Raw genomic sequence first — 57,546 nt, forward strand, 5'->3', positions numbered from 1 at the left:
CCGGATTCATCTGGGGCCGGGCAACATCCTGATGGAGCCGAACGTCGCCTACCTGTGCATCGTCCCCGGCCGCGACCGCTCCGCCTCATCGGTGTTCCTGCCGTTCGAGGAGGACGGCGGAATGTTGTCGGTCATCTTGTCGAAGGCGTTCCTGCTGGCGGACGACACCAGGATCAGTGATCCCAGCATCACCCGCCAGCTCGTCGCTACCTAGGCCCTATGCCTTTGAGGGTGAAGGCGCGGTTCCAGTCGCGCACCCACTTCGGCCCGAAGCCCTCCGTGGTGTTCGGCGAAGTGGTGCGGGCGTCGAACGTTCCCGTGACCGGGTCGAAGCCGAACGCGGCGGCGTTGTCCCCTTGGCGTTGAAGGAGTCGAAGCCCGGGTTGAACGTCTTGACGTTCAACCCGCTGGCGCCGGTGGGGTAGGCGAAGCCGCCGGCGCCGATGCTGACCGAACGCGTCAGCACGTTGTTCACCGGCACGTAGACCGAGTTCGGATTCTGCCAGATCTCGGCGTCGGTGCAGTCCGTGGTGCCGACGGCGGTTCAGGGCACGTCCTGCGCGGCGGACGGGACGCACCACTCGCGGATGTGCCGCCGGCATCTCGGTCGCCCCGCCAGGAACGTCAGAGCCCGAGCACCGCAGCCAGGGCCTCCCTGTTCACCCCCACCACGACCAGTACCACCACGATGATGACGGTCCTCAGAAAGCGTCCCCAAGGCTCGGGGATGGAGGCCGTGCCGCTGAGTCGAACGGTAATCACGTTCTGTCCTTTCGCTGATTATGCTTGTGAATTCAGCGCCGGACCTGCCAAGACGTCCACAGCGAGCTAGACTGACAACGCCAAATTGCAAGTTGGCTGCTGCAGGACCAGCAGGTCCGGCTGCAACGACTTGTACGATCCCCGGTGCATCGCCGTGCCGGGGATCTTGTCGTTACAGCCCATGAGAATACTCCTTTATCGGCGCGCTGGGAGGCCATTCGCTCGCTCTTAGCCCATCCATTCAAGATTTGCAGCGATAGGGCCCTGACCTGCGATTATGCGATAAATATTCTGTAGTATCATTTCGGCGGGACGGTTAGTGGTCCCCGATGGGTGATCTCCTATATAAGAGGTTGGCAATACTCATAGGGCTCTAGGTATTCCGAGGGCTACTAATAATTATCCTGTACTTTTATCGGTGCGGAAGCGTGCGGTCAATTAACGTTTGAGTCCCCGGTCGGGCTTAAGTAAGGCGAGGGCTGGGGGGCCGGGCTCATCAACCGGCATGGCTGCGGGTGGCACATCAAGCCTGGTTTGGTGGCAGATCAGCCGCTGCGACCTCCAGTCGTATCCGCCGACAATCCGGAGCGCTTCGCGGGGCTCCGATGCATCGCCAGATGTAAAGAATGAGGCGTAGAGAGTTGCTCGCGCTGTGTGTTGCTGCGTGTGTTGCTGTAAGTGTGATTGTGAAATACCAGGTCAGAGGTGCTTTGTACGTGCTGGGCTCGCGATAGGATCCCCGATCCACCTCGTGGAGACCCGGATTGGGGGGAGTAGCTTTGCCGATGCGAGGGTGGCGGAATGGCCATCCAGGAATCACCAGGTATCCCGCCAGGCTGAAGTCTCGCGTCACCTTGTGTTGCAACCCCCACAGGCGGGTCACGTGTGCCCCAAGCCAGCCGCTGAGGGCTTTGTTTGCTTTCCGGGGTGAACATGGACCCCGAGCCTGTATCGCGCACCGCCTGCGGTCAGGAGTCATGCTCCGGTTCGAATCGAGGCATTAGGGCGAGCACCCGAGCCGGTGAATTCGGGGGCGTACACGGTCATTAGGTTCGAATCCTGCAGGGCGCGCAAACGAGACCAGGAAATCTGCGGGTTGACCTGGTCTTTTGCATGATCGATGGTCTGTAACCGGCCTGGAACAACGACAAGCCTTGGCCCCTACCAGGACTTGTCTGTATGCCCGAGAATGTCCGCCATGGGCTCCCCACTGATCTTGGCCAGTCTGCCTTTCGCCATCGGCATCGTCATGCTCGGCCTGGGCCTCAGCCTGACCCTGGATGACTTCCGGCGGGTGGGCCAGTATCCGAAGGCGGCCGTGGTCGCGTTGCTGTGCCAGATCGTGCTGCTGCCGGCGATCTGCTTCGGCCTGGTGCTCGCCTTCGGGCTTCCGCCGGAGCCGGCGGTCGGGATGCTGCTGGTCGCGGCGTCGCCCGGTGGGCCCACGGCCAATCTGTTCAGCCACCTGTTCGGCGGGAACGTCGCGCTGGATGTCACGCTCACCGCGATCAACTCGGTGCTGGCCGTGATCGCCCTGCCGATCGTGGTGAACCTCTCGTCCGGCGGGTGCTCGAGCCCGCTGTCCCCGCCCGGGCAGCCGGTACATACCTGCACCGCCGCGGCAACGCGTACGTGTTCAGCGCCGGCTCCGGCACGCTGGATCTCGTCACGTTCCGAGAACTCCTCAACGGCGCCCAGGGGCAAACTCGCGAAGTGGCGCTCGACGACTACGTCAGGGCGCTCGGCCTCTGGCGTGGCCCCGCGGGGGATGGATTGTCCTATGGATCGACCGCGATGCCGATCTTCGCCGCCCTCGACGACGAGTTCTACGCCGCCTGCGTGGCAGCGGCCGAACTGGCCGTGTCGTTACGCCGACCGGAGCGGGTGATCCCGCCGTTGCAGCTGGCCGCGTCGATGGCACCGTTTCACGAACCCGTACATGCCGGCCTCATCACCGTTCTCGGCGCCGCTGGGCGGCAGGCGGAGGCGCTGTCAGCGTTCCACGCGGTCCGTGATCGCCTCGCCGAGGAACTCGGCATCGACCCCGGTTCGGCGTTGCAGGCCGCGCACCTGCGAGTGCTGACGCAGAGCCCGACGTCATCGGTGGTGACGAGCACGGAGGGTGAGGGTGACCGCGCACCGGCGGGGCAGGCGGCCGGCCTGGTCGGCCGGGGCGAGGAACTCGGCGTCCTGCGGCAGGCCATCGAGGCGGCGCTCACCGGCCGCACCGGACTCGCCATCGTCGAGGGCGAACCGGGCTCGGGTAAGACACGCCTGCTGGAAGAGGCCGCCGCCGACGCGGACCGGCGTGGCGCGCTCGTCGTCAGGGCTTCCTGTTTGGAAGGCGACGGAACACCATCGATGTGGCCATGGGAGCAGGCGCTCGCCCGTGTCCTCGACAGCCTGCCCGCGTTGGCGCGCGAGAAGTGGCTGGCCAGTGAACTCGGTCGCCTCCTCGAATCCCGAGACGATGACGCCGCGCCACCGGTTTCCGGCGGCCGCGCCCAGTTCCGCCTGTACGAGCAGGTCGTCACCTTTATCGGCCAGGCCTCGGCAGAACGGCCGATGCTGCTCGTCTTGGACGATCTTCAATGGATCGATGCCACCTCGCTCCAGCTGTTCAGCCATCTGGCGGGCCGGCTACCCACCGGCACCGCGATCATCTGCGCCCTTCGCGACCGCGCACCCACACCCGGCCCCGACCTTTCGCGGGCACTGGCCGCCGCCAGCCGGCTGCCCAGCCACCGCAGGATCCAACTCGGCCCGCTCAGCTTGACCGACGTGGCCGAACTCATCCGCCGCGAGACCGGCCACGAACCCGGCGCGGACATTGCCCGCAACATCCATGTCCGCACCGCCGGCAATCCCTTCTTCGTCCGCGAGCTCTCGCGGCTCCTCAGCGATCGCGGCGCGCTCAGCGACGGCGACGTATCGGCCCGGGCCGGGGTGCCGTCCACTGTACGAGACGTCGTCCGGGATCGGCTGGCGGGCCTCGACGACAGCGCTCGCCACCTGCTGCGCGTCGCCGCGCTGATCGGCCGCGAGGTCGACCTCGGTCTCCTCGCCCGCGCCGCCGGTGTCGACGTCGCTGACTGCCTCGAACGCCTCGAACCGCTGCGCGCGCTCGGTCTGCTCGAAACGGGGCCGGAGAACCCGTTCTCGTGGCGCTTCGCGCACGACCTGGTTCGCGAATCGATCACGGAGACAACGGAGCACCTGCGGGCCGTCCGGCTGCACCTGCGCGTCGCGGACGCGCTCGAAGAGAGCCAAGCGGAGGACGAGTCCATCACCGAACGCCTCGCCTTCCACCTGTCCGCTGCCGGCCCCCTCGCCGACCCGGTTCGTACCGTGGAGGCGCTGAAGCGCGCCGGTCGTCGCGCGGCGACCAAGCTCGCGTTCGCCGCCGCCGATCGGCACCTGGAATCGGCCGCCCAGATCGCGCGGACCGCCAAGCTCCCGGAACTCGAGCTCTCCGCCCTCTCGCTGCTCGCCATCGCCCCGCGCCGGCAAGCCGGGTTCGGCGGCACGACGTTCGATCTGCTGGAGCGTGCGGAACACCTGGCCCGCCAACTCGGCCGGGATGTCGAGGCCGCCGGCCTGCTCTTCGCTCGCCTGTTCGGGGCCTACACCTTCCTGGAGTGGGACCGCGTTCGTCTGGTCCGCCGGCTGTACGAGCAAGGGGAGGCGTCCGCCGATCCGGTCATCCGTGTATACGGCCGGCAAGCCTGGGGCCTGCACCAGTGGGACATCGGCGACATCGGCGCGGCGTACCGATGCTTCAGCGAGAACAATCCCGGCCTACTCGACGGGGTCGTCTCCGCGCACAGCGAGACCCCGATCCGGCGTGACGTCTCGGGGGAGTGGCCCGGCTGGCATGCCGTCGTGACGGCACTGCACGGTGACGTCGGGACGGCGGAGACCATCATCGACAAGTGGAACGGCCCCGACGACTCGTATGCGGTCGCGACCTGGGCCTACTACACCACGATCATCGCTTCGATGGCCGGTGACGCGGGCTGGGTGATGCGCACCATCGAGCGGTGGATGGCCGTGGGCACTGGCCGCGCGGCCATCCAGCAGGAGCACTACATACGGCTGAACTGGTACTGGGCCCGTGCCCTCACCGGCGATGACCCGGCCGTCATCGCGGCGGAGGCCGACCAGCTCCTGGCCGCGACGATGGTCGACCCGCCGCGGTGGGGCGTCGCCTACCATCACGCACTGATCGCCGAGATGTGGCTGGCCGCGGGGATGCCGGACGAGGCGGGCATCGCCCTCGACCGAGCGGACCAGGCCCTCGACGCCTACGGTCAACGCTACGCCGAAGGACTTGTCCTGCTGCTGCGGGCGCGCCACCTCCACGCCCGCGGCGAACCCACGGACGTCGTACGAGCCGCTGCGGAAAAGGCCCGCGACCGGTCCGATGAACGCGGGTCTCACCTGTTCGCCCGCCGGGCCGAGAAGTTCCTTGCGGTATTCGGCGCGATGCCCCATAAGAGCATCGGCCACACAGGCCAGAAGTGGCTTCCCGAGTCGTAGAGAAACCACACCACGACCTGGGCCGGATTGGACAGGGCATAAAGAAGCAGGTGAATCCGTAGCCCCCGCTTCCTGGCCGTCTTTGTTTTCACGCCCGCAGGCTAGACCGACGTACTTGAGGCGTACTTCCCAAAGACTGACCCACTGGGTTCAGCGATCGTCAACTATTCGGGATCTACTCTGACCTGCAATCGAGGTGCCAATCCCACACATGTGAAAGGACTACGCTATGACGACGACCCGCCGAGCGGTGCTGGCCGGATCTGCCGCGGTCGCGACCGGTGCCCTGCTGGGAGCGTCCGAGGCGCAGGCGGAAGCCAAGCCCAAACCCACCGTGGTGCTCGTGCACGGCGCGTTCGCCGATTCCTCCGGCTGGAACGACGTCAGCGCCAGGCTCATCCGCGAGAACCATCCGGTCATCGCCCCGGCGAATCCGCTGCGCGGCGTGGCCGCCGATTCCGCCTACCTGGCCTCCATTCTCGCCACGCTCAGCGGCCCGATCGTCCTGGCCGCGCACTCCTATGGCGGGATCGTCGTCACGAACGCCGCGACTGGTAACCCGAATGTGAAAGCGCTGGTCTACGTGGCCGCGTTCGCCCCTGACCAGGGTGAGTCGCTGCTGGATCTGCAGAACAGGTATCCGGGAAGCAAGCTCAATGAGGCGGCGCTGGACTTCCGTCCTTATGGTGATGGGCTCGTCGAGGGATACATCAAGAGGGAGGTATTCCACGACGTCTTCGCGGGGGACGTGCCGAGGGCGACCACCGACCTGATGCAGGCCGGCCAGCGGCCCGCTGACACGCGCACGCTCGGGGAGCCGTCCGGCGCCCCGGCGTGGAAGACCATTCCCTCCTATTACTTGATCGCCAGGAACGATCAAGTGCTCCCCGTCGCGGCCCAGCGGTTCATGGCGCGGCGGGCCGGGTCACGGGTCCACGAGGTCGGCGCCTCGCATGTCGCGATGATCTCGCAGCCCTCCGCGACTGCCGACCTCATCAGAAGCGCCGCGCGCTGACGTCTCAAGGGGACGGCGATGCTTGAGCCGGCGGCCGGTCCCAGTGATGTGGCTCGCCCTACTGTTCCGGCCCGGTATGACGGAGGCACTACATGAACGACGGTGCGGCGCAGCGGGGGCCGGTCCTGAACGACGAGCAGTTCCGCCGGCTCGCCGCGTACGGGGAGGTGGAACATGCCGAGGCCGGTCGGGATCTGTATGTGTCCGGCGACGACTCCTACGACTTCTTCCTGCTCCTGACGGCGACCGTGGACATCGTCCGGGACGCGACGGCGATCGAGCCGGAACGTCTGATCTTCCACGGTGGCGCCGATCTCGAGGCTGGGATGTCTTCCTACCTGACCGACCGAGTCCGTGCCCATTCCCGGATCCAGATCCACGCTGGTAGCACGGTCCGCGAACTGGCCGGAGATGACACCCTCACGTCGATTGTCGTCGAGAGGCCGGGCGAGCGGCCGGAACGGCTGGCTTGTCGCGCATTGTTCTGCTTCATCGGAGCCGACCCCGTGTCGGGCTGGCTGTCCGGCGTCGCCAAGGCCGACGACGGCTTCGTCCTCACGGACGGTCCGCTTCCCACCGGCTCGTCCGGCTCGCGCCTTCCGTTCCAGACGAGCGCTCCCCGGGTCTTCGCGGTTGGCGACCTCCGCTCGGGCTCGACGAAACGGGTGGCCACGGCCGTCGGCGATGGCGCGAGCGCGGTCTCCTCCGTACACGTGGCGCTCACCGGCGACTGACGTGTCCATCGCCCGTCCTGACCTCCATTGAACCGACGATCAGCCCATGCGCAACCTGCGCCCTTAAGGAGCATCGAATGCCAACTCGGGTGAACCGGCAGACCGTCGATCTGTCCGCCTATCCAGACCTCATCGTCCTTTACCTCGGCATGCGAGTGAATCGCCTGTACGGGATCCGGACCTTCTTCAGCTTCGGCCGGAAGATCAGTGGGTCGGTCGCGGGCAAGCCGGACGGGCTGCTGCTGCACGAGCCCGTGTACTACTCGTTCTTCCCGATGAACATGGGGATGCGCCAGTACTGGCGAGACCTGCCGTCGCTGCTCGCCTTCGCCCGGTCCGAGCCGCATCGGGAGTGGTGGCTGGCCTTCCTGCGGGACTCGGGCGGCACCGGTTTCTGGCACGAGACGTACTCGGTCAGGGGTGGCACGGAGGCCGTCTACGACGACGTTCCCAAGCCGCTCGGGTTTGGCCGGTTCGCCGGAATTCGGCGCGCTCGTGGACCCATGTTCGGTTCCGCGGCCCGCTTGGGACGCTCCTACGACGGCAGCCCGGTCCTGAGCGAGACGGATCTCTACGAGTCCTAGTCGGCTCGAACCACACCAGCGACAGCCCGCCCACCCCTCTCCGCCTGGTCGGCCACCACCCCGTCACGGCAGGTCCAGGATTGACGCCATCGCCGCGGTGTGACGGAACTGCCCGCGCAGCAGGTCTGGCCGTATAGTGACATCACGCGTCGTCCGTATCGATCAAAAGGGAGCTATGGCCAAGGTCGGAATCAGTGACGTCGCCGCTCGTGCCGGGGTCAGCGAAGCGACCGTCAGCCGTGTGCTCAACCGTCGGGGTGTGGTCGCCGCCGGCACGCGCCGTGTCGTGGAGGACGCGATCCGCGAGCTGGGATACGACCGCGGCGGACAGAGTCAGCTCGTCATCGTCCTGACTCCGGGCCTCGCCCAGCCCTTCTTCGGCCGGCTCTGCGAGCTGATCGAGTCGGCGTTGGCCCCCCAGGGGTTCAAGGCCGTCGTGTGCTCCACGACGGTGGGCGGGTTGCAGGAGATCGACTTCATCACCTCCACCATGGATCTGGGCATCGCGGGCGCGGTCTTCGCCTCGGCGAGCAACACCCTGATCGGCGCGGACCCGGCACCATACCGGCTGCTGCAGGAACGCCAGATCCCGTTCGTCTCGATGAACGGCGCGATCGAGGGCCTCCCGGCCCCCAGCTTCTCCACGAATGACAAAGTGGCGGCGGCGCTGGCTGTCGAGCACCTGTGGAACCTCGGCCACCGCGACATCGGCATGATCGTCGGCCCGGTGGGCAACCGGCCCAGCGAGCGGCGCCTCGACGGTTTCGTCGAGGCGATGAGCTCGCGTGGCGTGGATGACCCGCGGCGACTCGTCGCGCGCCAGGTCTACAGCGTCGAGGGCGGAATGTCGGCCGCCGAGACCCTGCTCGACCAGGGTGCGACCGCGATCGTCGCCGCGAGCGACTACATGGCCCTGGGTGCGATTCGTACGGCTGGGCGCCGCGGCCTGTCCGTGCCGGGCGACGTGTCCGTCGTCGGATACGACGACTCCCAGATCATGGGATTCGTCGAACCGCCCCTGACGACGGTCCGGCAGCCGATCGAGCGGATCGCGCAGGCTATCTCCGCCACCATGGTGCATCTGGTCAACAGGCGGCCGGTGCCGGCGGGGGAGCTGATGTTCGACCCCGAGCTGATCATTCGCGGCTCGACGGCCGCCCCGCGCGCGTAGACAGTCGCCGATCGCGGCTCAACGGGCTGATCCGCTGCCGCTCGCTGATCGCCTGATTCACCGGATCCGCCCGATGTCGCCGACGTGACGGCATCGGCGATCGTACCTGCTCACGGGGTGTGTTCTCCGCTGATGGCTGCCCGGACAAGCTGCTGGCTGCCCGGACAATGCGGGCTGCCTGCCGCCACGGCGGGCTGTGTGACTCCTGCCGAGCCCACGATGGACTGTCGCCCGGGACGCGGGCTCCCTGAGCGTGTGGCCATCTTGTAACGCACCGCGTTGCCCTACTGTTGACGTGTTTATGACGTGTATGTAACACTCGCTTTTCATGACGAGGCAGTCACCACCTGCGGCACCTGCCATACGGGCCGGACAAAATCACCCACCATGGCACCTTCAGGTTGATTCGAGTATGCACGATCTTGTCGAATCTTTCATTTGGGCGTCACGTCGTTCGCGCGAGTGGGTGCAGACCGGACGGGACCCGAGATATCTCCCGAGTTACTGGGCCGGTTTGACGGACCGGCCGATGTTCTATTCGCGAGACCTCGCCCACCAAATGCTCGGCGCGCATCTGCTGGGACTGGACGCGGAGAACCTTTCGATGCTCCGGCACTTCGCCGGATCGGCGAACGGCGCCCGTGGCTGGTATTCGTTGTGGGCGTTCGACTTCGACGGCACGCCGGCCGCCATCGACTACCACTCGGATGACGACTTCGTACGGGAGATCCCGGCGCCATTCGAACTCGTCGAGAAGGCGGTCGAGCAATATCGCTGGACGGCGGATGACCGATTCCTGCTCGCTCCGGAGATCGCGGCGTTCGTGCGCAACACGATGACGTCGTTCGTCGACGCCCATGATCCCCTCGGGACGGGTGTCGCGGGCGAAGGCGGCAGCGGGGACATCTTCCGCGGAACGGCGACCTACAACGAGGGGGAGCAGCCACCGCACCTCCTGGTCGCCGCCGACGGGATCGCCAGCCAATGGGCGGCGCACCTGGCGCTCGGCTCCATCACCTTCGACGAAGAGTTCGCCGCGTGGAACCGTGCGCGGGCCGAGCAGTTGGACGAGCACTTCTCGACATTGTGGTGGTTGCCCGGCGACCAGCACTACACCGCGGGCTTCACCGCCGACGGACCGATCGGCGGGTTTCGACTGGAGAGCACATGGTTCCCCGCGCTCAAGGGGATCATGCGCGACGACCGGCGCTCGGCCGCGCATCTCGGCTTCCTCCGAGCCGGTCTCGCGGCGACGCCGCCGTCCAATATCGAGGCTTTCACCTACCTTCCGGAGGCGTTCTTCCGGTACGGCTGGGACGACGAGGCGTTGCGGTGGATGCGATACCTCGCCGGCTCCAGGGCGGACTATCCCGAGGTGCCCTTCACGCACGTCGCCCACGTCGCCGTCGGCCTGACCGGGCTGGAGCCGGGCGCCCAGGAGGGCGTCGTCCACACCCGCTCGCATCTTCCGGCCGGGGAGTGGATCGAGGTCGGCGGAGTTCCCGTCGGTGGTTCCGTCGTCGGGCTGCGACACGAGGGCAGGGAGGCCACCGAGTTTCAGGTGACCGGCGGACCAGGCATGACCTGGACCTCCACCTGGGACGACGGGCACGTCACCACGGTTGACGTGCCGAACGGTTCACGCGTACGCGCAGGCGCCGACGGCAGCGTCGTCGTGCTTCGCGGGCAGCGATAGATCACTGACAAAGGAGAACCCCCTTGCACCGAAAGGCACTCGCTGCCGTCACCGCCGCCTCGTTCCTCGCGCTCGCCGCTTGCAGCAGTGAGCCCAGTGACGGAGGAGGCTCGGCCGGGACCACCACGATCAGCTACGCCTTCTGGGGGACCACCGACGAGGCCGCCACCATGAAGGCGATGATCGCGGCGTTCGAGAAGGCCAACCCGACGATCAAGGTCGAGCCCAACTGGATCCAGAGCGACTACGAGCAGAAGCTCCAGACGTCGATCGCCGGCGGCGACGCCCCGACCGTGTCGGAGATCTCCGACACCTCGCTGCCGAGCTTCGCCAACGCTTTCAAGCAGGTCGAGGTCGACAAGAGCGTCTACTACTCGCCGGCCGTCCAGAGGGCGGGGACGTTCGGCGGGGCCGACTACGCGGTGCCCTTCGTCGCGAAGAGCAAGGTCATGGCCATCGCCAAGGACGCCTTCGACAAGGCCGGCGTCGCCGTCCCGTCCGGCGCGACGCCGATGACCACCGCGGACTTCGTGGCCGCGGCCAAGAAGCTGACGTCCGGATCGGGCTCTAAGAAGGTTTATGGCTCCGCGCCCCTTTGGTACGACGGCTGGCTGATCGCGGAGGGCGGCTCGTACTACAGCGCGGACGGCAAGCAGTGCACGATGGGCAACCCCGACGGGATCCGCGCCGCCCAGACCGTGGTGGACGCCGTGAAGGCCGGCGGCTTCGCGCCCAACCAGGCCGACGCCCAGGGTCAGGACATGTTCCAGTGGCTCGCCGACGGCAAGCTCGCGATGCTGACCGACTTCGGCCCGTGGAACATCGCCAAGATCACCGCGTTGGACACCTCGAAGTTCCTCCTCGTGCCGATGCCCGGCAAGGGCGAGCCCATGGAGGTCGACAGCCTGGGCATCGCGAAGGACGCGAGCGAGGCGGAGACCGCCGCGGCGAAGACCTTCACGAAGTTCATGAGCTCGACCCCCGACGCGCAGAACCTGCTGGCCACGACGGAGTCCGCGCTCGGCATCCCCGTCATCAAGGGATCGCTCGACGCCTTCAAATCCATCGCCCCGAAGGTGAACCTGCAGGCCTTCATCGACGCCGTCACGAACGCGGTGACCACGCCCGCCGTCAAGGACAAGGTGCGGATCGAGAGCGCCTTCTCAGGTGACCTGAACTCGCGCACCGCGATCGGGTCCGGCACCGAGGATCCGGCCGTCGTGCTGCCGCAGCTTCAGGCCGAGTGCCAGAAGCTGCTGGACGCGGCGCAGTGACGGTAACCGAGCGGATGGCGTAGAGGGGGATCGCGGCATGTCAGGCATCATGGACGGGCTTGCGGGATTCCTCGAACGGCTGCACGTCGCCGAGGGCCTCAGGCCCATCCTCTCGCTGGTCATCATCTTGGCCATCGTGTTCGGCCTCATCGGCGCCGGTCTGTGGGGCGCCCTCCGGGCGCGCTGGATCTCGCGGAACACCGCCGCGTTCTGGCTCTTCGTCTCTCCGTGGATCGTCGGCTTCGTGATCTTCACAGGTGGGCCGATGGTGTACTCCCTGATCCTGTCCTTCATGGACTGGGACCTGATCGATCCGGCGAAGTTCACCGGGCTCGCCAACTACAAGGAAGCGCTCTCGGACCCCGCGCTCGGTCAGTCGATCAAGGTCACCCTGACGTACGCCGTCGTGAGCGTTCCCCTGCAGACGGTGCTCTCCCTGGGTGTCGCGCTCCTGATGAACGTCCGGGTCCGCGGGGTCAACGTGTTCCGGACCATCTGGTACCTGCCTTCGCTCGTGACGGGAGTGGCCCAGGCGGTGCTGTTCATCTGGGTCTTCCACCCCAGTTACGGCCTGGTCAACGGGCTGCTCCGGCTGTTCGGCGTCGACGGACCCAAGTGGCTCTTCGACGCCGACTGGGCCCTGCCCGCGGTGATTCTCATGAGCCTCTGGACGGTCGGCGGGAACATGATCATCTATCTCGCCGGTCTGCAGGACGTACCGAAGAGCCTCTATGAGGCGGCCGCGATCGACGGCGCCGGGCGCCGGCACTCGTTGTGGCACATCACGCTTCCCCAGGTGAGCCCCGTCATCTTCTTCAACGTGGTCACGGGTCTCATCGGGGCGATGCAGACCTTTACCCAGGGCTACGTGGTCACGCACAACGGGGGCGGCCCGTCCGACTCGCTCCTCTTCTACGTCCTGTACCTGTACCAGAACGCGTTCTCCTTCTTTCAGATGGGATACGCGTCCGCCCTGGCCTGGATCCTGTTCGCCATGATCATGGTGCTCACGGCGCTGGTGTTCCGGGGGAGCGCCTTCTGGGTCTACTACGAATCGCAACGGCCGAAGGAGCGGAGACGGCGTGTCCATGTCAGCTAGCGCAGAGGGAGCGCGACCCCGGCCGCTCGGGCCAAGGATCTTCGCGCTCACCCTGCTCGTGGTCGGGTCCGTTGTCTTCATCTACCCCTTCCTCTGGATGATCGCGACCGCGCTGCGGACGCAGGCGGGCGTGTCGCAGGGAGGGGTGTCGCTCTGGCCCGTCCAGTGGCAGTGGTCCAACTTCTCCGACGGTCTCGGGTCGTTCCCCTTCTGGACCTACCTGCGCAACTCGGTGCTGAGCACGCTCGTCCCGGTCGTCGCGGTGGTCTTCTCGTCCTCGCTCATCGGGTTCGCGTTCGCGCGGATCCGGGTCCGGGGCTCCGGGGTGCTGTTCGCGATCGTGCTGTCGACGATGTTGCTTCCCGGGGAGGTGACGATCGTCCCGCAGTTCATTCTCTTCAAGAATCTCGACATGATCGACACGCTGTGGCCGATCATCGTCCCGACTTTTTTCGGCTCCTCGTTCTTCATCTTTCTGTACCGGCAGTTCTATTTGCGATTGCCGGACGCGCTGACGGATGCCGCCCTCATCGACGGCGCGGGCTGGTTCCGCATCTGGTTCTCGATATATCTGCCGCTTTCCCGGCCCATCGTCATCGCGACCGCGGTGTTGCAGTTCATGTCCTACTGGAACAACTTCTTCCAGGCCGCGATCTACCTTTCGACGGAACGGTGGAAGACGCTTCCGCTCGCTCTGGCGGGTTTCCAGTCCGTGCACGACACGAACACGCCACTGTTGATGGCCACCGCCCTGGTGGTGACCCTTCCGTGCGTTCTTCTTTTCTTCTTCGCGCAGCGCCACATCATCGGCGGAATATCATTCACGGGGATCAAATGACGGAAATCGAAATGCCGGCGACGGGTGCCTCCTGGCTACCGGGGTGGACCCACTCGGGGCCCGAGGCGCCGGTCCCGCTGGGCGCCGATCGCTCCGGCGCGGGGCTCCTGCTGCGGGCGACGCGGCCGGGTGACGTGCGCGAACTGCGGGGCGGAGTCTTCGAGGTCGTGTTCAGCACGCTGGGCGAGCCGCTCAGTCTTACCGTGACGATCCCCGCGACCGACGCGGGCGCGTGGTGGCGGCCGGGCAGCACGGTGCCGCACGCGACGATCCCGCCATCGTGGGGGGCGGCGGTCGACGAGACAGCCCTGCGGGGCATTCCGCTCGGGGCCCTGCTCGGCTCGCGCGACGTCGCCCGTCTGGTCTACGCGGTCGACAGCGGCCCTGGTGAGACCCAGGTGCTGGCCGGTCTGGTGGAGGAGACCGCCGACTTCGTGATCAAGATCGCCGTCGGCGGCTCCGGTACGACGGGCGACGTGCGGCTGCTCCTGGACGTGTCCGGCGGCACCTTCGCGGAAGCCGTTCCCGAGGCGGGGCGCTGGCTCCAGGGGGAGCAGGGCCATCGCGGGGCGCCGGGGGCCGAGGACCCGGTCCTGTGCACCTGGTATTTCGCGCATCAGCACGTCTCGGCCGCCACCGTACTCGCGCAGGCCGATCGCGCGGCCGCGATGGGGTTCGGCACCGTGATCGTCGATGACGGCTGGCAGACGAGCTCGCACGGCCGGGGATACGGATCGTGCGGCGACTGGGAGGTCACGGAGGACAAGTTCCCCGATGCGGCGGGCCTGGTTGAAGCGCTGCGCGCCCGAGGGCTGCGCACCGTGTGGTGGATCGGCACACCGTTCCTGGGCTATCGGGCGAAGGCCCGCGACCTGGGGCTTTCGACGCTGCGCGACAAACCCGAGCTGGAGGCGGAGGTCCTCGACCCGCGAGACCCCTTCACCCGGGCCTACCTGGTCGGGCGGATGGAGGAGATCATCGCGCGGACGGGGGCCGACGGCCTGAAGCTCGACTTCCTGGAGGAGTTCCATGACCAGGGGGCGCCGGGGTCCGTGGCCGCTGCCGTCGAGACCGTGTCCGAGATCGTCGACAGGCTGCGCGGGCTCGGAGTCGAGCCGTTGATCGAGTTCCGCGAGCCGTACGTTCATGCGGAAGCAGCCCGGCACGCCTCGATGATCCGCGTCGGCGACTGCCCGCTGAACGCGGTCCAGAACCGCGTCGGCATCCTCGACCTCCGCCTGAGCCGGCCGGGCACGCCGATCCACAGCGACCCGATCATGTGGGCCGAGGGCGACAGCCCGGAGCGGGTCGCCCATCATCTGATCAACTCACTGCTGGGCGTGCCGCAGGTCTCCGTGGACCTGACGCGGCTTCCCGCTGGCCAGTCCGAGGCGCTCACGTTCTGGCTCAGTGTCTGGCGCGAGCACCGCGACCTGCTGCTGCACGGTCGGCTGGTGCCCGAGCGCCCCGAACTGATGTACCCGGTGGCCCGCGCGCACGAGGGCGGCCGGCACTTCGTCGCGAGGTACGCGCCGCACGCCATCCTGATTCCGGCCGGCGACTGGACGGAACTGCTGATCGCGAATGCCGACGACAGCTCCCCGATCCTGCTGAACGAGGGGGACGAGGTCAGCGCCGGCCTGGAGATCTGGGACGTCAGGGGACGGCTGGTCGTCGACGGGGACATCGTTCTGTCCCCCGGGCCCCACGCGCTGGCCATCCCCTCCGGCGGGCTCGCCCGGTTGCGCCGCGCCGCCCATTCATCGATGCCCTCGGCATGAGCCCGGCGCCGGTGACGCTGGACGTCACCGACTTCGGGGCGGCGCCCGGCAGCCGCTCCGATGCCGCGCCCGCGGTCGCGGCGGCCCTCCGGGCCGCCGGCGCCGTGGCGGGGCCGGTGGTGCTCCGATTCCCGCCGGGCGAGTATCACTTCTGGCCGGACGGCGCTCAACGTCGTGAGCTTTACGTCTCCAACACGGTGGGGGACGATCCGCGGTACCGCGAGAAGACGATCGCCGTACTCGTCGAGGCGATGGACGATCTCGTCATCTCGGGGGAGGGCGCCTGCGTCCTCCTTCATGGGCTCCAGACGACCTTCGCCGTCATCGACTCGCGGCGGGTGCGCGTCGAGGGACTCGAGTTCGATTTCGCGGTGCCGACGGTCGTCGACGCCACGGTCGTGGACGGGGGTGTCGAGGCGGGGCGGGCGTACCGGGTGATCCGGGTGCCCGAGGTCACGCTGTTCTCCGTCGAAGGACACTCGATCCGTTGGCATGGTGAGGTCCTCGGCTCGGGCGCCGTCGCCTGGGAGGGCCGTGACGCGCTCGAGTACACGCAGATCCATGATCCGTCCGGCCGCAGGACGTGGCGCGGCCCGAACCCGCTCTTCGACGACGTCCGGTCGATCAAGGCGGTGGGGGAGCGCGAGATCCGGATCGACTACGACCGCGGCGAGGAACCGGCCGACGTCGGTGTCGTCTATGAGATGCGCCTGACGACGCGTGATCATCCCGGTGCGCTCGTGCTCGACAGCTCCGGCGTGACGCTGTCCGGGCTGCGGTTCCGGTTCCTGCACGGCTTCGGCGTCGTGGCACAGGCGAGCCGTGACGTCACGATCGAGGGCTGCGAGTTCCGCAGCCCACCGGGCAGCGGGCGGCACACGGCGGGTTTCGCCGACTTCGTCCAGTTCGCCGGATGCTCGGGAGTCGCGGCCGTTCGCGAGTGCCTCTTTGACGGGCCGCACGACGACCCGATCAATGTGCACGGCACCTATCTCCGCATCGCCGATCAGCCTGATCGCCGGACGCTGGTGCTCGAGTACGCGCATCCGGAGACGGCCGGACTCCCGCAGTTCGCGCCCGGCGACCTGATCGAGATCGTCGAGCGCAAGACGCTCCAGGCGATCGCGGCCGCGACGGTGGAGCGCGTACGGCAGCCGAGCGGGCGGGACCGCGCCCACCCGCTCAGGGTCATCGTCATGACCGCCGGCGCCGAGCTTCCCGGCGACCTCACCGGGCGGGCCGCGGTGGAGAACGTGACCCGGACGCCGGCCGTGCACATCGCCCGCAACGTCTTCCGAAACGTGCCCACGCGCGCCGTGCTCGTGACCACGCGGCGTCCGGTGGTCATCGAGGACAACCGGTTCGAACGCCCGGGAATGGCGGCGGTCTACGTCTCAGGCGACGCCGCCGAATGGTGGGAGTCCGGGCCGGTACACGATCTGATCGTCCGCGGAAACGAGTTCGTCGAGCCGGGTGGGCCGGCCGTCTTCGTCGATCCGCGGACCGACTCCGCGCAGCCGGTTCACCGCGGCGTCGTCGTCGAAGGAAATCGTTTCGTGCTCCGTGACGTCCCGGCGCTCTCCGCCAAGAGCACCCAGGGCGTTCGCTTCAGGGACAACAGCATCGTGCGCTCCGGGCCGGAGGCATGGGACGTCGTCCTCCGGTCGTGCACGGACGCGGACATCGATGAGCCGACGTCGAGGGTCACCGAGCTCGGATGAGCGGCACCGCTCGGCGTCGGTGAGCTGCGGCAACCGCAACGCTCGGTACGGACGCCGTCAGAGGTCATGACGTGGCTCCGGTGAGCTGGGCGTGCAGGCGCTTGCACTCGTGGACGAAGCGGATCGTCCGGCGGCTGCGCGCGTACTCGGCGACGACCGGGATCTCCTCGCGCGCGCCGGTCCAGCGGGCCACGTCGGTGGCGAAGGCGACGAGTTCGGCGTGGGTCGCGGTGATGCGCTGCCCCTCGCCCGGCAACATCCCGGGCAGCAGGGCGCGCAGGATGCGCCACACCTCGTGGTGGCCGCCGGCGTCGGCCAGCTCGGTCAGGGCCGCGATGGCGGGGCGGGTCTCCCGCCAGGTGCGGCGCAGCGCCAGCGCGAGCTGGCGGCCGATCGCCTCGGCGGGCAGGTCGCCCCTGGCGGCCATGCTCAGGACCAACGGGATCGCGCGAGGCGCGTCGTCGGTCAGGAGGAAGGCGAGGATCACCGCCGTGGACTCGCCCATCGGGCCCTGGGCGATCTCCAGGCCGGCGATCTCCGTGTGCACCAGCCCTCCGCTCCAGCGACTGTGCAGCAGGAAGGGCAGGAAGTTGACGGCCGCGACCTCGCGGTGCGAGGGCAGCATGGCGGGCCACGCCCTGAGCGAGCCGCTGAACTCGTCGTGCGTCCAATCGAACGGCTGGCGCAGCAGCACCTCGTCGATCAGCCGATGGCCGGTCGGGGCCGTCACCCGCAGCACGGGCTGCAGCCTGACCTGGGTGAAGTGTTCCGGTTCGCCGTCACCGAACTCGACCATGGACGCGTCGACCATGTGGCGCCACACATGGCCGCACTCGGGGTCGGCCATGCCGTCACCGGCGAGCCAGCGGGCGGCCGAGCGCGCCGCCGCCGAGTCGACCTTGGCGGCCCGGTCGGCCGCGGCCGGGTGGCTGCCCCGGGGCAACCGCAGCAGCGCCTGCGCCAGGTCGGCCGGGAGCGGCTCCACGCCGGCGGCGGCGCAGGTCTCCAGCCGGCCGACCAGTACGTCGGGGTCGAGGTGGCCGCTCATCCAGGTCGGCGTGGCCAGCAGCACGGGCGGCAGGGTGCCGTCGCGGAGGGCCTCGGCGAGTTCCGCGTAGCGGTGCAGCAGGAAGTCGTGGGGCGGTGAGACGCGATTGGGGTGAGGCAGCCGGTTGCGCCGCCGCCACTCGTCGTTCTCGGGCAATTCCTCGGGCATGAAGGAACGCAGCCGGGGCGGGACGAAGACGACGGTCACCTGCACGAGCGGCTCGCCCGGGTCCGGCGGGGGCACCCGCTCCCCTGCCCGCATCGCCGCGATCCGGGCGGGGTCCACGCCGAGCTCGGCCATGCGCTCGTAGGCGTGGTCGAGGATGGAGGACGGCATGGCTTCCACAGAGTCGTCGTACAGGACGCCGGGCCTCGTCCGCACCGGACGGAGATGATCCGGCAGCCCGTCGTCGGACCACGGCTGCTCGACGTCGGTGGGGGAGCCGTTCAGGTGGATCCGGCCCCTGGCGAAGGGGATCTGCCGGCCGCCCTCGTGGGCCACCGCCCCGTCCGGGCCGTCGTCGCTGGTCCAGGTGATGAAGAAGGCGCGCAGCGGGGCGTCGTCGTCGAGGTAGCGGCCAGGCTGGTAGGCGCCGCCCATCATGATCCCCCGGCGCCTCGGCTCCGGGTCGGGCTCCTCGCCACGGGTGAGGTCGCGTACTCCCACGGAGTGGCTCGCGTCGTCCCAGAACTTCTTCGGCCCGATCGGCGGCAGTTCCCGCAAGCTTCCGGGAGTGACGAGTTCGGCGGACAGCGCCGACTGCCAGTCGTCGGGGTCGAGGCGCACCTCCTTGGAGCGCCAGTAACCCCGTTCCTGCTCGACGTGGGGCTTGAGCTTGCGGCGCAGTTCGGCCCGGTCGTGGGCGATCCCGGCGACGAAGGCCGCCAGCCAGCGCTCCTGGCCGATCCAACGCTCGTGGTAGTCGTGGTTGGGGAAGATCGACGGCTCGGGGAACCGCCGCGCCTCCGGCGGCTCGGGCAGCGGCGGGAACTCCTTCCGCTCCAGTACTTCCTCGACCTGGATCTCCCCGCCGAACCGCTCGGCCAGCTTCGCGCCCAGGTCGGCGGGGAGGTGGCGGACGCCGTCGAGGATCGTCTCGGCGTGGTCGGCGAACAGGCCGGCGTGTTTCAGGGTCAGCTCGGCCGCGCGGTTGCGTACGTCGAAGGACTTGTGCGCGTACGCCGTGGTCAGCGCGGTCACGAAGTCGGCGGCCGCCTCGGGCGTGGCCCGGATCGCCTGGTCGAGCCAGCGCAGACCGATGGCGGCGAGCTTGGCCTCGTCCCGGAAGGTGAGCGCGTCGACCGCCTCGACCAGGTCGGCGTGGTCGAGCGGCAGCGCCCCGCGTACCTGCCCGGCGGCCAGCTCGGCGACCGTGCCCGGGGCCGACGGCAACAACCGCAGGTAGTCGCGCAGGCGGGGCGCGGACTCCGCGGGCTTGGGGTCGAGGAGCGTGTGCAGCCGGACGAAGAACCGCAGGTCCTGCGCCTCGCCGCCGCGCAGGAAACGGCTCACGCAACCGTCGAGCAGCTGCTCCCTGGGCAGTTCGCGGGCGGCGGCGGCCAGCCAGCGGGTCGGCCGGGGCTCCAGCCGTTCGTCACGGAGGGCGCGGCCCGCGCCGTCGGCGTCGAAGACGCGGGGCAGCAGGACGGGGGTCAGCGGGTCATCGGCCACGCTCGGCGCGGCCAGCCAGGCGGCCACCAGCGGGTCGTGGTCGGGCGGTACGGCGCCGGACTCCCGCAGCAGTGCCACGGCCAGCGGCGCGATGCGGTCGGCGGGACGGCGCACCCGCCGGGCCAGCCGGACCGCGACATCGCGCCGCCACTCCAGGGGCCGGGTGGCCGCCACCCGGCACACCTGGGCGACGTCGGGGTCCTCGGCCCAGCGGCGGTTGACGTCGCGGCTGGTCATCCACGTCACGGCGGCCGCCGGGCCGGTGACGACGCCGACGCCGGTCAGCAGCAGCGCGCCGGCCAGTTCGTCGAGCAGGTCGCCGACCTCCCAGGAGGCCATCTCCTCGAAGTCGTCGGGATGCTGGGCCCGCACCTGCTCGGTGCGGGCGCGGCGCAGCTCCTTGACGAGGCCGGGCAGCCGCCCGCCCAGCTCGGCGCGCTCCTCCTCGGTGAGCGTGACCAGCCGGTCGGTCAGGCGGGTGACCTGGTTGCGCGTGACCAGGTCGCGGATCTCCGTCCAGAGGGTCATCGGGAGACCTCCACGGCGGCGCGAGCGACGATCCGGGCGGCCAGCACGTGTTTGCACGGCCCGCGGGAGCCGCGATGGTCCCACCACCACTCGCAGGTGCAGGAGCCGTCGGCCAGCGAGACCCGGCGCGCGCCGCCCGAGGTGCGGACGGTGGCCAGCTCGCCTTCTAGGTGCACGGCGCCCGCGTCGACGAGCTTGCGCGCCTTGGCCAGCCGCGGGTTGAGCAGGAGCACGTTGTCCTTGTCATAGGGCAGCTCACGGTGGAAGTGGGCGGCCTCCGACAGGTCGTAGCCGACCCGGCCGGCGACGCCGAGCTGCGTCAGCGCGGCCCGCACCCGGTCGGCGGGGATGCCCGCGCGGTCGGCCAGCAGGCCGATCTCGACCTCGGGCTCGAAGTTGAGCAGCATGCCCACCACGTCGGCGTCGTTCTCGGCCTCGTCGGTGGCCAGGTCGTCGAGCACCGCGCCCTCGCCGGAGAAGCCGCGCCAGCGCTCGGGCGAGAGGGTGAGCGTGTAGCGCATGCCCGGAAGCTCCAGCTCCCAGGCACTGGAAGCGGCGTCCGCCGGGCCGTACACCCGGAGGGACTTCGCGAAGCGCAGCAGCGGCAGCAGGGGGGCGAGCCGGTTGGGGCCGGCGAGCTGGACCGCGCCCGGAACCTGACGTTCGGAGGCCTTCAGCTCACGCCCTGTCTGCGCCACCCACAGCGTCTCTCTCTTGGGCAGCCCGCGCAGGAACCGCACCGCCGCCATGCCGGTCAGCTCACCGCGCTGATCCATGCCCGAGGCGATGACCTGCACCTCGGCGAATCCGCGTAACCAGCGCTCGGGCAGCGGCACCTTCTTCTCCACCACCGCGCCGTCCATCGTGGTCACGACCAGCTCGTCGAGCCCGACCCCCAGGTGCAACGGGTCACGCGCGCCGATGCGCGCCAGCGCCTCCCGGAGCGGCGCGTTCACGTCGACGTTGGTGGTGCCCCGGTCGAACACCTCGCCGTCGAGCGCGCCGGCCAGCAGATCAAGCCGGGCGTACACCCCGCCACAGGCCGAGAACGACTCGAACCGCAACCGGTCTCCGTTGCACGTCACCACCGGGTCCCGCACCCAGCCGGGCCGCGCCTGCGGCTGGTGGTAGCGGGCCAGCGCCACATCGGCGACGCCGAGCAGGGCCGCCGCGGCGGGGGCCGCCTGGGTCACCACGCCGCTGAAGAACCGGGGCGCCACGGCCGGGCCGGACAGGGCCCGGCCGCCGGAGGTCGCCAACCCGAGACGACCGCCGACAAGGGAGGAGGGCGCGGCGTAGGTGTACGCCTGCGTCGTTGAGGTCATGGCCGGGACACTAGATCGCCCCACCGACAAACCGGCGCGGCAGCTTGACGCTCACGCGGTACGCGAGACCCAGAAACCTCACATTCCTCTATAAACACGATGATCAGCCTGAAACCCACAAACAACACAACAAAGGACGACCGGCAACAAAACCTCCCAAGACTCACCTACAGCAAAATCTTGGAGGTACGTGTTGGGGTACAGCAGACGCGATTTCCTGTCCGCCGTCGGTGTTTCCGGCGGTGCAGGGGCGCTCTTCGCGACCATGGGCGCGCTCGGCCTCGCGCCCACCGCCGAGGCGGCCGCGAAGGAGACTTTCGACCCGCCGCAGCAGTCCGACTTCTCGCTCACCGGGAGGTCCGCGAAGAAGGTGGTGATCCTCGGCGCGGGGATAGCCGGTCTTGCCACGGCGTACGAGTTGGGCAAGGCGGGCTACGACTGCACGATCTTGGAGGCGCTCGACCGGGTGGGCGGTCGGAACTGGACCATCCGCGGCGGTGACCGCGTGACCGAGCTGGACGGCTCCTCACAGGTCGCGAAGTTCAGTGACGGTGTCTACCTCAACGCGGGGCCGGCCCGGCTGGCGCAGTGGATGGTCACCATGGACTACTGCCGCGAGCTCGGCGTGGACCTGGAGGTCTTCACCAACTCCAACGCCCAGGCGTACATCTACCACCAGAACATGCAGGCCCCCGTCCGTTGGCGTACCGCCAAGGCCGACGTGTACGGGTACGTCTCGGAGTTGCTGTCGCGGGCGACCGACGCGGGGGCGCTGGACGCCGCGCTCACCGCGCAGGACAAAGAGCGGCTGATCGCCTTCCTGTCGAGCTTCGGGGCGGTGGGGAACAAGGCGAGCGGATTCAAGTACTCCGGAGGCGACCGCCGCGGCCACAGCGTGAACCCGGGCGCGGGTGAGCAGCCGGGCACGCTGCTCGAGCCGGTGCCGTCGCTGTCGGAGGTGCTGGCGAGTGGCGTCGGGCAGCGGTTCTCGTTCGAGTTCGGCTACGAGCAGGCGATGCTGATGTTCCAGCCGGTGGGCGGCATGGACGCGATCCCGAGGGCCTTCGCCGGCAAGATCGGGCGGCAGCGGATCCGGCTGCGCGCCAAAGTTACCAAGATCACCGATCTGCCGGACGGCGTGGAGGTGGAGTACCAGGACCGCCACGGCCGTACGCAGAAGATCAAAGCGGACCTTTGCGTCGCGGCGATGCCCCCGCACATCCTCGCCAAGACCGCGCACAACCTCGGCCCGGACGTCCAGGCCGCCCTCGCCACCCCGACCGTCACGAACGCGGGCAAGATCGGCCTGGAGTACCGCCGCCGCTGGTGGGAGACCGACGAGGACATCTACGGCGGCATCACCGCCACCGACCTCGACCTGGCCACGATCTGGTACCCCTCCTACGGGTACGGCACCTCGCGCGGCATGGTCGTCGGCTACTACAACTTCGGCGCCCAGGCCGACGCGTACGCCGCGCTGAAGCACGCGGACCGCGAGCGCCGCGCGATCGAGCAGGGCATGAAGATCCATGGCGCGAAGTATCGCGACGAGCTGGCCTCGTCGGTGTCCATCGCCTGGAAACTCCAGCCGCACATCGAGGGCGCATGGGTGGGCTGGCCGTCCCGGCAGGGCGCGTACCAGCTCCTCAACAGACCGGCCGGGCACGTGCACTTCGCGGGGGACTGGCTGAGCTACATGATCGCCTGGCAGGCGGGAGCCCTGGAGTCCGCCCGCAAGGTCGTCACCGAGCTGCACCAGCGCGTCATGAGCACCTCCTGAGAGGACACCTCCGCATGAAGATCCGCACCATCGCCCTTCCCGCGGCCGTTGTCCTCGTGCTCGGCACCGGTACGGCCGCCGCCAGCCCCACCTGGTCGCCCCGGCCGCAGGAGATCAAGCCCTTCCTCCCGGCCGGCACCACCAACCCCTCGATCGCCGACGGTGTGGCGCTCGGCAAGCAGGTAGCCTCCTACACCGCCAGCGGCCTGGGCCCGGCGGCGGCCAACACCGGGGCTCCCACCGACTCCCCTGAACGCTACATCGACTTCCCCGGCGCTACTCTGCCCTCGGGCGTCACCGTCACCGAGGCCCAGGCACTCAACGTGCTCAAACGCATCAAGGCCAACCTCTCCGCCGCTGGGCTGGGCCTGGCCGACGTCGTCTCCATGCGCGCCTATCTGGAGAAGCCTCCCGGAGCCGAGTCGGCCGACTTCGCCGGTTGGAATCGCGCCTACCGCCAGTTCTTCGCCAACACGGACCTGGCCACCGGCGAGCCCGTACCCGTCCCTCTCGGCACCGCGCCCCCCGCCTCGCCCATGGAGGTCAACCCGGCCCGCCCGGCCCGCGTGACGATCGAGATCGCCAATCTCCCGGTCGCGGGCTGGCTCGTCGAAGTGGAGGTCGTCGCCGCCTACAAGCACTGACCACAAGCATCGACCACAAGCACTGACCGCCGCTCAGTGGTCGTGGCAGCAGGCGACTCGGGCTGCCTCGAGCTCGGCGGGCTCGTTCCACCAGTGGCTCGCCGTGCTTTGGTGGACGGGGACACGGTCCTTGACCTTGCCGGAAGGCGCGGAGGCCGCGGGTGTCGCCTGGGTGGTGGCGGAGGAGGACGGGTAAGGCGCGAGGAGCTGCTCGATGGTGTGGTGTCTCCCGCCGACGACGACGGCGGTGACGTTGGCGGCGTCCTCGATGCGGGACAGCGGGTCGCCGTCGATGATGGCCAGGTCGGCGTACATGCCCTTGGCGATCCTGCCCAGCGGGAGGCCGAGGTAAATCCCGGACGTGCTGGTCGCGGCGGTGAGCGTTTCCCGCGGGGTCAGGCCGTACTTGACCATGGCGCGCAGGTTCATGTGCAGGCTGATCCCGAGGTGATCGATCGGTGCGTCGGTGCCGGCGGTGACCACGCCGCCGCCGCGGATCATCGCCGTGAGCTGCGCGACCTGGTTGGCGAGGTTCGTCCGGATCACCTGGACCGCCGTCGGGTCGGCGGTCTGGGCCGTGGTGACCGTCGCCCGCAGCGCGGCCATCCGCCAGTTCGGGTAGAGCCGGCGGACTCGTTCGTCGGTGACCAGCGAGGTGTCGTCCCTGTAGAGGGTCGAGGAGGTGAACAGGGTGGGGGTTCTGGCCATCTTCGAGGCGTTGAACATGGAGATGACGTCCGAGTAGGCGGAGCCGACGTTCGTGACGGTGCGTGAGTAGCCGAACCGGTTGGTGGCGCCGACGTGCTCGGTCTGGTCGCCGCCCATGGCGATCGCCGGATAGTGGTAGTGCGAGCTGACCGGCTTGCCCTGGCGGTGGGCCCAGTCAATGACCTCCTTGTGCCAGATGACCGGTAGCCGTACGTAGCACTTCATCATGTCGTAGTCGAGGGCGGCGGCTCGCCGCAGTTCGAGCAGCAGTTGGTCGTGAGAGTACGTCGGGCGCATGAAGTTGTAGTAGATGCGCGGCCCGTCGATGGCCTCGCCCGTGCCCAGGTAGCGCGGTGCGAGCCGGGCGCCGGACTGCACTGACTCGCGCTCCTCGACCATGTGGTACGCGGGTGAGCCAGGTGAGCGTGTCGTCGTGATGCCCAGGGCGAGCCACAGCGGACCCTGTCGCGATCCGTAGGCGTAGCCCTGCATCTCACGGTGATGGTGGATGTCGATCAGGCCAGGCATGACGAACCTGTCGCGGGCGTCGATCCGGGCGCCGGGCCTTCCGTCCTGGTGCGGCTCGATCGCGGCGATGCGCTGGCCTCGTACGATGATGTCGACGTCGCGGACGACGCTCTTGGAGACGCCGTCCCACATACGGCCGGCGTGAATGACGACCTGATCGGGGCCGGTGTCGTTGCGCCAGGTCAGCCGCATCGGAATCGACCGGGCGGGCTTGCCGTCGAGGCGCACGCTCTTGAGACGTCCCTCGTTCAGGTAGAGGAGGGTGGCCGAGCCGCCTGCCCAGACAGGGGCGTCGGAGACCTCCCGGGTGACCTGACGGGCGCTGCCGGTGGGCCGTCCGGTCTTGTCGACGGGCAGGACCCACAGGAGCGATTCCATGGCGAAGGCGAGCATGGTGCCGTCAGGGGACCAGACGGGGCCGTCGTCGCCACGGGTCTGCAAGGATCGGTGTGGCGCGGGGTCGATGTACGTGCCGGCACCCGTGGCCCGGTCGACGAGCAGGATCTTGGACAGTCCCTCACGGTAGCGTCGCGAGTACGGCACCACGGCGGCCAGCGCGAGCGTCTTGCCGTCGGGTGACCAGGTCGGGCGGCCTGGTTCGAAGGTGGCGTCGAAGATCTTCTGGATGTCGCCGGTGGAGACGTCCACGACCCACAGGGCGCCGTCCTGGTCCAGGTAGGCGAGCTCCCGCCCGTCGGGTGACCACCGGACCGACAGGGCGGCCGAGTCGGTCAGCCGGGTTATCTGCCGGTCGGCGCCGGTGCTCAGGTCACGGACCCAGATATTGAGGGTGCCGGTGCGGTCGGTGACGAATGCCAGCTGCCGCCCGTCCGGGGAGAAATCCGGGTCGGCCTTCCACCAGCGGTCACGGAAAAGTGGTTCCGGCGTGCCACCGACGCGCATCAGGTAGATGTCGTTGAGCGCGCGGAAGGCGATGGCGGACCCGTCCGGGGACACGGCCGGGCTGCCGATTCCGACGACGGGGAACGACCCTGGCTCGTCGAAGACGCGGACCCGCTTCTTGTACTTCGGCGTCGTCGTCGTCAGCGCGGCGGTGAAGCCGATCGTGCCGGCGGACGCGGAGTTGAGGCGGCGGACCTTGATGGTGCCCGCGGAGGTGTAGTAGTAGCGCCCGTCAGGGGCGAACCGGGCACGGAACGGGAAGACCTCCTCGCCGGTGACGAGGGTGCCCGCGGTGCCGGCCAGATCATTGGCACCCGAGTGGAAGAGGTGGTAGGCGAGGTCGGTGCCGTTCGGCAGCCAGGACGGCTGGTGAATGACCTGACCGGCGGGGACCGTGACCGCGGTGCCGCGCGTGCCGGTGGCGACCTCGATGACGTCGATCCTGGTGTCGGCGACGACGAACGCGATCTTGCGCCCGTCGGGTGACCAGGCCGGCTCGTACTCCTCGGCGGAGGTGTCGGTCAGGACGCGGGTCGCTCCGGTGGCGACGTCGAGCAGGTGGATCCCGTAGCTGCCCCCGGCATCGGAGGAGTAGGCGATGGTGCGCCCGTCCGGGCTGTAGCGGGGCTCGCGATGATCGTACGGGCCGGTGGTCAACTGCTTGATCGCGGACCCGTCGGACCGGATCGTCCACAGGTTGAAGACACCGTCGCGGTACGACTGGAACACGATGGTGGATCCGTCCGGGGACCAGTCGGGCTGGGCGATGTCGTACAGATCGCTGGTGAGCCGGCGGGCGGTGCCTCCGGAGGCGGAGCAGACCCACAGGACGCCGAGCAGGTCGAGGGCGAGCAGGCGGCCGTCGGGCGAGGGCGCGACGGCGAAGTCGGTGCCGGAGGCGACGGCTGTCCTACCGGTGTTTCCCGCCGCACCGGCTCTCGCCGGTGCGGCCGGGGTGAGCACGGCGGCGAGGGCGGCACCGCCGCCCGCCAAGACGGCCCGGCGGGACGGGCGTGACATTGATCCGGAGGTGGAGCTGAACGCGTCGGGAGGAACCGGCGAATGGGACATCGGGGATTTCCACTCCACTATTCACGCATGGTCAGATAGTCATCGAGCTGACCCCTTCGAGGAAGGCGTCAGCGAACGGCTGAACGTGATGACGCGCTGTTCATGATCCGCGGCGAAATGCGTTGTCGGCCGGGATCCGTCCGGTTGATCATCGCCACCACCCGCCTGCCGGCGGCTCATTGCCGAGGCGGGCTGGTGTGCTCATTGAGGGCAGTGGGACCTGCTTGGCCAAAGTACGTGCATAGGAATGTGCATACGTTGGTCAACGGGATCGGTCAAGAGGAGCTGGTGGGACGGGATCGCTCCTCGTGAGCACCGGCATGGCAGGGTTTCGGCAGCAGGCGTTACAGCAGGGATCCGGCGAGCGGGATGTTCTGTGTCCGCAGGGCGCCGGTGACCAGCCGGGCGATCCGCCGGGCGCCGTACGCCTCGAAGTGGGTGTGGTCGTTGCAGAAGAACTGTCCGACCGGCCCGGAGGTGTAGTCGCCGTTGTTGGGGCACAGGCCCAGGGAGTTGTAGTAGTCGACGCTGAGGGTCTGCAGGTCGATGACGGGCGAGCCGGTGGCGGCGCCGGCGGCGGTGGTCTGGGAGACGAAGCCGCGGTTCTTGACCGCGGTGCCGCCCGAGCAGGTGATGGCCGCGACGGCGGTGAGCAGGATCGGGTGAGCGCCGCGGGCCTGTGCCGCCTGGGCCATCATCGTCATCAGTGCCTGGTACCGGGCGGTGCCCACGTGGCGCGGGCAGGTCGTCGAGCTGTCGTTGATGCCGAACTGGATGAACAGGTAGTCGCCGGCCTTCATGTTGGTGAGCATCTGCTGCCACCGGGAGGAGTAGGTGGTGGAGCTGAGGACGCACTCGCCGTTCGAGCCGATGGTGGAGGTCACGTTCCCCTCGTAGAGCCAGGTCTGGATGCTGCGCCCGGCGACGGCGAGGTTGTCGACCACGATGTTGCTGTGGAACAGCGAGTCGAACTCGGTGGCCCAGCCCACGGGGCAGGTGGCGCTGGGGTTGGCCATGGTCGAGTCGCCGGCCATCCAGACGGTGGTCGTCGCCATGGGGGCGGTCGCGGCCGCGTTGGCGACCCGGGCGTCGCACCCGGTCGCGCCGATCACGGTGGCCGAGGCGGGGGCCGGGGCGGCCAGCGACAGGGATGTCACCAGGGCAGTTACGATGGATAAAAGGACCTTACGCATGGTTTCTCCTCTCACCCCAATGGCGGGAGGATCGAAGCTGTTAGCGCTAACAGTCGATCGAGTCATCCCTTTATGGGCCCATTGAGGGATGGCGGTGATGCCACAGAGCAAATATGACGCCGCCGAGGCTTGTCAATTCCGGTGTCAGCTTTCCGGCCTCCGCCGATAACGGCGGGCTTCTTATCGGGCATGGCCTCATTGAGGCGCTGGTGCAGGGCGATTTCCTCCGGGTTCGACGCCTTGCCGTGGACGAACGCGGTCCCCCCAGCGCCTTGGCCGCCGTCTGACTTCCCAGCCGACGTAGCGGAGAGTCAGTCTTCGGCGAGGACGATGACCAGGTCACGCGGGCCGAGCGTGACGGGGTCGGATTTGCCGGGGTTGAGCACCACGCCGTAGTTGGGCGGGGCGGTGGACTCGACCGTCAGCCGGTAGCCGATGGCGGTCTCGCCGCGGGCTCGGGCGGAGGCGATGACGGTGGCGAAGCTGACCGTCATCCCAGGGTGGATGTAGTCGGTCGCGGGCTTGAGGTAGATCTCCGAGCCGTCGGCGTCGAAGAGATAGCGGAACACCGCGCCCAGGTGCGGGTTCTCCGACAGCTGGGTCATCAGCAGGCTGATCAGCTTGGTGCCGACCACGAAGTCGTCGGCCTTGGTCACCTGGGCCAGGCGGCGGTTGCGGTCGTCGTTCATCTCGCTGACGATCGGGAAGCGCTGCCCGGTGCGGGATGCTATGTCGCGCAGGTGCAGCAGCGTCACCAGCGTGCGTGAATCCGCGTGCTGCGACTCCAGCCGGTCGTCGGCCAGCACGATGATGTGGTCGAACATCCCCGGCTCCAGCGACTCCAGCGTGATCCGGTCGGTGGTGTCGCACTCCTTGGCGTTCAGGGCCAGGTTGGGGAGCTCGAACGCGAGCTCGGATTCGTCGACGGCGGCGGCCACGTTCAGGATCGAGCCGGGTGCCACGTACTGGTCGAGCTCGGCGACGATTTTCGGGGCGCGGCTGTTCCAGCCGAGCATCAGTGTGCGTTCCGGAGGCGCGGCCTCGCGGGCGGGATGGGTGATCGCCTGCTCGACGATGGGCGGGAAGCCGCGGACGAGCCGGACGGTGGAGTCGTCCTCGGCGATCACGATCATCTGGTCACCCGCCATGACCTGGGTCTCCATGGGCGGGTTCAGGACCACCGAGCCGTCGCCGCGCCGGATCCCGATCAGCGAGGCGGTCTCGTACGCGAACAGCGCCTCCCCGTACGGGAAGCCGGTCAGCTTCGGCTCCGCCCGCATGTAGATCTCGTCGCCGCCGAAGTCCAGCAGATCGGTGACCACCACCGACAGGCCCGACTGGCGGGAGGTCTGCACGATGAGCCGGGCGGCGATGTCGTCGGCGTCGACCACCTGCGCGTGCCCGTTGGCGGCCAGTTCGACCGCGACGCGGTTGCCGGTGTCGGTCACCGCGGCGATGATCGGCGGCCGGCGGCGGCGCCAGTTGCGGTTGGTCAGACCGAGGAGCGTCTTGACGACGTGCGCGTCCGGATCGTCACCCGCCGGGGAGAGGACGATGACGGACCGGGCGGTGTCCAGGCTGAGCAGGTCGAGATCGGTCGGTTCTGTGGTGCTGCCGCTGCGTACGACGACGCGGGTCTTGCCGGTGCCGCCGACGCGCGCACGCAGTTCCTCCTCCATCTCCAGCTTGTCGCCGTCGCCGAGGATGGCGATGCAGGACTTGGCCTCGCTGGCGTTGGCCTCGACCAGCTCGGGAACGATCGTGAAAACCTGATCCGACCAGCCGATCAGCACCGTGTGGCCGGACTCGACGATGCGGGACCGGCCCTTGCGCAACTCGGTCAGCTTGTTGTCCAAGCCGGTGGTGAGCACGCCGACCAGGCTGGAGACGATGAGCAGGCCGCCGATCGTGACGGCGAACCCGAGGATCGTGAAGATCGTGCTGCCCTCGTTGTCACCCGCCACGGTGCCCGGGTCCATGGCGCGCATGAGGCTGCCCCAGAGGGCGTCGTACCAGCTGTCGTGGACGTCGTTGTCGGCGAAGACTATGGACAGACCGGCGAAGATCACAACCATCACGACGGTGACGAGTGCGAGCCAGCCGATGAGGGCGGGCGTGCCCTTCGACATGCTGTTGTCGAACCGGTAGCGCAGACGTTCTCGTCGTGTGGCCATGACCTAACCCATCGTTGGGGGCATCCTCTCGCCGGCGGCGGTAAGGGATGTACGAACGGTACCAATCGCCACAATTGTCCCCTTGCTTCTATGCCGTCGCTTGCATCTCGCCAACAAAGGAGCGATGTCCCGCCGGAGACAGGAGGGCGCTAGGTCTTCTTCTTGGCGGGCGCGCATGCCGAGTCCAGCGTGTCCAATCGGTCGGACTGCTGGGCGATCCGGCGTGGCGATCGCGTGGTGGTGGGCGTACTGGTGGGAGACGGGGTCGCGGCCTGGGCGCGGACCACCTTGCCGGAGCGTGCGATGGCGGCCCTCACCGCCTTGCGGATGCGCGGGTAGTCGGGATAGGCCGGGTTGTACGCGGGTGGTACGAAGTTCATCTTGGCCACCTTGGCGCCCTTGACCTGCTGAGCGAGCGGCACCAGGTCCTGCAGCAGATCGCGCGGGATGTCGGTGCGGAAGGTCTCCTTGGCGGCCTTCGCCAACGCGTTGAACTTCAACAGCACGTTGCCCGGGTTGAGCTGGTTGAGCATGGCGCTCATCACGCACTGCTGGCGGAGCATGCGGGTGTGGTTGTCGGCGCCGGCGCAGGTGCTGCCCGGATGGTCGCGGGCCCTGCCGTACCACAGGGCCTCGTTGCCGTCGAGGGTACGGGTGCCGGCCTTGACCACGCCGCCGTCGGAGCGGCCCACGCCGTAACAGACGTCCTGCTCGACGTTGATGGTGACGCCGCCGAGAGCGTCGATCAGGCGTGCCACGCCCCACATGTTGACGAGCATGTAGTAGTCGATCTTGAGGCCCAGGATCTGGCCGAGCGTGCCCTTGACGGCCTCCGGGGCGCGTTCGGGGGAGTGGCCGGCGACCTCGGGATGCGTGTCGGCGTACGCCCAGACCGCGTTGAGCAGGTCGGCCGAGCCGCGGCCCTGCGCCGGCGGCAAATAGAAGTTCTTCGGCGGCGGGAACCGCCTGGCCAGCGCGGATCCCGGCGCGAACGGCGCGTTCTCCATTTCGCGCGGCAGCGCCAGAACCACGGAGTTGCCGGTGCGGACGTCGATGCTGACCACGTTGATGCTGTCGGTACGGATGCTCACGCCCTTGCGCGAGGCGGCGCCGTCCCCGCCCAGCAGCGCGATGTTGAGCCGATCGCGTCCCTGCCACGGGTTCCGATGATCGATCGGCTTGGACGGTGAGGACTTGAAGACGCTGCCGATCGCGTCGTCAGAGGTACGGGCGGTCGTGGCGGCCAGCCCGAAAGGCAGCGCCACGGTCACCGCCAGCACGCCCGCGACCGTGGCCGTACCGAGTTGTCCCCACTTGCCGAGCCGGGCAGGTCGCAGCACGATGTACGAGCTGATCACGACCCCGGCCCAGGCCAGCCCGGCTGCCACGCACAGCCCGGTGAGCACGGCCAGCCAGGTCGGATCGAGCAACAGGCCGGCCAGCGCGTTACGGTTGATCAGCGCGATCACGGCACCGATCAGCAGCACGCCGAAAATACCCATCATGATCATGCCGGTACGCTTGCGGCCCGCCCGCAGGTGCACGATGCCCGGCACGACGACCGAGGCGAGTGTCCAGCCGATCACGGATGGAGCAGTCCACCTGCGCATCCAACCTCCCCCATAGGCAAAATTTGCCTCATTGCGCAGGGAATGTAGCAAATCCCCTCGCTTGGGGTGACGTACTCGATCAATGGACCTCTGGCGCGACGGGCTGCCGGGACGCGATTTCGGCGGCTGCGCCGAGGCGCAGCCGCCGAACGGCCACGGGCACAACCCGTGGCCGGGACGCGCTATCTGCCGCGTCTGCCGTACATGCCGACTGTCAGCGAGACGCCCAGCGCGGCCAGGGCGACCTGGATGCCGAGCTCGATCCAGTCGATGCCGCGGGTGTCGGCCACGCCGAGCGCGGCGGCGAGGGCGGTGCCCACGAGCGCCGCGACGACGCCGATCACGATGGTCAGCCAGATGGGGATGCGCTGGCGTCCGGGGACGACGAGCCGTCCCAGCGCGCCGATGACGATGCCGATGATGAGTCCGGAGATGATGCCGGTGACTTCCATACTGAGACTCCCGATGGGTCGGCGATCTGTCCGGGCAACGAACCACCTCCTGGAGAGGGTTCCTCAATCGGTGGGCGCGGTGGGCGGCCTTCTTCGCCCTAGGTGTAATGACCGCAGACGATTCGCTGGACGGCGGAGACGGCGCGGATGAGGTGGGGTTCGGCGCGGTCGGCCCGATGGGCGACCGCCAGGTCGACGGCCGCGGGAGGGGTCAGCGGTCGGAAGGCGACGCCTTCCAATGCGAGGGCCGTCACCGGTTCGGGGACGACGGCCGCGCCGAGCCCGCCCGCGACCAGCGTGATCAGGGTGGAGGTCTCGCCGACCTCGTGACGGATCCGGGGCTCGACGCCGGCATCGCGGAACAGCCCGAGGACGACGTCGTACATCACCGAGCGGCGGTCCGCGGAATGGACGATGAGGCCGGTGTCCGTCAGGTCGGTGATCGCCACCTGCCGCTGGGCGGCCAGAGGACCCTCAGCGGGTACCGCGACGACGAGCCGCTCCCGTCGCAGCGGCAGAACAGTGAGCGAGAGATCGGCGATCGGCGGGCGCAGCAGCGCCACGTCGATCGCGCCGGTCCGCAGCGCGGCCACCTGGTCGGGCACCAGCATCTCGCCGCGGAAGGAGAAGTCGACGCCCGGCAGCTCGTGGGACAGGCCGCGGGAGAGCGCGGGCAGCAGGCTGTAGGTCGCCGAGCCCACGCAGCCGATCGCGAGATGGCCGACCGCGCCGGCCGCGATCCGGCGGGCCTCGTGTGCCGCCTCGTCCACCGCGTCGAGGATCCGGCGGGCCCGGGCCAGGTAGTCGCGGCCCGCGTCGGTGAGGCCGACCCGGCGCGTGGTCCGATGGAGGAGTTCCACGCCCAGATCGTCCTCGAGCCGGCGGATCGCCTGCGACAGAGGTGGCTGGGCCATGTGGAGCCGCTCGGCGGCACGCCCGAAGTGAAGCTCCTCGGCGACGGCCACGAAGTACCGCAGATGACGCAGATCCATAGGTGTCGCGTCTCAATAGGGCTGAATATTGATATTTCACAGTATCAAGCTCGGTCCTTAGCCTTGAGACATGGCCTGCTACCTCTACTCCGCCGTCCGGACCCCCTTCGGCCGGTTCAACGGCGCCCTGTCAGACGTACGGCCGGACGACCTGTCGGCGCGCGTCATCACCGGGCTCCTGGACCGGGTGCCGGAGCTCGACCCGGCCGCGATCGACGAGGTCGTCTGGGGTAACGCCAACGGCGCGGGAGAGGACAACCGCAACGTCGGCCGGATGGCCGCCCTGCTCGCCGGGCTGCCGACCAGCGTGCCGGGCACCACCGTCAACCGGCTGTGCGGCTCCAGCCTCGACGCGGCGATGATCGGCTCCCGCGCGATCGAGACCGGCGACGCCGACATCGTCCTGGCCGGCGGAGTCGAGTCGATGACCCGCGCGCCCTGGGTGCTGCCCAAGCCGTCCAGAGGCTTCCCGCCCGGCGACCTCACCGCGGTCTCGACGACGCTCGGCTGGCGACTGGTGAACCCCCGCATGCCCAAGGAGTGGACCGTCTCGCTCGGTGAGGCCAACGAGCAACTCCGCGAGAAGCACGCCGTCACGCGGGAGCGGCAGGACGCCTTCGCCCTGCGCTCCCACCGGCTGGCCACGGCCGCCTGGGCCGAGGGCTTCTACGACAACCTGGCCGTCCCCGCCGGAGGGCTGGCCCGCGACGAGGGCGTCCGCTCCGACTCCTCGCCCGAACAACTCGCCGCACTCAAACCGAGCTTCCGCCCAGACGGCACCATCACCGCCGGCAACGCCTCGCCGCTCAGCGACGGCGCCTCCGCCCTCCTGCTCGGCTCGCCCGCCGCCGCGGATCGGCTCGGCATCGAACCGCTCGCCCGCATCGCGGGTCGTGGCGCCTCCGCGCTCGATCCGCAGGAGTTCGGGTACGCCCCCGTCGAGGCCGCCGAACGTGCCCTCGCCCGCGCCGGAATCGGCTGGGACCAGGTCGGCGCGGTCGAACTCAACGAGGCCTTCGCCGTACAGTCGCTCGTGTGCGTCGACGCCTGGGGCATCGACCCGGAGATCGTCAACACCCGGGGCGGCGCGATCGCGATCGGTCATCCGCTCGGCGCCAGCGGCGGCCGCGTCCTCGGCACCCTCGCCGGGGTGCTGCGGGAGCGCCGCGAGCGGTGGGGTGTCGCCGCGATCTGCATCGGCGTCGGCCAGGGCCTGGCCGTGGTCCTGGAGAACCTGGCGGTGGCAGCGTGAGCCGGGCGCGGATCCTGGACAGCGCCGACGAGGCGGTCAGCGGCATCGAGGACGGCAGCACTGTCCTCGTCGGTGGTTTCGGCCTGGCCGGGATGCCGTTCGACCTCATCGACGCGCTGATCCGGCAGGGCGCCAAGGAGCTCACCGTCGTGTCCAACAACGCCGGCAACGGCGAGGTGGGGCTGGCCGCGCTGCTCCAGGCCGGCCGCGTACGGAAGGTGATCTGCTCCTTCCCGCGGCAGACCGACTCGCACGTCTTCGACGGGCTCTACCGCGCCGGGAAGATCGAGCTTGAGGTCGTGCCCCAGGGCAACCTCGCCGAGCGGATACGCGCCGCCGGCGCGGGCATCGGCGCGTTCTACTGCCCGACCGGCGCGGGCACCTCGCTGGCCGAAGGCAAGGAGACCCGGACCATCGACGGCCGCGTCCACGTCCTGGAATATCCGATCAAGGGGGATGTCGCGCTGATCAGCGCCCATCGCGCCGACACGATGGGCAACCTCGTCTACCGCAAGACCGCCCGCAACTTCGGCCCCATCATGGCCACCGCCGCCGCGACAACGATCGCGCAGGTACGCGAGGTCGTCCCCGTCGGAGGTCTCGACCCCGAGGCCGTGGTCACCCCCGGCATCTACGTTCACCGAATCGTCCAGGAAGCGTGTTGATCATGCCCCTGTCCACCGACGAACTCGCCGCGATCGTCGCCCGCGACATCCCGCCCGGCTCCTACGTCAACCTCGGCATCGGGCAGCCCACCAAGGTCGCCGACCATCTTCCCCGCGACTCCGGGGTCGTCCTGCACACCGAGAACGGCATGCTCAACATGGGCCCCGCGGCGACCGGCGACCAGATCGACCCGGACCTCATCAACGCCGGCAAGGTCCCGGTGACCGAACTCCCCGGCGCGTCCTACTTCCACCACGCCGACTCCTTCGCCATGATGCGCGGCGGCCACCTCGACGTGTGCGTGCTGGGCGCCTTCCAGGTCTCGGTCACCGGCGACCTGGCCAACTGGCACACGGGCAAGCCCGGCGACATCCCCGCCGTCGGCGGCGCGATGGACCTGGCGATCGGCGCCAAGCAGGTCTTCGTGATGATGACGCTCTTCGACAAGCAGGGCCGGTCGAAGCTGGTGCCCACCTGCACCTATCCGCTGACGGGCATCGGCTGCGTCAGCCGCGTCTACACCGACGTCGCCGTCATCGATGTCGGCCCGGGCGGGGCGACGGTGCGGGAGACCTTCGGGATCACGGCCGACGAGCTCCGCGACAGGCTGGCCGTTTGAGCATTCCCACCACATCCTCATGGCCTACCGCGGGGCTGATCCGGCACTGAGTGGCCTTGCGGATCACCACTCGACCCGGCCGCTCCAGCCGTACCAGCTCCCGGTGAGCGTCGAGGTAGTCGACCGGTGCCGCGCGTGGTGGACGCGTACTCCCGATGGCACCTGCTCGGTGGGGAGCCACGTCACCGCAGCATGTGTCGCTGCCGACACGCGCGTGCGCGCATCGGCAGCGGTTTGTCTCAGACCTGGTTGGCTCCGCCGTCGACGAACAGCTCGATGCCGGTGACGAAGCCGCTCTCCGGTGAGGCGAGGAAGGCCGCGACGGCTGCGACCTCCTCCGGCCGCCCCATCCGGCCGAGCGGGACGGTGCTGGTCAGGTGGTCCCGAAGCTGCCGGTCCTCGTCCTCGTCGGCGGCCAGGCCGGTGATTCCCGGGGTGTCGATGGGGCCGGGAGCGATGGTGTTGACCCTGATGCCCCGGCCGCTGAGCTCGTTGGCCCAGGTGCGGGAGAAGGACCGCACCGCGGCCTTGGAAGCGCCGTAGACGCCGAAGGCCTCGTTGCCCACGGAGCCCGCGGTGGATCCGGTCAGGATCACGGAGGCGCCGTCGTTGAGCAGCGGCAACGCCTTCTGCACGGTGAACAGCACGCCTTTGACGTTGCTGTCGAACGTCGCGTAATAGTGCGCTTCGGTGACTTCCTCCAGTCTGGCGAACTCCCCGCCGCCGGCATTGGCGAACAGCACATCGATACGGCGGCCCTCGTCCGCGACGGCCGCGTACAGACGGTCCAGGTCTGCCAGGTTCGCGCTGTCGGCCTGGACGCCGGTGGCGGCACCGCCGATCTCCGTGACCGCGGCATCCAGGGCGTCCTTGCGCCGGCCGGTGATGAACACCTTGGCGCCGTCGGCGGCGAACCGCCGCGCCGTGGCCAGGCCGATACCGGTGGTGCCGCCGGTGACGACGGCCGTCTTCCCGTCGAGAGATCCCATGATCACTCCCTGTCCTGAGAGTGTCAGGTCGTGCCGAGGGCCTTGCGCAGGACCTGGATGGCCTGCTCGACGGCGCCCGTGGTCGCGGCGGTCTGCCGGAGCGGGTTGAGCATCATGAAGTCGTGCAGGATGCCGTTGTAGCGCAGGCTCGTCGTACGCACCCCGGCCGCCACGAGCTTGCGCGCGTACGCCTCGCCCTCGTCCCGCAGCACGTCGTTCTCGTCCACGATCACGAACGCCTCGGGCAACCCGGTGAGGTCCTCCAGGCTCGCCCGCAGCGGCGAGGCGGTGATCTCCGCGCGCCTGTCGTGGTCCGGCAGGTACGCGTCCCAGAACCAGGCCATGGCCTTCGCCGTCAGGAAGGGCCCGTTGGCGAACTCCCGGTAGCTGCCGGTGTCCTGGGCGGCGTCCGTGACCGGGTAGTAGAGCGACTGGTGGACGAACGTCACGTCGCCACGCTGCTTGGCCAGGATGGCCAGGGCGGCCGTCATGTTGCCGCCGACGGAGTCGCCCGCGACCGCGAGGCGTGCGGCGTCGAGCCCCTCGGAGGCCCCGTCCCGGGTGATCCAGCGGGCCGTGGCGTACGCCTGCTCGATCGCCACCGGGTAACGCGCCTCCGGCGAGCGCTCGTACTCGACGAAGACCACGGCGGCCTTCGCCCCGACGGCCAGCTCGCGGACGAGCCGGTCGTGCGTGCCGGCGTTGCCGAGGATCCAGCCGCCGCCGTGGACGTACAGGACGACGGGCAGCGTGCCGGTGGTGCCCGGCGGCTTGACGATGCGGACCCGCACGTCCCCGACCTCGGCCGGTACGGTGATCCACTTCTCCTCGACGTCGAGCTTGTCGATCGGGGCGGCCTGGATGTCGTCCAGGACCTTCCGGGCGCCCTCGGGGCCCAGCTCGTAGAGGAACGGGGGCTTCGAGGTCGCGTCCGCGATCTCCTGCGCCGCCGGCTCCAGGATGTGCTCAGTCATGAGACGTCCCCTTTGTCGTCATGGATGCTCGAGCCCCCCGGGCTGACGTACCCGCTATCCGGGGGGGTGAACGCACGGTCATCGTGACCAGGCACAGAGCGACTGAGCCCGAGACGGCGTGGCGTCTGTCCCCCGTGCGAGCTACCCGCGAGTGTCCACTGCGCGGTGACGATTCCAGGTCGTCGGATCCCTAGCGTTCTCGGCGTAGCCGCGGCGTCCTGGTCGCGGAATCTCGCAGAGGAGTCATCATGCGACTGTTGAAGCAGCTCGTGGCCGTCGCGGTGGTCGCCTTCGTCGGCAGCCTGGGCGTGGGCGCGGTGCAGGGGAACAGGTTTCTCACCCTGGTCATCGGTGTCGCGACAGCCGTGCTCGCGGTGTTCGTGTACGCCCGGGTCGTCCGGTGGTCCGAACGCCGCGAGCCGGTGGAGGTGGCCGCGAAAGGCGCCGCCACCGCCGTCGGCCGAGGGGTGCTGATCGGTATCGGGCTGTTCTCGGCCGTCATCGTGAACATCGCCTTCATGGGCGGCTACCGGATCGACGGGGGCGGCTCGGTGGCGGGCGCGGTCGCGCTGGTCGGCTTCATGGCCGCCGCCGCCGTGACGGAGGAGCTGCTCTTTCGCGGCATCCTGTTCCGGATCGTCGAGGAACGTACCGGCACGTGGATGGCGCTGGTGCTGACGGCCCTGGTGTTCGGCATGTCGCACCTGTTCAACCAGCATGCCAGCCTGTGGGGCGCGCTCGCCATCGCGATCGAGGGTGGTGGCATGCTCGCCGCGGCGTACGTCGCCACCCGCACCCTGTGGGTGCCGATCGGCCTGCACTTCGGCTGGAACTTCGCCGCGGCCGGCATCTTCAGCACCGAGGTCTCCGGCAACGGCGCGACGGAAGGGCTGCTGCACGGGGTGACGTCAGGTCCGGCCCTGCTCACCGGTGGCGACTTCGGGCCGGAGGGAAGTCCGTACTCGGTCGCCTTCTGTGTGCTGATGACGATCGTGTTCATGTGGCTGGCCCGCCGTCGCGGCAACCTGGTCCCTCGCCGGCGCGGCGCCCGGCCCGGCACGACCGCTACGCTCTCCCAGTGATCGGTCTCCATCGGGTCCCGGATCTGTGGCGGCGGTGTGACGTCACGGTCCGGGATTCTCCGTTGGCGCTGCTGTTGGCCGTCACGTCGTTCCTGCCGGCGTTGCAGAGTGCCGGGACGCAGGTGGGCGACGTGCCGCTCCGCCCCTTCGACGCGCTGGCCGTCGTGGCGGTCGCCCTCCAGAGCCTTCCACTGGCCGTGCGCCGACGGTGGCCGGCCGTCTGCCTCGTCCTGGTATCGCTCGGCTTCGCACTCGACCAGCTGCGCGGCTACCACGCGCCGGCGGGTACCGGGCTGCCCATCGCGCTGATGAGCGCGGGCGCGCATCTGGAGCGTCACCGTCGCGTCCTCGCGGCCCTCCTCTCCGTGGCGTACGTTCCGCTGGCGGTGGCGCTCGACCGGCCCGGCGGGACCGAGAGGCCGGAAGGATTCGTGCTGTTCTACCTGACGCTGGTCCTCGCCTGGGGCGCCGGGGCCTGGCTGCGCTCCAGCCGGGCCGCCGAGGCCGAGCTCCGCCGCCACGTCGCCGAGGCCACTCGCGCCGCCGAGCGGACCCGGATCGCCCGCGAGCTCCACGACGTCGTGACTCACCACGTGACGGCGATGGTCGTACAGGCCGAGGCGGCACGCTACCTGACCGCCGTACCCGATCGCCTCGACGCGACCCTGAGCGCCGTCACCGACACCGGCCGGCGGGCCATCGCCGACCTGCGGCACCTGCTCGACCTGCTCAACCCCGGCCACGACACCGACGTCAGGACGCCGTCCGTCGTCGAACTTCACACGCTCGTGGAGCAGACGCGTCAGGCCGGGCAGCCGGTGGAGTTCACCGAGGAGGGCCGGCCGGCGGAGTCGGCCGGCAGCGCCGAGTTCGTGACCTACAGGGTCGTGCAGGAGGCTCTGACGAACGCCCTCAAATACGCCCACGGCAGCCGCACCGTGGTCCGCGTGCGCTATGGCCAGAAGGAGATCAGCGTGGAGGTCAGCACCGACGGCTCCGGCTCACGGAGCGGCTCTCCGGGGGGAAGCGGGAGGGGTCTTGCCGGGCTCCGCGAGCGGGTCGACGCCCTGGGGGGCGAGTTCAGCACGGACCGGTCGGCGGGCGGTGGCTTCGTCGTGCGGGCCCGCGTCCCCGCGGGGAGCCCGTCGTGAGCGCGCCGGTTCGGGTCCTGATCTGCGACGACCAAGCGCTGATCCGTACCGGGTTCGCGACGATCATCGGTGCGCAGCCCGACCTCGAGGTGGTGGGGGAGTGCGGGGACGGCCGCGCCGCGGTCGAGCTCGCCCGCCGGCTGAAGCCGGACATGGTGGTGATGGATGTACGGATGCCGGTGCTCGACGGGATCGAGGCGACCCGCCTGCTGGCCGGCGCCGGGGTGGCGGATCCGGTCAAGGTGCTCGTGGTGACCACGTTCAACCTGGACGAGTACGTGTACGAGGCGCTGCGCGCGGGCGCCAGCGGGTTCCTGCTCAAGGACGCCCCACCGGCGCAGCTGCTGAACGGCATCCGCACCGTCGCGACGGGCGCCGCGCTGCTGGCCCCCGAGGTGACGCGGCGGCTCGTCGGCAGGTACGCGTCGAGGATCCGTCCCGCCGAGGACACCCCGGACGGCATCGCGCTGACCCCGCGCGAACTGGAGGTGCTGCGCCTCATCGCCGACGGCCTGTCCAACAGCGAGATCGCCGCGACCTTGGTGATCAGCCAGGAAACCGTCAAGACGTACGTGTCGCGTATCCTCACCAAACTCGACCTGCGTGACCGCGTGCAGGCCGTGGTCTACGCCTACCGCAGGGGCTTGGTGACCTGAGCGCGGCCATCACGCATATGACGATGAACGAATATAAACAGTTGTGCATTTCGCTTAACGAAAAGGCCGTCAAATATGAACGCGGTCGCGGCCATGTACCTGGCGATCCGGGCGGAGCCCTCGGGCCGCCCGAAGGTCACCCTGGCCAGGACAGGCGACCATTCGCGCTGGTTGACCGCCAGGTAAGCGATCTTCTTCCGCCAAGGTCTACGGCGTCCAGGGCGTGACCGTCGCTCGGCCCTCGTCCGCTGCCCAAGTACGGGCGGAGGTCACCATTGTTCGACCCTCGTCCGCTCCCCGGTACGGGCGGAGGTCAGCGCTGCCTCCAGCATCGCGACGCTGTGCGCGTTGTCGGCGGCGGGCGAGGTCGGCTCACCGGTGCCCGCCACGGCGTCGACGAACGCGCGCAGCACCCCGGCCCGCTCGAACAGCGGCAGCTCGGTCACCTCGACCGCGCGTACGTTCCCGGCCGCGTCGGTGATCGACACGGCCCGGTGGTCGTCCGGCGCGGCCCCCCACGTCAGCAGCCCCTCGTCGCCGGAGATCCGCCACACGCCGGGCCACGGCGTCTGCGGGCCGACCCCCTGGCTGGACAGGACGTAGTCGATCGTGAGCCCGCCGTCCAGCTCGACGATGAGGCTGGCCCCGGGGGTGCGGTCCTGGGCCGAGCGTACGGGCGTGACCGGCACGCAGGTGATCGCCACCCCCTCCCGCCCGAACAGGTACCGCATCAGGTCGAAGTGGTGGATGGCCAGCTCGACCAGGGAGTTGGCGTCGCGGACACCGGCGTGGTCGCGGTGCCATTCGAGCGAGACCCGGCGGACGGCGCCGACGGCTCGCCGGTCGAGCAGGTCGTGGACGACCGGGGCGCCGGGGAAGATCCGGTAGTTCTGGTCGATGCCGAAGACCAGGCCCTTTCGTTCGGCGAGGCCGGCGAGCTCCCTGGCGGTCGCGGCGTCCAGGGTGAACGGCTTCTCCAGCAGCAGATGCGCGCCGGCCTCCAGGACCTGCCGGGCGACGGCCGCGTGCGCGCCGATCGCGACCGGCGCGATAGCGGCCACGGCACCGGTGGCCTGCAGCGCCTCCTCAACGGTGGCGAACACGTTGTCGCGGCCGGTCTTGGCGGTGAACGCGGCTCGTGCCTCGGGGGAGGCGTCCACCCAGCCGGTCACCTGGACGTCGGGGAGCTGCGGGAGGATCTTCGCGGCCCAGTCGAGCCCCCAGGGGCCCAGGCCGATCTGGATCAGGTCGGTCATGCCTCGGCCCACCAGTTCCGCGGCCATTCGCCCTTCCTGGTGATCTTCGGCTGGGGCTGGGCGGGCGGTGTCGCCCACTGGACCGCGTTGGCCAGCACGCGCCTGATCTCGGGCTGGAAGTAGATCGGGGACTCCTCGTGGCCGGGGGCGAAGAAGAAGATCCGGCCCTTGCCCCGCTGCCATGCGCAGCCGCTGCGCAGCACCTCGCCGCCCTCGTACGAGCTGATGAAGACGAGCTCGTCCGGCTCGGGGATGTCGAGCGGCTCGCCGTACATCTCGCCCTTGGGGATGACGACCGGGTTGGGGACGCCGCGGACGATGTCGTGGCCGGGCAGGATCGTCCAGAGCAGCTCACTGTCGTCGTGCCGCCAGCTGGCGATCTTGCAGGAGGTGCCCAGCAGGGTCTGGGCGACCTTCGACTCGATGGCGGAGTGCAGGATGAGCAGGCCCATGCCGTCGAGCACCCGCCGCCTGACCCGCTCGACGACCTCGTCACTGACCTCGTTGTGCTTGAGGTGGCCCCACCAGAGCAGGACGTCGGTGTCGTCGAGTACGGCCTGGGTCAGACCGTGCTCGGGCTCCTCCTGGAGCGCGACGCGTACATGTGCCTCGGGGCCGAGGTGTTCGGCCAGCGCCTGCCCGAGCACGACGTGCAGCCCGTCGGGATACACCGACGAGACGCTGGGATACGTCCGCTCCTCATAGAACTCGTTCCACACGGTCACGTTCATTCGTTCGCGCACCCATCCGATGTTTCTGTGAGTCTGCCTCTCTATATGCAAGGCTTCTGCATATTAAGATGGGGTGACTCTCGGCACAACGCCTGGCCTCCAGCAAGGTAAAAGGTCTCACATCGTGAGACTTGTGCAAGTGAGTCCGCTTTCGCCATTGCGATGATCTTCACTTGAGACATCCGATGACATAGCGAAGAAAGGTCAGGATGACGAAGACCTCCGACATCGGCGTCCACTCCAGGTCGCTCGCGGCCGGCGCCTGCTCCAGCGGGCCGTCCGGGCCTGCTCAGCGGTGCGACGCTCGGCACGGTCGGGGTGCGGCTGCCCACGCTACGGCCCGAGACCGCCATGCTCATCGAGATCGCGGCACAACCGGCGCTCGGCGGGCAGGCTGTAGGCAACGCCGAGTTGGCAATGGAGCAGATAGCGACAGAGCAGAAAGTAAACGGATGACCTCCTCCAAGGTTCGGCCGAGCACGAGCACGCAGCTCGGCGGTGACACGTCCGCGCTGCGAACGCTCAACCTGCGCTCTGTGCTGCGCGTGCTCTACGGCGGCGGCAGCCACACGATCGCCTCGATCGCGGCGGCGGCCGGCATCTCGCGCCCGACCACGACCCAGGCGATCTCCGACCTGCTCGCCGCGGGCTGGATCCAGACCGCCGACCAGGCCATCGACAAGGTCGAGAAGAAGGACGGGCGGGGACGGCCGGCACAGCGCTTCGAGTTCCGTCCGGGCGCGGGTCACGTGCTCGGGGTCGACATCGGCGGTCACAAGGTGCTGGTGCTGGTCAGCGACCTGTCCGGGGAGATCGTCGCCGAACGTCGCGAGAGCCTGCGCCCGACCTCCCCACGGTCCAGGCGCCTGACGATCATGAACGAGGCGATCAACGAGGCCCTGGAGGCGGCGGGCCTGTCCGCCGCCGACATCTTATGCGCGGCGATCGCCACCCCCGGCGTCGTCGGCCCGGACGGCAAGGTCGCGCACGCCCCAGCCATTCCCGAATGGGCCGGCGTCGACCTGGGCGGGCACGTACGGAACCGGTTCGGCATCCCGACCCAGGTCTTCAACGACATGCGGATGGCCGCGCTGGCCGAACACTGGAAGGGCGTGGCCCGTGACGCCTCCGACGTGGTGTACGTCCACGTCGGCCGCCGCATGGGCACCGGCCTGCTGGTCGCCGGTCGGCCGCACGCCGGACGGCACGGCGCCGCGGCCGAGATCGGTCTGTGGCGCGGGCTGCCGTGGGCGCACGCGTACGAACGGCTGCTGGATCTGGCACCGGGGCGAAGCACGGACCAGGAGGACGCGATCCAGGCCATCTTCGAGGCGGCCAAGGCGGGCGACGCGGCCGCCCAGGCAGGCATAGACGGGTTCGCCGACCTGCTGGTGGCGGGTTTGGCGCCGGTGATGGTGACGATCGACCTCGAGTTGGTGATCATCGGGGGCGGCATCTCGGCCGCCGGCGAGGCCATCCGCGAGCCGGTACGCGTCCGCGTCGAACGCGAGACGGACTTCCCGCCCAAGGTGGTCTGCTCGGTGCTGGGCGACCATTCCTCCGCGATCGGAGCCGTGCGCTGCGCGCTGGATGTCGCGGAGGAACGTCTTTTCGCCGAGCTCAAGCCGGGTCAGGGAACGCCGGCTCAGCAGGGGGTAGGGGTCGCGCTCAGCAGGGGGTGAAGTAGTACTTCGCCTGGCCGTCCATCGTCCCCCACTGGCCGGGCGGCTGAGAGCATCCGGACCAGCGCTGGCCGACGATCTGGTCCCCCACGAAGTAGCTGACGACGAGGAGGAGGTCGCCCCCCGGCGGGGGAGGGGGAATCGCCTGGGCCGGGGTGGAGCCGAGGGCGAGGGCGCTGAAAGCCAGCGCCACCACTAAAACGCCGCGCTTCATTTTCATGCAGGTTCCTCCAGATCAGCCGATTTTCGGGCCAGAGCGAACGCCGAAGCTATTTGCCTGAATGAGATCACGATAAGCGCTGTCGATCAAGGTGTCGTCAGCAGTCGCTTCTCCGCCGCCGTTTTCGGGGACTCGATGAAAGTTTCACCACTTTTGGCGTGTTTCCCCAGCTCAGGCGCATCCCAGCTTGACCGGTCGCCGCTCTGCGAGGACGTTCGTGTCGAACCTTCTGAGTTGGGAGTCCGATGAGTCACCCCCGTCGCCGGCTGCTCGCCATTCTGCTCTCCGCTTTCCTGGTCGCGCTGTGCGCCTTGGCGCCCTTGACGGAACAGCCCGCCGGCGCGGTCAGCGACCCGCCCGGCCCGGTGACGGGCAACGCCACCTACTTCGACGGGCTCGGCATGCCGTACGGGGGCTGCGGCCTGCCCCAGGCGAACCTCGACTCACCGGACTTCGTCGCCCTCAACGTCTACAACACGCCCGGCGACTACTCCTTCTACCCCCGGCCGCTGACCGGCGCCAACCTCAGCAAGGCCGGGCTGTGGAACAACGGCCTGAACTGCGGCCGCTACATGCAGGTAGAGATCGGCGATTACTGCACGGGCACCAACGACGGCGCGCAGAACCAGCCGTTCTGCCGCAACGGCTCCTGGGTCTCCGACGCGTACAAGGGTGCGAAGCTGACCATGCTGGTCGCCGACAGCTGCGGCGACTCCAACGCCTGGTGCCGCGATGATCCGTACCATCTGGACCTGAGCAAGGACTCGCTCAACCGGTTCGTGAAGAACGGCGCCCCGATCGGGGACATGTATCCCGGCCATTGGAACAACCGGCACGTCACCTGGTCGTTCATCCCCGCGCCCAACTACAGCGGCGACATCGACATCGGGTTCCTGCAGTCCGCCCAGGTCTGGTGGCCCGCCATCTCCGTCTCACACCTGGCCAACGGCATCCACGGCGTCGAGTACTTCGCCAACGGGGTGTGGCAGACGGCCCAGATGAACGGCGACATGGGCCAGTCGTACGTCATCGGCGGGACCACCTCGGGCGGCAACCAGTACCAGATCCGGGTGCGAGACGTCACGGACACGCTGATCAACGGTGGGCGCGTGTACAGCTTCACGCTTCCGTCCACCTGCAACCCGTGCGGCACGCCGTACACCAAGGTCGGCTACACCACCTCAACCGGCTCGACCCCTACGCCCACGGTCACCCCCACCCCCACCCCCACCCCCACCCCCACGGGCGGCACCGGCGTCTCCTGCGGCGTGGACTACCAGGTCCCCAACGCCTGGCAGGGCGGCTTCACGACCAATGTGACCGTGCGGAACACGGGCACCACGACCTGGAACAACTGGACGGTCACGTGGCACATGCCGTCCGGCGTGACCCTGACCAGCGCCTGGAGCTCCACCATCACACCGTCGGGCACCACCTGGACGATCAAGGCCCCGAGCTGGTCCACGAGTTTGGCACCGGGCGCGTCGGCCACCTTCGGCTTCCAGGCCAACGGCCCGTCCACACCCGGCCCGGCCAACATCACCTGCTCCTAGACCGGGGAGCTACCTGCGGAGTCTGGCCCTGGTGGCGGCGGAGACCACCGCGCTCTTCTCGGCGGTGGTCATCAGCCCGGCCCGGATCCAGTCGTCCGCGGTGCGGGTCACCGCCGACACGAAGCAGCTCTGGTTGTCGAAGGGCGCCATGGCCCAGAGCGCGTCCAGGAACGTCGCCGAATCCGCCCGCGCGTAGTTCGGCACGCCGGAGTCCACCGTGCCGAAGACGATTTTCGGCTCTACGCGGTGGAAGTAGGCGTGGTAGCGGTCGGTGTCGCCGCTGTAGAAGGGCACCAGTGGCAGGCCGTGCGTGGTGAAGGTCATCGGCGCGGTGGGCGTCATGGTCTGCGCGAGGTCGCCGGACAGCGTGAAGTCCTTGAAGAAGGAGAAGTCGCGGAAGGTGGTCTCGTCGCTCTTGGCGACCATCGGCACCGGGCCGTACGCGATGCTCTGGGTGGTCGGGACGTCCAGCGCCTTCTCCACCCGCAGGGAGAACGGCATCGACACCCTGATCTTGTCGCCGCGCCGCCAGTTCCGGTTGAGCGTCACATACTCGCCGGGCGCAGCGCGGACCTTCTGGTCGATCCCGTTGATCCGGACTGTGAAGCCCTTCTCCACCCAGTGGGGCACCCGGAGCTTCACGGCCAGGCGGCCCGTGCCCTCAACCGTGAGCGTCGTCACCCCGGCGGGGTCGGTCGGATAGGTCGTGGCCTGCTTGATCGTGAAGCCCTTCTCCGGCCAGCGTAGCTTCGAGGCCAGGTAGAGGTTCACGTAGAGCGCCGAGTCGTCCGCCGACCGGAAGTAGATCGAGTCCTGGAACTTGGTGTGGCTCTCCAGGCCGGTGCCGCCGCAGCAGGTGCCGAGGTTGCCGTAACTGCGGGACGCGCCCGGCCGCATGGGGATGAAATAGGTCAGCAGCGGATCCGTGGTGCTGTCGATGTTGCGGCGCGAGGCGAGGATCTGACCGTAGAGGGCCCGCTCGTAATACTGCATGTACTTCGGGTTCGCCGTGTGGAAGAACAGGCCCCTGCTCAGCTTCAGCATGTTGTAGACCGGACAGGTCTCGGCGTTGTTGGTGCCCAGGGTGCCGACGATGACGTCGCGCGCGCCGAAGAGCTCGCCGTTGTCGGTCGGTCCGGCCGTGCCGCCGTCGGTGAAGGTGCGATGGGGTACGACCATGTCCCAGAAGTTCACGGCGGCGTCGAAGTAGTGGCGTTCCTGGTCGCGCTCGAAAATGGACAGGTAGCCGATGAACTGGGGGATGTGCTGGTTGGCGTGCTTCCTGTTCAGCGTGTCCTCGTTGCCGACCGTGGCCGTGAGGAGCGCGGTGTTGTCGAAGCACTTGGCCGTCGTCAGGTGCTCCTCCTTGCCGCCGAGGGCGTAGAGGTCGGCCATCACGGCGTTCATGCCATTGTATTCGCCCGCGATGTAGATGCTCCACATGCGGTCGAGCTGCTCTCTGGGAAGGGGGCCCAGTCGGCCGTGCACCCAGTCGCCCATCTTCATCACGATGATGCGCGCCTGCTCGTTGCCCGCGTACTGGTAGGCGTCGAGCAGCCCACGCATGATCATGTGGCAGGTGTAGTAGGGCGCCCAGATGGTGGGATAGGTGGCGTACTGCTCCAGCAGGATGAACTGCGTCTCGGGGTAGGCGGCCAGGAACCCGGGATGGCTCGGCCCGGGATGCCCGGTGGGCTCGGAGACCAGCCGGGCGTCCTTCCCCTTGCCCGAGGAGTCGCCCGCGCTCTCGCCGCTCTCCTCGTCGAAGCGGTACCACGCGACGTCGCCGCCGCCCAGCCCGCCGTCCGCGCTGTTCGTCAAGGCCACGATCTCCGCCTCTGTCAGCGCGCGGCCGTAGATCTGGAACTCGTCCACCGAGCCCTTCAGGTACGCGTCGCCGTACTGCGACTTCCCGATCCAGTTGTTCGCGGTCGGGCCGAGGCTGGATGGTTTGAGGGTCATGGCGGTGTTCGTGCCGACCGGTGCGCCGTTCACATAGAGGGTCCCGGTGCCGCCCGACAAGGTGACCGCCAGGTGGGTCCACTGGCCGGTGGGTAACGGGCCGGTTCCGTTGACGCGCTGCTCGCCGCTGCCGCCGCTGGTGGTGATGGCGAATCTCGGCGCGGCGCCCGCGCTCACGGTCAGGAACATGGTGCGGGTCGTACCAGTGCCGAAGTCGAAGATCCGCGACCAGGTGGTGATCGCGGCCGGGTTCAGCCACACAGCGATGGTGAAGTCGTCGAGGCCGCTCACGATGTCGGCGGGCAGCGACACGTACTGGGGTCCGTCGAGTTTCGCCGCCTTGCCGAACTTTCCCGCCACCCTGGCGACCGGGTCCGGCGCGGGCGCGGGTTGCCCGACTCTGGCGGCCAGCGCGTCCTGGCACTCGCCGAGCGCCTTGACCATGTAGTCGACCTTGTCCTTGTAGAAGGCGTCGCCGGAGCCCGCGTAGGCCAAGGCCAGCGCGCTGAGGAAGTGCCCGCTGTAGTGGCCGCGCAGGTTGCCCGTGGCGTCGTCCCAGCTGCCGGGCGGCTGGGCGCCCAGCGTGTCCAGTCCGGCGTTGGCCCGGAAGTTGGCCAGCATCCGGTCGGCGGGGTAGGCCCTCAGGAAGTTCAGGATCCGGTCACGGTTGACGCTGAACAGGCTCTCGCCCAAGGTGACCTGGCTGTTGGCGAACGGCCGCACGATCCAGGCGCCGGGCACCGGCGGGTCGAGCTGCGGCGGCGGGGCCGGCGCCATAGGAGCCGCCTGGGCGGTGCCGAGCGGGAGCGAAGCGAGTGCGGAGGGGGTGACGGCCGCCAGCACCGCCAGTCGCAGGGCCTCTCGCCTGGGCATCATGTTCGACATCTCACTGTCCCGTCCATGCTCGGGTCCGGCGAATGGTAGCGCTAACATTTCGGGGCCGAGCACCCTGGCGTTGCGTGCTCGGTGGGAGTGTTAACGATCTCGTCGCACCCGTCAAGGCGCCGAGACGGCACTCTCACTCTGACAGCGGTTTTGACCCTTTGAGTACTGGGATTGACCTTATTGATCTATTCACTTCGACGAACGATCATCGAGGGCAGTAGCGCTTCCGCACCTCAGGAAGGATCTTCATGATTCGCCGCGCATCGCTGGCCGTCCTGGTCGCCCTCGGCGCCCTCACCGTCATCAGCTCACCCGCGCACGCCCGCGCATGCATGATCGACTACCACTGCGAGACGTACTACTACAGCGACTCCGCCCACACCACGCTGGTGGGCGTCAAGTACGAGAACTGCGTCGGGGATGAGGAGTGGGTGGGCAGGCGCGGGTCGTACGCGGTGTTCAACGAGACCCCCTGCTGAGACCTTAAAAGCCGCAGCCGGCCGCTCTCAGCCCAGGTTGAGGCGGTCGCGCTGGGCCGCGTACAGGTCGGTCACCCGGGGGCGGGTGCCGTGGTCGGCGAGCAGGTTCTCCAGGTCTCCGGTGAAGTCGGGAGCCAGCTCGCTGACCGTCCCCGTGGTGCCCTGCACCCCGACGGTGAGGCTGCGCGGCGCGACGTCCGCGATCGTGATCGCGTACGGGCTGCCACCGGTGACGCGGATGTTCCAGTGCGCGATCCGCGCCCCGAACAGCGGGCCAGAAGCCGCCGAGCCGCCGACCCGGCCGTTGTTGACCAGGGCGATGTTGGTCCGCGCGTTCTCGAACGGCAGCGCCCGGTGCGAGTCGAACGTGCCCTCCGCCATCGTGCCCCGCCGCCAGACGTTCCCGGACGACAGTCCCTCCAGGTTGAGGCCGTGGTGGACGGCTCCCGCGGGGACGGGCACGGTGAACGCCTCGATCTCGAAGTCGTCCACGAGGTTGTCGTGCGACTGCATCCGGCAGGCGAAGCTGTGGTGCGCGGACCGGCCGCCGACCGTGACGCGGGTGAGGGTGTTGGACTTGGCGGTGGTGAAGCCGAAGCCGAGGTCGCAGTTCTCCACGCGTACGTCCCTGGCCCAGCAGTCGTGGACGGCCTGGAAGCACACGCCGTTCGAGCCGGGGTGCTTGTTGTGGGCGGTCATCGCGACCACGTCGTTGCGGATCGTCAGGTCCTCGACGCCGCTGTCGTGCACGGTGGGGCCGAGGGCGCGCAGCCGGGCGGGCCAGCCGGGGCGCAGGTCGTACCTGATCGGCTGGGCCAGCCTGACGAGGCGGGTGCCCAGAACGGCCTCGATCCGCACCGGCCATTGGAGGAGCGCGTACTGGATGTACTGACCGCCTGATCCGGTGACGAGCTGGGGCGCGCGGCTCGGCCAGTCGTACGACCGAGTGCCCGGAATGTCGCCCGCCAGGTGCATCAGCAACGTCGCGTCCGGCGGGTTGTCGCATTCGAGCACGACCAGGTCGCCCGCGCGGAGCTTGCTCGTGTCGGACACCAGCAGGGTCCGCTGGCCCCGCGAGGCTGCGCCGACCTCGGCGAGTGTGTCGCCGAGCAGCCAGCCCTCGGTGCCCGCGTAGTCCTCGGACTCCGAGCGGGCGCGCCGCTCGGCCGCGATGAACCAGACCTGGCCGCCGGTCCACGACCAGCGGCTGTTGCCGTTGGACTGCCTGGCCGGCCGGTAGCCGTCGTCCAGCGTACGGGTGAAGCGCAGGATGGTGGACTCGCGCCCGGCGCCGCGCAGGACCACGTTCGACCAGTGCATGAACACCGGCGACGAGAGAAGGTAGGTCCCGCCCGGCACCAGCACCGCGCCGCCGCCCCGTTCGCCGGCGGCGCGGACGGCCGCGTTGAAGGCGGCGGCACAGTCGGTCGTCCCGTCCGCGCGCGCACCGAAGTCGGTCACCTTCGCCACCACGCGGGGGCGCGGTGGCCGGGCCCCGAGCCGGTAGCCGGCCCGCGCGATGTCGGGCACCAGCGGGTGCCCGCCTTCGGCCGCCGCCCACTCCTCCAGCAGCGCCGCCGAGGTGTCGCCCTGGCGGGCGCGGGTCTCCGCCTTGGCGGCGGACAGGGGGAGCGCCGGCACGGCGGCGACGCCGCCGAGCAATGCTCGTCGGCTCAGCGTGAAAGGCTCAGGCACACATCGGAGGATTGCATCGGTAATGATCGCGGTCAAGAGGGTAAGACCGTTGGAGCGAGGCAATCCATCGGATGACTTGGCGGTCAGGAAGTGGTCATCAGGGTCAGGCTCTCGTCCTCCACAGAGGTCGCGATGTCGCGGGTGACGCGGTATCGGGCCAGGTCGGGACCGTCACCGTTGGTGATCTCCTGAGCCACGAGGCGGCCGAGCTCGGGCGCGAGGTTGACGCCACTGTGGGTGACGAGGTGATAGAGGCCGGGGGCGCCGGGGTGGGTGCCCGCCAGCGGCAGGCCGTCCGTCGGCACGGGCCGGACGCCGAGGCGGACCCCGGCCAGGCTGGCGGTGCGCAGCGCGGGAAGGATGCGCTGGCCGGCGGCGTGCAGCCGTTCCGCCAGGGCGTCGTCGCTCTGGCCGGGCAGGAGCGCGTCGACGGGCCAGGAGATGGAGCAGATCCGGTCTCCGGGGGCGGGGCGCAGGTCCACCTGGGGCGTGGCCAGGATCGCGCCGAGCCGGAGGCCGGGGACGGGCGTGCTCTCTCCGACCAGCCCGGGGATCCGGGTCATGGGGAGGTCGGTGCCGGCGAGCGCCGCGACGCGGTCGGCGTCCGGGCCGGTGCAGTTGACCACCCAGTCGGCCTCCCAGCGGCGCGTGCCGGTCTCGACGCCGGTGACGGCGTCGCCGCTGCGGATCAGCGCCTCTGCCCGCAGGCCGTACCTGATGTCGGCGCCGAGCGTGGCCGCGCGATCGAGCAGGCGCTGGACGAAGAGCGGGGCGTCATACCAAGCGCTCTGGTCGTGGATGACGAGCTCGCTCGCCGTACACGCCGCGGGATCGACGTCGGGGGCGAGCTCGCGCAGCTCGGACGGGTCGGCGATGCGGCAGACATGCCCCCAGGACTTCAGGCGGACGGCCCGCTCCCTGAGCCCCCGCCGGCTCTCCTCGCTGTCACCCCACTGGATGGCGGGCATGGGGTGCCGCCACGACGGGCCCCCGAGCTCCTCGGCCAGCGTGGCGTGCAGGGCGGCGCTGGCGCGGTTCAGCTCGTAGTACGTCCGTGGGGTCTTCAGATGGGTGACGTCCATGGAGAAGGTTGCGCTGGAGGTGCCCGCGGCTGGGCCGCCGGCTTCGATGACGACGACCTGAGCCCCTGCGACGGCCAGATGGTAGGCGACGGAGGCGCCGAGCACTCCGGCACCGAGAACGATGACGCGGGACACGTGGATATCTTTCCTTCGGGTCTTCGGGGTCTCTTCGGGGGCTTCGCGGGGTCAGAGGACCTTGCTGAGGAATGCCCGGGTGCGCTCGTGCCGGGGCTCGCCGAGCACGGCGCCGGGTGGCCCGGATTCGACGACGACCCCGTCGTCCATGAAGACGATGGTGTCGCACACCTCGCGGGCGAATCCCATCTCGTGGGTCACGATGATCATCGTCATGCCGTCCTCTTTCACCAGGTCGCGCATGACGTCCAGAACCTCGCCCACGAGCTCGGGGTCGAGGGCCGAGGTCGGCTCGTCGAACAGCATGAGACCGGGCCGCATCGCCAGGGCGCGGGCGATGGCGACGCGCTGCTGCTGGCCGCCGGACAGCTGGTCGGGGCGGCTGTTCGCCTTGTCGGCCAGTCCCACCCTGGTCAGCAGGGCGTAGGCGCGCTCGCGTACCTCGGCCTTCGGCTCCTTCTTGACCATGATCGGCGCCGTCATGATGTTCTCGAGCGCGGTCATGTGCGGGAAGAGGTTGAAGCGCTGGAAGACCATCCCGATGTCCACCCGCTGGGCGGCGATCGCCTTGTCGGGCAGCTCGTAGACCTTGCCCTCACGCTCCTCGTAGCCGATCAGGCGGTCGCGGAAGTAGAGCCGGCCGGCGTCGATGCGTTCGAGGTGGTTGATGCAGCGCAGGAAGGTGGACTTGCCGGACCCCGACGGGCCGATCACGGCCAGCACCTCACCCTCCGCGACCTCCAGGTCGATGCCTTTGAGCACGTCGACCGCTCCGTAACGCTTGTGCACGCCTTCCGCGCGGATGAGGGACTTCATCGGCTGAACTTTCGTTCGATGTAGTGCTGCCCGGCGTTCAGGACGGTCGTGGCCACGAGGTACCAGAAGCAGGCCACCGTGAGCAGAGCGACCTGCTGGAAGTTCCTGGAGTAGATGCCCTGGATCGAGGTCAGGAGCTCTGGTACGGCGATGGCGAAGACGAGGGAGGTGGTCTTGAGCATGGAGACCACCTGGTTGCCCGTCGGCGGGATGATGACCCGCATGGCCTGCGGAAGAATGATCTTGCGCAGGGTCTGGAAGCGGGTCAGGCCCAGGGCGTGGGCCGCCTCCGTCTGGCCGGGGTCGACGGAGGTGATGCCGGCCCGGACGATCTCCCCCATGTAGGCCGCCTCGTGCAGGCCGAGGCCCAGCACCGCCGCGGTGAGCTGGGTGATGATCATGTTCGTGTCGAACTCCACGAACGTCGGTCCCCACGGCACGCCGAATCCGATCGTCGGCACCACCGCGGACAGGAAGTACCAGAACAACAGCTGCACCAGCAGGGGCACGCCGCGGAAGACCCAGATGTAGAACCCGCTCAGCGCCGAAAGCAACGGGTTGGGCGACATGCGCAGCACCGCGAGGACGATGCCGCCCGCGACGCCGACCACCATGGCGAGCACCGTGAGCAGCAGCGTGGTGCCGAGCCCGGTCAGGACCGCGGGGGAGAAGAGGTACTCGCCGACGACCTTCCACTCCATGCGCGGGTTGGCCACCCACCCCTGCAGCAGGAAGATCGCCAGGAAGCCGAGGACACCCGCGCCCACCCAACGCCCCGGATGACGGAGCGGGACGGCCTGGATCCGCACTTGCGAATCCGGGCCCGCCGTCTGCCGGGTCGTGGTCACGACTCGCCGCCGTTGATCACCGCTTTGTCGAGGGCGCCCGACGCCATCTCCCACCTGGCGAGGATCTTGGCGTAGGAGCCGTTGTCCATCAGCTTCTGCAGCGCCTGCTGTACGGCCTTGGCCAGGTTCTGATCCTCCTTGTTGACGAGGATCCCGTACGGGAGGAAGCGGTAGGGCTGACCCACCTGCTTCATCCGGCCACTGGACTGGGCGGCCTGGTAGGTGATGGTGGGGGTGCCGCCGATGAAGGCGTTGGCCCGGCCGGTGGAGACGGCCTGCAGACAGCCGGCCGTGTCGGGGAACACCAGCACCTTGACCGCCGGCTTGCCCGCTCCCGTGCACTTCGTGTTCTGCTGCTCGGCGTCGTCGGCCTGGGCGGTGCCCTGCTCGACGGCCGCCGTCTTCCCGCAGAGATCCTCGAGCGACTTGATCGACTGAGCGTCCTTCTCCTGGACCAGGAGCGAGCTACTGGTCTTGAAGTAGTCGACGAACGTGACCTTCTCGCGGCGTTCCGGCTTGTCGAGCATCGCCTGGACGGCCAGGTCGTAGCGGCGGGCCTGCACGCCGGCGATGAGGCTGTCGAAGCTGGCCTGGTTGAACGTCACCTCGACGCCGAGCACCTGGCCGATGGCCTTCATCAGCTCGGGTTCGAGGCCGATGACCGTCTTGTTGTCGGTGTCGAGGTAGACCAGGGGCGGGTAGTTGTGGCCCGCCGCGATGTTGAGCGTGCCACTCTTCTTGATCTTGTCGGGCAGAAGCTCGTGGAGCTCCTGATTCTTCTGCTGCGCTGGCGCGGCTGCCTGGGACGTGCCGCTTCCAGAACAAGCTGTCAGGGACAGGAGTCCCACCAGGCCGAATGCGGCGGCTGCTTGGGTGAACCGCATGGAGCAGGACACCCCCTCTCAGGCGTAGTACGACGTTCCGTAAACACCAATATTGGGGGTCCGTTTGGAAACGACAAGGTGAGCGAGCATTCGTATTGGTGCACAGGCTGTTCAGCCTTGCTTATCCTTTTACCCGATTCGACCAGCCAGCCGACCCTGAGGGCCGATCGCATCGCCTCTAGTCGGCCCACGGTCTGGTGATGCTAGTCGCCCGACTGTTAAGTTGGCTCGATGCTTACCCCGGGCCAGTTGCAGGCCATCCGTGAAGTGGTCGCCACCGGTTCGCTCAGGACCGCCGCCAAGCGCCTCGGATTCACCCCGTCGGCCATCTCGCAGCAGGTCTCCTCGCTGGAGCGGAGCCTGGGGGTCCAGCTGTTCGAGCGCCTGCCGCGCAGCATCCGGCCCACCGCGGCCGGGGCCGAGCTGGCCCGCAAGGCCGCCAGGTTGCTGGCCGATCTGGAGGCGGCGGAGGAGGAGATGCGCTCCTTCGCCGCCGCCCACCGGGGCAGGCTGCGGCTCGGCAGCTTCTGGTCCGCCGGATTCCGCCTGGCGCCCGCCGTACTGGCCGAGTTCCTCCGCGACCACCCCAACGTGGACATCCGCTACGAGGAAGGCGATCCGCACCGGACCATTCCGGCGGTGAACGAGGGACGGCTCGACCTGGCCGTGGTCTTCGAGTACGGCATGGTGCCGCACAGCTGGCCGAAGGACCTGAACATGACGTTGATCATGGAGGAGCCGCTGTACGTGCTCGTGCCGACCGGTCATCGCCTGGCCGCCCGCAAGCGCATCCAGTTCGGGGAGCTGTCCGCCGAACGATGGATCTCCTACACCGAGGGGATGGACGCCTCACTCAACCTGTCGCACATCTGCGCGGCCAGCGGCTTCGACCCCGACGTGCTGTTCCGCACCAACGACTACAACCTGCCGTTCGAGCTCGTACGCAAAGGGCTGGGGGTGGCGATCGTGCCGGAGCTGGCGATGATCGAGTCGCACGACGTGTGCGTCTTCCGGCTCGGCGACAGCTCCCACATTCGCCGGGTCTTCACCGTGTGCCGCGCCACTGACCCGAACCCCCTGCTCAGCCACGCGACGAGCATGCTCATCAGCGCCGCCGAATCCCTGCACCGGCGGACGGATCTGCCCGTCGCCGTATGAGCCCGGCCGCTTGTTCAACCGCCCTCACGTGCCGCTTCAGCCGGCGAACCTCTTCGCGACGTCCCGCGCCCAGCGTGCGGCCTCGGCCGCCTGGTCGCCGGTGAAGGGCGCGCCGGGCAGCCGGCCCAGGCGCTCCACCTGCTCGGCGTAGCGCAGGTGCTCCTGATGAGCGTGCTCGCGGCAGGTGAGACAAGTGACGCTCTCCGGACGCGGCGAGGTCATCGCATAGGGCACCTGGAGCCCGCAACCGGTGGTGACGACGCTCGGTGCGTCGGGCACGCGGCCCAGCATCGACACGATCGCATTGCGGTAGGCGGCACCGGCCTGCATCACCTTCTGCTCGACGTGAATGTGCGGATCGGTCTGGCTCATCTGCGTCTGCGCCTCCGTCCGAGTCGTCCGGGAATCAGGCTAATGCGTGGACTCATGTGGGGCGCCTGACCAGTCCGGTAGTGGTTCGCACCTTTCTCTCCACTGTGGCGGCAGTTGAGTGCTTTCGGCGGCTGCGATGATCCCGCCGACGATGGCGCACGTGGTATCGACGTCCCCGCCGGCCGCCGCCGTGGTCCACATGGCGGTTTCGAAGTCGCGGCGTTCGCGAGCCGCCACCCAGAGGGTGAACGGGACCGTGTCGTGCGCGGCGACCTGCCGGCCGTTGCCGAGCATCGCCGAGAGCGTCCGCCAGTCGCCGCCCTCACGCACCAGCCGGAGCATCCGGTTCGTCGCGGGGCCGTAGCCGCGGTCGAAATCATGACGGGCGGCGAAGCTCGCGGCGAGCTCGTCCTGGTCGATGGCGCCGTGGTCGGCCAGAACGCGATAGATGGAGCAGGCCATCTCGGTGTCATCCGTCCACTGCCAAGGGCCGGGCGGCAGGAGGCGGGAGGAGAGGGCGTGCTGGTTGGCCGGTACGAAGAACTGGGAGCCGAAGGA

The 57,546-nt window shown here is 69.0% G+C and carries 47 protein-coding genes and 2 pseudogenes (2 of these 49 running past the window's edge); 25 read left to right on the top strand and 24 right to left on the bottom strand.

What is annotated here, in order from left to right:
• Positions 1–214, top strand: the 3' portion of a protein-coding gene (locus LDL49_RS18955; RefSeq protein ID WP_443689879.1) for a DUF7737 domain-containing protein. It extends 122 nt beyond the left edge of the window; the window shows 214 of its 336 coding nt (coding positions 123–336); its start codon lies beyond the left edge, outside the window; the stop codon is at positions 212–214.
• A 410-nt stretch (positions 215–624) separates the two neighbouring features.
• Here the strand turns inward: LDL49_RS18955 and LDL49_RS18960 are convergent, their stop codons facing one another.
• On the bottom strand, positions 625–762 hold the full coding sequence (locus tag LDL49_RS18960; protein ID WP_225292410.1) for a hypothetical protein: 138 nt from the start codon (positions 760–762) through the stop codon (positions 625–627).
• A 1,198-nt stretch (positions 763–1,960) separates the two neighbouring features.
• Here LDL49_RS18960 and LDL49_RS18965 point away from each other — a divergent pair.
• Together LDL49_RS18965 and LDL49_RS18970 are read left to right on the top strand one after the other, a co-directional pair.
• Positions 1,961–2,266: pseudogene (locus LDL49_RS18965) on the top strand (bile acid:sodium symporter family protein); the annotation flags it as partial.
• Between the two features lie 62 nt (positions 2,267–2,328).
• The gene (locus LDL49_RS18970; RefSeq protein ID WP_225292411.1) at positions 2,329–5,301 is read left to right on the top strand and encodes an ATP-binding protein; all 2,973 of its coding nucleotides are present in this window, start codon (positions 2,329–2,331) and stop codon (positions 5,299–5,301) included.
• Between the two features lie 2 nt (positions 5,302–5,303).
• Here the strand turns inward: LDL49_RS18970 and LDL49_RS59185 are convergent.
• A pseudogene (locus LDL49_RS59185) lies at positions 5,304–5,393 on the bottom strand (hypothetical protein); the annotation flags it as partial.
• Positions 5,394–5,530: 137 nt separating this feature from the next.
• On the opposite strand from LDL49_RS59185, the gene LDL49_RS18980 reads away from it, so the two are divergent.
• From LDL49_RS18980 to LDL49_RS19025, 10 genes are all read left to right on the top strand, one after another.
• Positions 5,531–6,316 carry an alpha/beta fold hydrolase gene (locus LDL49_RS18980; protein WP_225292412.1) on the top strand — a complete coding sequence of 262 codons (786 nt, stop codon included), beginning with the start codon at positions 5,531–5,533 and terminating at the stop codon, positions 6,314–6,316.
• A gap of 92 nt (positions 6,317–6,408) precedes the next feature.
• The gene (locus tag LDL49_RS18985; protein ID WP_225292413.1) at positions 6,409–7,050 is read left to right on the top strand and encodes an FAD-dependent oxidoreductase; all 642 of its coding nucleotides are present in this window, start codon (positions 6,409–6,411) and stop codon (positions 7,048–7,050) included.
• 77 nt (positions 7,051–7,127) lie between these two features.
• Entirely contained in the window at positions 7,128–7,634 is a 507-nt protein-coding gene (locus tag LDL49_RS18990) for a monooxygenase family protein (protein WP_225292414.1), read from the top strand.
• 175 nt (positions 7,635–7,809) lie between these two features.
• Entirely contained in the window at positions 7,810–8,805 is a 996-nt protein-coding gene (locus tag LDL49_RS18995) for a LacI family DNA-binding transcriptional regulator (RefSeq protein ID WP_225292415.1), read from the top strand.
• A 529-nt stretch (positions 8,806–9,334) separates the two neighbouring features.
• Positions 9,335–10,501 carry a hypothetical protein gene (locus tag LDL49_RS19000; protein ID WP_225292416.1) on the top strand — a complete coding sequence of 389 codons (1,167 nt, stop codon included), beginning with the start codon at positions 9,335–9,337 and terminating at the stop codon, positions 10,499–10,501.
• 23 nt (positions 10,502–10,524) lie between these two features.
• Positions 10,525–11,775, top strand: a complete 1,251-nt coding sequence (locus LDL49_RS19005) for an ABC transporter substrate-binding protein (protein WP_225292417.1) — start codon at positions 10,525–10,527, stop codon at positions 11,773–11,775.
• 37 nt (positions 11,776–11,812) lie between these two features.
• Positions 11,813–12,874 carry a carbohydrate ABC transporter permease gene (locus LDL49_RS19010; protein WP_225292418.1) on the top strand — a complete coding sequence of 354 codons (1,062 nt, stop codon included), beginning with the start codon at positions 11,813–11,815 and terminating at the stop codon, positions 12,872–12,874.
• Entirely contained in the window at positions 12,864–13,712 is an 849-nt protein-coding gene (locus LDL49_RS19015) for a carbohydrate ABC transporter permease (RefSeq protein WP_225292419.1), read from the top strand. The genes LDL49_RS19010 and LDL49_RS19015 overlap by 11 nt, the downstream gene beginning before the upstream one ends.
• A complete protein-coding gene (locus tag LDL49_RS19020; RefSeq protein WP_225292420.1) occupies positions 13,709–15,493 on the top strand; it encodes an alpha-galactosidase in 1,785 nt (594 codons plus the stop codon). Before LDL49_RS19015 ends, LDL49_RS19020 begins: the two co-directional genes overlap by 4 nt.
• Positions 15,490–17,214 (top strand): right-handed parallel beta-helix repeat-containing protein, encoded by a 1,725-nt coding sequence (locus LDL49_RS19025; RefSeq protein ID WP_225292421.1) that lies wholly within the window; start codon positions 15,490–15,492, stop codon positions 17,212–17,214. The genes LDL49_RS19020 and LDL49_RS19025 overlap by 4 nt, the downstream gene beginning before the upstream one ends.
• 64 nt (positions 17,215–17,278) lie before the next feature.
• On the opposite strand, the gene LDL49_RS19030 is transcribed toward LDL49_RS19025, so the two are convergent.
• Positions 17,279–20,461 carry an amino acid adenylation domain-containing protein gene (locus tag LDL49_RS19030; protein ID WP_225292422.1) on the bottom strand — a complete coding sequence of 1,061 codons (3,183 nt, stop codon included), beginning with the start codon at positions 20,459–20,461 and terminating at the stop codon, positions 17,279–17,281.
• A complete protein-coding gene (locus tag LDL49_RS19035) occupies positions 20,458–21,786 on the bottom strand; it encodes an SWIM zinc finger family protein (protein WP_225292423.1) in 1,329 nt (442 codons plus the stop codon). Before LDL49_RS19035 ends, LDL49_RS19030 begins: the two co-directional genes overlap by 4 nt.
• Positions 21,787–21,979: 193 nt before the next feature.
• Here LDL49_RS19035 and LDL49_RS19040 point away from each other — a divergent pair, with 193 nt between their 5' ends.
• Both LDL49_RS19040 and LDL49_RS19045 read left to right on the top strand, forming a co-directional pair.
• A complete protein-coding gene (locus LDL49_RS19040; protein ID WP_372470378.1) occupies positions 21,980–23,566 on the top strand; it encodes a flavin monoamine oxidase family protein in 1,587 nt (528 codons plus the stop codon).
• Between the two features lie 14 nt (positions 23,567–23,580).
• Positions 23,581–24,210 (top strand): Rid family hydrolase, encoded by a 630-nt coding sequence (locus tag LDL49_RS19045; protein WP_225292424.1) that lies wholly within the window; start codon positions 23,581–23,583, stop codon positions 24,208–24,210.
• 33 nt (positions 24,211–24,243) lie between these two features.
• On the opposite strand, the gene LDL49_RS19050 is transcribed toward LDL49_RS19045, so the two are convergent.
• The 6 genes from LDL49_RS19050 to LDL49_RS19075 form a co-directional block, all read right to left on the bottom strand.
• A complete protein-coding gene (locus LDL49_RS19050; RefSeq protein WP_225292425.1) occupies positions 24,244–27,369 on the bottom strand; it encodes an amidohydrolase family protein in 3,126 nt (1,041 codons plus the stop codon).
• Positions 27,370–27,764: 395 nt separating this feature from the next.
• Complete coding sequence (locus LDL49_RS19055; RefSeq protein WP_225292426.1) at positions 27,765–28,613, bottom strand: SGNH/GDSL hydrolase family protein; 849 nt, start codon at positions 28,611–28,613, stop codon at positions 27,765–27,767.
• A 311-nt stretch (positions 28,614–28,924) separates the two neighbouring features.
• On the bottom strand, positions 28,925–30,787 hold the full coding sequence (locus LDL49_RS19060) for a CASTOR/POLLUX-related putative ion channel (RefSeq protein WP_225292427.1): 1,863 nt from the start codon (positions 30,785–30,787) through the stop codon (positions 28,925–28,927).
• Positions 30,788–30,936: 149 nt separating this feature from the next.
• Positions 30,937–32,397: an LCP family glycopolymer transferase gene (locus tag LDL49_RS19065; RefSeq protein ID WP_225292428.1), complete on the bottom strand. Its 1,461-nt coding sequence runs from the start codon at positions 32,395–32,397 to the stop codon at positions 30,937–30,939.
• 182 nt (positions 32,398–32,579) lie between these two features.
• On the bottom strand, positions 32,580–32,849 hold the full coding sequence (locus tag LDL49_RS19070; protein ID WP_225292429.1) for a GlsB/YeaQ/YmgE family stress response membrane protein: 270 nt from the start codon (positions 32,847–32,849) through the stop codon (positions 32,580–32,582).
• Between the two features lie 98 nt (positions 32,850–32,947).
• Positions 32,948–33,841, bottom strand: coding sequence for a LysR substrate-binding domain-containing protein (locus LDL49_RS19075; RefSeq protein ID WP_225292430.1), 894 nt, complete (start codon positions 33,839–33,841; stop codon positions 32,948–32,950).
• A 70-nt stretch (positions 33,842–33,911) separates the two neighbouring features.
• Between LDL49_RS19075 and LDL49_RS19080 the strand changes: the two genes are divergently transcribed.
• The 3 genes from LDL49_RS19080 to LDL49_RS19090 are packed head-to-tail and all read left to right on the top strand — an operon-like array spanning position 33,912 to position 36,378.
• Positions 33,912–35,093: a thiolase family protein gene (locus LDL49_RS19080; protein ID WP_225292431.1), complete on the top strand. Its 1,182-nt coding sequence runs from the start codon at positions 33,912–33,914 to the stop codon at positions 35,091–35,093.
• Complete coding sequence (locus tag LDL49_RS19085) at positions 35,090–35,758, top strand: 3-oxoacid CoA-transferase subunit A (protein WP_225292432.1); 669 nt, start codon at positions 35,090–35,092, stop codon at positions 35,756–35,758. The genes LDL49_RS19080 and LDL49_RS19085 overlap by 4 nt, the downstream gene beginning before the upstream one ends.
• Before the next feature lie 2 nt (positions 35,759–35,760).
• On the top strand, positions 35,761–36,378 hold the full coding sequence (locus LDL49_RS19090) for a 3-oxoacid CoA-transferase subunit B (RefSeq protein ID WP_225292433.1): 618 nt from the start codon (positions 35,761–35,763) through the stop codon (positions 36,376–36,378).
• Positions 36,379–36,441: 63 nt separating this feature from the next.
• On the opposite strand, the gene LDL49_RS56990 is transcribed toward LDL49_RS19090, so the two are convergent.
• Genes LDL49_RS56990 through LDL49_RS19100 form a run of 3 tightly spaced genes read right to left on the bottom strand, consistent with a single transcriptional unit; the run spans position 36,442 to position 38,341 of the window.
• A complete protein-coding gene (locus LDL49_RS56990; protein ID WP_263655231.1) occupies positions 36,442–36,564 on the bottom strand; it encodes a hypothetical protein in 123 nt (40 codons plus the stop codon).
• Between the two features lie 53 nt (positions 36,565–36,617).
• Complete coding sequence (locus LDL49_RS19095) at positions 36,618–37,367, bottom strand: SDR family oxidoreductase (RefSeq protein ID WP_225292434.1); 750 nt, start codon at positions 37,365–37,367, stop codon at positions 36,618–36,620.
• Between the two features lie 23 nt (positions 37,368–37,390).
• A complete protein-coding gene (locus LDL49_RS19100) occupies positions 37,391–38,341 on the bottom strand; it encodes an alpha/beta hydrolase (protein ID WP_225292435.1) in 951 nt (316 codons plus the stop codon).
• 248 nt (positions 38,342–38,589) lie between these two features.
• On the opposite strand from LDL49_RS19100, the gene LDL49_RS19105 reads away from it, so the two are divergent.
• Genes LDL49_RS19105 through LDL49_RS19115 form a run of 3 tightly spaced genes read left to right on the top strand, consistent with a single transcriptional unit; the run spans position 38,590 to position 41,230 of the window.
• A complete protein-coding gene (locus LDL49_RS19105) occupies positions 38,590–39,423 on the top strand; it encodes a CPBP family intramembrane glutamic endopeptidase (protein WP_225292436.1) in 834 nt (277 codons plus the stop codon).
• On the top strand, positions 39,420–40,574 hold the full coding sequence (locus LDL49_RS19110) for a sensor histidine kinase (protein WP_225292437.1): 1,155 nt from the start codon (positions 39,420–39,422) through the stop codon (positions 40,572–40,574). Before LDL49_RS19105 ends, LDL49_RS19110 begins: the two co-directional genes overlap by 4 nt.
• Positions 40,571–41,230, top strand: a complete 660-nt coding sequence (locus LDL49_RS19115; protein ID WP_225292438.1) for a response regulator — start codon at positions 40,571–40,573, stop codon at positions 41,228–41,230. Before LDL49_RS19110 ends, LDL49_RS19115 begins: the two co-directional genes overlap by 4 nt.
• A 269-nt stretch (positions 41,231–41,499) precedes the next feature.
• On the opposite strand, the gene LDL49_RS19120 is transcribed toward LDL49_RS19115, so the two are convergent.
• Positions 41,500–42,486: a Gfo/Idh/MocA family protein gene (locus LDL49_RS19120; RefSeq protein ID WP_225292439.1), complete on the bottom strand. Its 987-nt coding sequence runs from the start codon at positions 42,484–42,486 to the stop codon at positions 41,500–41,502.
• The gene (locus LDL49_RS19125) at positions 42,483–43,229 is read right to left on the bottom strand and encodes a ThuA domain-containing protein (RefSeq protein WP_225292440.1); all 747 of its coding nucleotides are present in this window, start codon (positions 43,227–43,229) and stop codon (positions 42,483–42,485) included. Before LDL49_RS19125 ends, LDL49_RS19120 begins: the two co-directional genes overlap by 4 nt.
• A 440-nt stretch (positions 43,230–43,669) precedes the next feature.
• Here LDL49_RS19125 and LDL49_RS19130 point away from each other — a divergent pair, with 440 nt between their 5' ends.
• Positions 43,670–44,899 (top strand): ROK family protein, encoded by a 1,230-nt coding sequence (locus LDL49_RS19130; RefSeq protein ID WP_225292441.1) that lies wholly within the window; start codon positions 43,670–43,672, stop codon positions 44,897–44,899.
• On the opposite strand, the gene LDL49_RS19135 is transcribed toward LDL49_RS19130, so the two are convergent.
• Complete coding sequence (locus tag LDL49_RS19135) at positions 44,886–45,119, bottom strand: hypothetical protein (protein ID WP_225292442.1); 234 nt, start codon at positions 45,117–45,119, stop codon at positions 44,886–44,888. The two genes, LDL49_RS19130 and LDL49_RS19135, sit on opposite strands and share 14 nt — an antisense overlap.
• A gap of 245 nt (positions 45,120–45,364) precedes the next feature.
• Between LDL49_RS19135 and LDL49_RS19140 the strand changes: the two genes are divergently transcribed.
• A complete protein-coding gene (locus LDL49_RS19140; RefSeq protein ID WP_225292443.1) occupies positions 45,365–46,672 on the top strand; it encodes a cellulose binding domain-containing protein in 1,308 nt (435 codons plus the stop codon).
• A gap of 9 nt (positions 46,673–46,681) precedes the next feature.
• On the opposite strand, the gene LDL49_RS19145 is transcribed toward LDL49_RS19140, so the two are convergent.
• Positions 46,682–49,510 carry a beta-L-arabinofuranosidase domain-containing protein gene (locus LDL49_RS19145; protein ID WP_225292444.1) on the bottom strand — a complete coding sequence of 943 codons (2,829 nt, stop codon included), beginning with the start codon at positions 49,508–49,510 and terminating at the stop codon, positions 46,682–46,684.
• A gap of 257 nt (positions 49,511–49,767) precedes the next feature.
• On the opposite strand from LDL49_RS19145, the gene LDL49_RS19150 reads away from it, so the two are divergent.
• Positions 49,768–49,998: a DUF6289 family protein gene (locus LDL49_RS19150; protein WP_225292445.1), complete on the top strand. Its 231-nt coding sequence runs from the start codon at positions 49,768–49,770 to the stop codon at positions 49,996–49,998.
• A gap of 27 nt (positions 49,999–50,025) precedes the next feature.
• Here the strand turns inward: LDL49_RS19150 and LDL49_RS19155 are convergent, their stop codons facing one another.
• The 5 genes from LDL49_RS19155 to LDL49_RS19175 all read right to left on the bottom strand — a co-directional run bounded on the left by LDL49_RS19155 (position 50,026) and on the right by LDL49_RS19175 (position 55,458).
• Positions 50,026–51,693 carry a glycosyl hydrolase family 28-related protein gene (locus tag LDL49_RS19155; protein ID WP_225292446.1) on the bottom strand — a complete coding sequence of 556 codons (1,668 nt, stop codon included), beginning with the start codon at positions 51,691–51,693 and terminating at the stop codon, positions 50,026–50,028.
• 83 nt (positions 51,694–51,776) lie between these two features.
• A complete protein-coding gene (locus tag LDL49_RS19160) occupies positions 51,777–52,910 on the bottom strand; it encodes an NAD(P)/FAD-dependent oxidoreductase (protein WP_225292447.1) in 1,134 nt (377 codons plus the stop codon).
• Positions 52,911–52,961: 51 nt separating this feature from the next.
• Positions 52,962–53,726, bottom strand: coding sequence for an amino acid ABC transporter ATP-binding protein (locus LDL49_RS19165; RefSeq protein WP_225292448.1), 765 nt, complete (start codon positions 53,724–53,726; stop codon positions 52,962–52,964).
• Complete coding sequence (locus LDL49_RS19170; protein ID WP_225292449.1) at positions 53,723–54,574, bottom strand: amino acid ABC transporter permease; 852 nt, start codon at positions 54,572–54,574, stop codon at positions 53,723–53,725. Before LDL49_RS19170 ends, LDL49_RS19165 begins: the two co-directional genes overlap by 4 nt.
• Complete coding sequence (locus LDL49_RS19175; protein WP_225292450.1) at positions 54,571–55,458, bottom strand: ABC transporter substrate-binding protein; 888 nt, start codon at positions 55,456–55,458, stop codon at positions 54,571–54,573. The genes LDL49_RS19170 and LDL49_RS19175 overlap by 4 nt, the downstream gene beginning before the upstream one ends.
• 231 nt (positions 55,459–55,689) lie before the next feature.
• On the opposite strand from LDL49_RS19175, the gene LDL49_RS19180 reads away from it, so the two are divergent.
• Positions 55,690–56,616 (top strand): LysR family transcriptional regulator, encoded by a 927-nt coding sequence (locus LDL49_RS19180; protein WP_225292451.1) that lies wholly within the window; start codon positions 55,690–55,692, stop codon positions 56,614–56,616.
• Positions 56,617–56,652: 36 nt separating this feature from the next.
• Here the strand turns inward: LDL49_RS19180 and LDL49_RS19185 are convergent, their stop codons facing one another.
• Positions 56,653–56,988 (bottom strand): hypothetical protein, encoded by a 336-nt coding sequence (locus tag LDL49_RS19185; RefSeq protein WP_225292452.1) that lies wholly within the window; start codon positions 56,986–56,988, stop codon positions 56,653–56,655.
• A 39-nt stretch (positions 56,989–57,027) separates the two neighbouring features.
• Positions 57,028–57,546, bottom strand: partial view of an ADP-ribosylglycohydrolase family protein gene (locus tag LDL49_RS19190; RefSeq protein ID WP_225292453.1) — the 3' portion only. The gene runs 60 nt beyond the window's last position; 519 of the gene's 579 nt are visible here — the last part of the coding sequence; its start codon lies beyond the right edge, outside the window; its stop codon occupies positions 57,028–57,030.

The sequence above is a fragment of the Nonomuraea aurantiaca genome (assembly GCF_020215705.1).
GTDB lineage: Bacteria > Actinomycetota > Actinomycetes > Streptosporangiales > Streptosporangiaceae > Nonomuraea > Nonomuraea aurantiaca.

Coding starts and splice junctions, on each gene's coding strand:
- LDL49_RS19070 (WP_225292429.1), bottom strand. CDS start 32,849: ATGGAAGTCACCGGCATCATCTCCGGACTCATCATCGGCATCGTCATC.
- LDL49_RS18985 (WP_225292413.1), top strand. CDS start 6,409: ATGAACGACGGTGCGGCGCAGCGGGGGCCGGTCCTGAACGACGAGCAG.
- LDL49_RS19130 (WP_225292441.1), top strand. CDS start 43,670: ATGACCTCCTCCAAGGTTCGGCCGAGCACGAGCACGCAGCTCGGCGGT.
- LDL49_RS19140 (WP_225292443.1), top strand. CDS start 45,365: ATGAGTCACCCCCGTCGCCGGCTGCTCGCCATTCTGCTCTCCGCTTTC.
- LDL49_RS19105 (WP_225292436.1), top strand. CDS start 38,590: ATGCGACTGTTGAAGCAGCTCGTGGCCGTCGCGGTGGTCGCCTTCGTC.
- LDL49_RS19100 (WP_225292435.1), bottom strand. CDS start 38,341: ATGACTGAGCACATCCTGGAGCCGGCGGCGCAGGAGATCGCGGACGCG.
- LDL49_RS18995 (WP_225292415.1), top strand. CDS start 7,810: ATGGCCAAGGTCGGAATCAGTGACGTCGCCGCTCGTGCCGGGGTCAGC.
- LDL49_RS19185 (WP_225292452.1), bottom strand. CDS start 56,988: ATGAGCCAGACCGATCCGCACATTCACGTCGAGCAGAAGGTGATGCAG.
- LDL49_RS19025 (WP_225292421.1), top strand. CDS start 15,490: ATGAGCCCGGCGCCGGTGACGCTGGACGTCACCGACTTCGGGGCGGCG.
- LDL49_RS19065 (WP_225292428.1), bottom strand. CDS start 32,397: ATGCGCAGGTGGACTGCTCCATCCGTGATCGGCTGGACACTCGCCTCG.
- LDL49_RS19145 (WP_225292444.1), bottom strand. CDS start 49,510: ATGATGCCCAGGCGAGAGGCCCTGCGACTGGCGGTGCTGGCGGCCGTC.
- LDL49_RS19010 (WP_225292418.1), top strand. CDS start 11,813: ATGTCAGGCATCATGGACGGGCTTGCGGGATTCCTCGAACGGCTGCAC.
- LDL49_RS19080 (WP_225292431.1), top strand. CDS start 33,912: ATGGCCTGCTACCTCTACTCCGCCGTCCGGACCCCCTTCGGCCGGTTC.
- LDL49_RS19055 (WP_225292426.1), bottom strand. CDS start 28,613: ATGCGTAAGGTCCTTTTATCCATCGTAACTGCCCTGGTGACATCCCTG.
- LDL49_RS19045 (WP_225292424.1), top strand. CDS start 23,581: ATGAAGATCCGCACCATCGCCCTTCCCGCGGCCGTTGTCCTCGTGCTC.
- LDL49_RS18980 (WP_225292412.1), top strand. CDS start 5,531: ATGACGACGACCCGCCGAGCGGTGCTGGCCGGATCTGCCGCGGTCGCG.
- LDL49_RS19150 (WP_225292445.1), top strand. CDS start 49,768: ATGATTCGCCGCGCATCGCTGGCCGTCCTGGTCGCCCTCGGCGCCCTC.
- LDL49_RS19075 (WP_225292430.1), bottom strand. CDS start 33,841: ATGGATCTGCGTCATCTGCGGTACTTCGTGGCCGTCGCCGAGGAGCTT.
- LDL49_RS19090 (WP_225292433.1), top strand. CDS start 35,761: ATGCCCCTGTCCACCGACGAACTCGCCGCGATCGTCGCCCGCGACATC.
- LDL49_RS19135 (WP_225292442.1), bottom strand. CDS start 45,119: ATGAAAATGAAGCGCGGCGTTTTAGTGGTGGCGCTGGCTTTCAGCGCC.
- LDL49_RS19050 (WP_225292425.1), bottom strand. CDS start 27,369: ATGTCACGCCCGTCCCGCCGGGCCGTCTTGGCGGGCGGCGGTGCCGCC.
- LDL49_RS19180 (WP_225292451.1), top strand. CDS start 55,690: ATGCTTACCCCGGGCCAGTTGCAGGCCATCCGTGAAGTGGTCGCCACC.
- LDL49_RS19165 (WP_225292448.1), bottom strand. CDS start 53,726: ATGAAGTCCCTCATCCGCGCGGAAGGCGTGCACAAGCGTTACGGAGCG.
- LDL49_RS19060 (WP_225292427.1), bottom strand. CDS start 30,787: ATGGCCACACGACGAGAACGTCTGCGCTACCGGTTCGACAACAGCATG.
- LDL49_RS19030 (WP_225292422.1), bottom strand. CDS start 20,461: ATGACCCTCTGGACGGAGATCCGCGACCTGGTCACGCGCAACCAGGTC.
- LDL49_RS19015 (WP_225292419.1), top strand. CDS start 12,864: ATGTCAGCTAGCGCAGAGGGAGCGCGACCCCGGCCGCTCGGGCCAAGG.
- LDL49_RS19000 (WP_225292416.1), top strand. CDS start 9,335: ATGTTCTATTCGCGAGACCTCGCCCACCAAATGCTCGGCGCGCATCTG.
- LDL49_RS19175 (WP_225292450.1), bottom strand. CDS start 55,458: ATGCGGTTCACCCAAGCAGCCGCCGCATTCGGCCTGGTGGGACTCCTG.
- LDL49_RS19095 (WP_225292434.1), bottom strand. CDS start 37,367: ATGGGATCTCTCGACGGGAAGACGGCCGTCGTCACCGGCGGCACCACC.
- LDL49_RS19035 (WP_225292423.1), bottom strand. CDS start 21,786: ATGACCTCAACGACGCAGGCGTACACCTACGCCGCGCCCTCCTCCCTT.
- LDL49_RS19120 (WP_225292439.1), bottom strand. CDS start 42,486: ATGACCGACCTGATCCAGATCGGCCTGGGCCCCTGGGGGCTCGACTGG.
- LDL49_RS18990 (WP_225292414.1), top strand. CDS start 7,128: ATGCCAACTCGGGTGAACCGGCAGACCGTCGATCTGTCCGCCTATCCA.
- LDL49_RS19020 (WP_225292420.1), top strand. CDS start 13,709: ATGACGGAAATCGAAATGCCGGCGACGGGTGCCTCCTGGCTACCGGGG.